Source organism: Scytonema hankhaensis NUACC26 (genome assembly GCF_045865695.1).
GTDB lineage: Bacteria > Cyanobacteriota > Cyanobacteriia > Cyanobacteriales > Nostocaceae > Scytonema.
Genome location: NZ_BAACAP010000238.1, coordinates 1 through 57,671, shown reverse-complemented (window position 1 = coordinate 57,671; position 57,671 = coordinate 1). Strand labels below are relative to the sequence as shown.

Here is a 57,671-nt window from a genome sequence, read left to right as displayed (position 1 = left end):
GTTGGTGTCGGGGTTGGTGTTGGTGTTGATGTCGGTGTCGGCGTTTCTGTCGGTGTCGGTGTCGGTGTCGGTGTCAGTGTTTCCCCAGGAATGACTGGTGAGGGAAAAGTTTGTGGGTCTGTGGTTTGTTCTGGTGAGGGTTGAGGTCGATCGCGAAGAGATCGTACAAATGCCCAAGAGCCAAATCCTGCCAGAACAACAACGAAAACGGTCATTCCTGCAATTGCTACAGGATTATCTAGAAGTGAATTGCGAGTAGGCGGAATCACTGGATCGGGTTTGTCTGGTGCAGGGGGAGATGGGGCGGGACGCTGAACAACTGCTACTGTTTGAACGTTGGATATATCGGGCGCAGGAGGATTTGGTTGTCCTACAACTTGTAGCGCTTGCATGACATCTGTAGCATTTTGATAGCGATCGCTCGGTTTTCGGCTCAACATCCGATTCAGCACTTGTGCCAACTGAGGATTCACCTTCACCCAACGCTCCCAATTCCAACTCAGTTGGTTGTCATCAAAAAGTTCAGATGGTTCTTTCCCTGTTAGTAGAACAATTGCTGTTACTGCAAGTGCATAGAGATCGCTGCTAGGATAAGCTCTACCCGTTTGCATTTGTTCTGGCGGAGCATAACCAAATTTACCTACGGTTGTCGATGAGATTGTGTTATCTGGAGAATTTATTCGAGTTGCTAGTTCTTTGACGACTCCAAAATCAATTAAAACTGGTGAGCGATCGCTATCCCTCAAAATAATATTATCTGGAGCAATATCCCTGTGAATAATGTTTTGACTGTGAATGTGCGCCAAAACAGGTAGCAAAGATTGTATCAATTGCAACACTTCCTGCTCTGTAAAAACTTTACCTGTCTGCTTGCGTTCGTCAAGCAAAGTGCTGTATGTTTTTCCAGCAACATAGTCTTGCACTAAAAATAGGCGCTGGTCTTGTTCAAATCTCTCCCGAAATTGTGGTATTTGCGGGTGCTGTATTTGATACAAGATAGCCGCTTCTCGTTGAAACAGTTCTTTTGCCTTCTCCCATGCATAGCCCCCCGTTACTACCAAAATCAATTCCTTAATCGCACAAAGTTCGTTAAAACGCCTTTGGTCTTCTGCTAGATAAGTTCTACCGAATCCCCCTTGACCCAGAGTTTTAATTATCCGGTAACGGTTTTGCAGGATAGTGCCAGATGTAATCGGTGGTTGCATCATCTAAGTGTGTATAATAGCAATCCAAGGAGGAGCAGCCAGTAAAACAGACTTGCCACACTCTATTTTCACACGTGCTCTCTATACATCAGCGTGAAAAGGATTAAATTATAGTTTCACTGTTAATTGCTAAATGTAGTATTATTATATATCTAATCAGCAAAAAATGACTATTTTTTAAGCATTTATGCTTATTAAGATAGAATTAAGTAGAAAGTTGAACTGTAAAGATTTGGTTAAAATCAAAGAGCTAGATGTTAGAGGTAAGAATTGTGTCTGTATTGGACTTCTGCGTTTTTGGTTTTGCCAACCAACATAAAAAACTAAACTCCAGATATGGTTTACACACTTAATGTCAGTTAAGCTATCAATTGTTTGTCTATAAAAAGTTGGAGAAATAGAGATATGTAGTTTTGCTGAGGTATGTTGAAAATTTTTATGAAAGCTTCCAAAAAGCACACATATGATTTTTTCCGGGTATTTGCAGTTAAATTTCTCAAATCTCTGATGATAGGATTGCCATGAATGCACATCGAGGATCTGCTGTGCTGAGTTCTACTGCCTTAAAAGTACAGCCGACTGCTACAGGCGTGACTGAAAATAATCGCTTGCGGCTGTTCTCCGGCTCTGCCAATGTACCATTGTCTCAAGAAGTTGCCCGTTACCTGGGAATGGATTTGGGACCAATGATTCGCAAACGATTTGCGGATGGAGAAATTTATATCCAAATTCAAGAATCCATCCGAGGCTGCGACGTTTACCTCATCCAGCCCAGTTGTCATCCCGTGAATGACAATCTGATGGAACTATTGATTATGATTGATGCTTGTCGTCGCGCATCTGCACGCCAAGTCACTGCAGTTCTTCCCTACTATGGCTATGCCCGTGCCGATCGGAAAACTGCAGGAAGAGAATCAATTACTGCCAAGTTAGTTGCCAATCTCATCACAGAAGCCGGTGCCAACCGAATTTTAGCGATGGATCTGCATTCGGCTCAAATTCAAGGCTACTTCGACATTCCATTGGATCATGTTTACGGTTCGCCAGTCCTACTTGATTATTTAGCAAGCAAACAACTGCCCGATCTCGTTGTTGTCTCCCCAGACGTAGGTGGTGTGGCACGAGCTAGAGCATTTGCTAAAAAGCTAAACGATGCCCCATTGGCAATTATAGATAAACGCCGTCAGGCTCACAACGTCGCCGAAGTTTTAAACGTGATCGGCGACGTTAAAGGTAAAACAGCAGTGTTAGTAGATGACATGATTGACACAGGCGGAACTATCTCTGAAGGAGCAAAACTCCTGCGTGAAGAAGGAGCTCGCCAAGTTTATGCATGTGCAACTCACGCCGTCTTTTCCCCACCTGCGGTTGAGCGCTTATCAAGTGGTTTGTTTGAGGAAGTCATTATCACAAACACCATTCCCGTGGCAGAGAGCAATCGATTTCCTCAATTAATCGCGCTGTCAGTGGCTAACCTCCTGGGAGAAACCATCTGGCGCATTCATGAAGACAGTTCTGTAAGTAGTATGTTTCGCTAGTTAAGAAAAATCTGTCTTCACCATTACAATTAGCGCATTTACCAGATCTAAGGATGAAGCTTGAAAAATTTCAAACTTCATCCTTTATTTGTTGTCACCTGGCAAACTGTAACCCGTTACTGGGACAGCCATCTGAAAATGATTGCGTGCTATTTGTAAACCTGTAGTAGCAAAGGCTTTGAGATCGGAGTCTTTTCCAAGTGCTATTTCTCGCTGGAATGTCGCTATAGCATCGAGGTGACGGTTCACTCCCATCTCATTCATGTAAGGTTCGTCGAAACGAGTCCCTGAAAGCTGCCTTAAATCCGCGACGATTGTTTCATACTTGAGACCGATTGTTGTTGGAAGTGCAATTTTCTTGTTATTTGATAATTGCAAAAGTTTCTCATGTGCTTTTGTATGCTCTTCAATCATCTGCTGTGCGAACTCTTTTATTTTGGGATTTGTAGACTTCTGTAAAGCCTGTTTCCCAAGCTGTATTTCTGCCATTCCTCCCTGAAAAGCGTCCATAACAAACAGCCAATCTAAACTTTCAGCCTGACTGTTCAATGGTTGAGGCGATTGACTCTGTGCAGCTGCTGGTTCACTTGACAACGGTATAGGTTTATTTACTTGAGTTATACTGCAAGCTTTTAGAAATATGATAACTAGAATTACTGTAAATCCTATGATGATTTTAAATTTCCAAAGTTTTTTGAGATTAAACATAAATATTAGTCTTAGTTATTCAATCGCGACTTTTAGAGGTTGTTTGAAAAGTGGTAGGCTGTGATTTTAGGCACTCATCGATCCCCCCTAGCCCCCCTTAAAAAGGGGGGAAAATATTCTTAAAGTCCCCCTTATTAAGGGGGATTTAGGGGGATCTTGAATGTTTTGCTACTGATAAAAGAACTTTTCAAACATCCTCTTACAGAAAGGATGGTATTCTTTAATACAGAACTCAGCCTTTTAACATTAAGATAATTCCCTTCCGTTTTGGAATATAGGCTTTAGCCACTGTAATATATATCTATATGGGAATTTTTAAATAAAAATATTCAATAATCTACTTCTTGTTCTTGTGGAATAGAGAGCAGCGCTGCGCGGTGAATTATTAATTTTAGTTATACAATCATGACTCTTGCGGAAGAGACCGTATCATTTAAGACAAGATTTAGCTTTTTCACATCAGAATACTTTTATCATCGTTAGGCATTCTACGTTGTTTTAGGAAAAGTGTTTTCCAATTTTGGAATACTCCGAAATGCAAAGTACACTTCAGATATAGCTTGTTAGAGAAAGACAATTTGTTATGCCATCGAGTAATCAAGCTACTACAGACGAGATGACAGCTTATCTTCAAGCTTGTCTGGCAAATCGCTACTTCATGGGATCGGTATTGGTTACCCGTGCAGGTGAAGTACTGTTGAGTGCAGGCTACGGCATGGCTAACCTCGAACATAATGTTCCAAATACACCCCAGACGAAGTTCCGCCTCGGTTCCATTACCAAGCAGTTCACAGCTGCGGCAATTCTACAACTTCAGGAGCAAGGTTTGCTTGAGATGCATCAAAAAATTTCAACCTATTTGCCCGACTACCCTAACGGCGAGCAAATTACTATTCATCAGTTGCTCAATCATACTTCAGGTATTCCTAACTTTAACGAATTAGACAACTTCGAGCTGATAACAAAAACCAAGATTACCTTGGACGATCTGATTGCCCGGTTTAGTAATGAACCACTAGAGTTTACACCAGGAGAACGCTTCCGCTATACTAACTCTGGCTATGTGGTACTAACCAAAATTATTGAAATTGTTTCCGGTTGCGACTATGCGAACTATCTGCAACATCAGATTCTTGAGCCTTTAGGAATGTTTGACTCAGGCTACGATCGCCAAGAGATGATTTTGCCCCATCGAGCTTCTGGCTATGTTTTCAATGGCGAAGCCTATCAAAATGTAGATTTTGTACATATGTCATGGCCATCAGGTGCAGGGGGAATGTACTCAACGATTGAAGATCTCTACAAATGGGAGCAAGGGCTTTATACTGATGCAGTTTTAAGTGAATCGTCCAGAGAGATGATGTTTACACCAAAAGTCGCGATCGTTGAAAAAGAAGATGGCAAAGGAGTGTACCACGGTTATGGAGGAATTATATGTACCCACTACGAACGCAAACTGCTATACACTGGTGGCGGAATTTACGGCTTTAGTACTCGCATTGCTAGATATCCAGATGAGCAAATTTCTATTATTGTGCTGACTAACATTGACGCAGCAGCAGTGACACCAGTTGTACCCATTGCCAACGATCTAGCTGCCATTTTGTTTGGCAAACCTTACGATCTACCCAAGCAACGACAAGAGATCGAACTCGATCCAACCATTTATGATACTTACGTAGGGCGGTATGAACTAGAATCTGGATTGGTCATTACCATTACAAAAGAATCCAATCGCATTTTGACTCAATGGGCTGAAGAAGAAAGAGTTGAAATGTTTCCAGAGTCCCCAACAAAGTTTTTTTTGAAGACGATTAATGCTCAGCGCACTTTCATAGTAGATGAAACAGGTAGAGCATCACGTGTAATCCTACATCAAGGTGGACTAGATCGAGGTGGAGGAGAGCATACAGCAATCAGAGTGAGTTAAATCAAACCCGATTGTGCATCAACAACCGGGCTGCTTAAATCTATACTAATTTCCATCCTGCGTTCGATCGCGCATACTATCCGCGTGCATCTGCTACAGGCTGCGGTTCCAAAACCTTTATCGAACGAGGCTCGAAACAGTAGCTATTTCAGGTTCACCAATACGTGGAGAAAAGAACTCCTTCGCGTATACGCGAGGATTCTCCTGAGCAATTTGCACATAAGATTGGCGTACCTGAGTATTCACCGCAACAGTTTTCATATCATACAATTGCGTAGCCAACTTAGGATAAACCCCAATGCCAATAATCAACACTAGAAAACACGCAGCAATAAACAATTCACGAGGCTTGGCATCGCTGTATACCGACTCAGTAGGCAAGAGACAATCCGTACCAAAGCAAACCGTGCCTTCATCCTCCTGATTCTCCAATCTAGCATTGTTAATATCACAGGTCACTTTACCAGTGCCATAAAATACCTGCTTCAACATAGAAAGCAAATAGATTGGCGTCAAAATAACTCCCACTGCAGCTAGGAACACCATCACAGTACAGAAGGTTGGACTGTAAATGTCGCTAGAGCTTACACCCACAAAGACTTGAAGTTCGCTGACAAAACCGCTCATCCCTGGTAAAGCGAGAGAAGCCATAGCACCTGCTGTAAACAGAGCAAATACTTTGGGCATAGCTTGAGCAATACCACCCATATTTTCCATCGCCATAGTGTGAGTGCGATCGTAGGTGATGCCAGCTAAGAAAAATAACACTGCAGCAATCAAACCGTGGGACAACATTTGCAGCATCGCACCACTGACTCCCACATCCGTGAAGGAAGCAATCCCCAACAGCACAAATCCCATGTGAGAAACTGACGAATAGGCGAGGCGACGCTTCATATTATTTTGGGCAAAAGAGTTCAAAGCACCATAAATAATATTGATAACGCCGAGAGTTGCCAGTACAGGAGCAAAGCAAATGTGAGCATCAGTCAGCAACTCTAAATTGAGACGAATCAACCCGTATCCACCCATTTTGAGCAGTACGCCAGCCAAAATCATCGATACAGGAGCAGAAGCTTCACCATGAGTATCCGGTAACCAGGTATGCAAGGGGAAAATCGCCAGTTTGACGCCAAAGGCAATTAGCAATCCCGCGTAAAGCAAAAGTTCTAAAGCAAGAGGATAATTCTTCGCACCAAGTTCGACTATATCGAAGGTCAAATTATCTCCGTAGAGAGCCATTGCCAGCCCTGCTACTAGAATAAAAATTGAAGCAGCAGCTGTGTAAAGTATGAATTTAGTAGCAGCATAGCGACGTTTTTGACCGCCCCAAATGGAGACTAGCAGGTAGACAGGAACCAGTTCTAGTTCCCACATAATAAAGAACAGTAGAATATCTTGGGCAACAAACACTCCTATTTGTGCGCCATACAGCACCAGCATCAAAAAATAAAATAGGCGAGGCTTCAGATTCACTTGCCATGCAGCAAACATTGAGAGTGTCGTTACCAATCCTGCAAGCAGCACCAGGGGAACGGATATTCCATCGACTGAAACAGCCCAGTTGAAACCTAACTGAGGTAACCAAGCATATTTCTCCACGAGTTGAAAAGTCGCACTGCTCGCATCGTAATGCTTCCAGAAGGTGTAGCACATCAAAACAAAATCCGCGATCCCCACACCCAAGGCATACCATCGCACTTGTTTGCCGTCTTTATCGGGCAGCAAGGGGATAAGCATGGAAGCAACGAGTGGCAACAGGACTATCGCGGTCAGCCAAGGAAATCCATCCAATATCATGGCACTGAGCAAAAATACTTACGGGTGAATATTACTATTGTATTAAACTATGTAAAAATTCCTCATAAAACTTTACCGTGGCTTAGTATAGATGAAATTTATTCCTCAAGACGGAAGAATTGCCCTCATCCCTAGCCCGTAACAGCGATCGGTAACCATTGCACGAGGGACTTGCCTTCGCATTTAATAATAAGGTCGAGGCGGAGCCTCTAGATCTGTATTCCCAGGCGGAGCCTGGGAACGAGAGGGGTCACTGGTTACTGGTCACTGGTTACTGGTCACTGGTTACTGGTCACTGGTCACTGGTTACTGGTCACTGGTCACTGGTCACTGTTCGTCGCTTGCGAAATATTCCAGTCATGTTAATTCCTGTGATTAGCATTGCGATTAACCCCAAACCAATTAAAACCACGTACAACACTCTCAGATGAGGTCCCAAATATGACCCTTGGTGAATCCTTAAAAGAAGTGCAGTTTGTTCGCTAGGCAGATTAAACCAGTTTCTACCCAATCTGAACAAAATTCCTGTTAATGCACTGACGGTCAAGGGCAGAAATATAATAGGTGCGAGAATGCGATGAACTTGGCGAAAATTAAGTTTTGATGCTTTTGGTGAAGGACGATTTGTTCCAAATAATTTGGTCATGCTTAAACCAGTCACAATCAGACCTATCAGCCCTAACCCGACTAACAGCACGTAAATTGGTACAAGTGGTTGACCGAGATATTCTCCTTGATGAATCACCATGAAAAAATTTGCTACTTGGTTCGGTATATTAAACCAATATCTTCCTACGCGATAGGCAATTCCAGTTAAAGCACTTGCTAATAGTGGTAGAAAAAGAATGGGAGCTATTTTTCTATGAATTTTCCGAAAATTTAAATTCATTTATTTTTCCTAAAAATCTCTAGTCAATATATAGTAATTCCTGCATTCATGAGATACAGTAAGAAAGAATTAACCGCACCCTATAGCTGATGGACGCAGATAAATTTGTAGTTCATCAGACTAGGAAATGCTATGGAAATCTTAAATTATTGGTTATATATACACTTACAAATCAGCCCATTTCCGAAGTAGATTAGCATGAGTTTTACTAATTAAATCAAACTCTGTTGTTTTACCGTATTTTTGAAACATAACTTGCCGAACTGTCTCCAAATCAAATAAAATCTCGCGTTCTGCTGGATCGCGAATCAGACTTTGTACCCAAGATATAGCCGCAAGTCTTGTACCTTCAGTGACTGTTTCGACTCGGTGTAGAGTTGAAGATGGATAAACAATCATCGAGCCCGCATCTAGTTTAAAAGCTTGCTCTCCCAAAGATGTATCAATGACTAATTCTCCACCTACATAACTTGACGCCGGACTAAGGAACAGAGTGAATGACACATCAGACCGCGTGAAAGTTTCGTCCCCCATGAGTGCATTATCAGTATGAGAACCGTAGTACATACCCGATTCATAACAACTAAATATGATGGGTTGAATAATTTTTGGTCTGACCGTTGCTTGGAATAAACGATCGCGTTTTATCGCCCGCGTCACAATGCTTCTCATCTCTTGAGTGAGAGCATTGTTTGGCAATTGCATATTATTCTTAACTAACTTAGCATGCCATCCTGCTGTATTTTTACCATCAACAAATTCAGCATCCTTCAGTTTTGAAACAATAAAATCTAATTCATCAGAATTGAGAACATTGTCAATGCAATGAATCATAGGTGGGGACTAGAGACTGGGGACTGGGAAAGAATTATTTTTATGTAACTATTTACCTTCACCGCCTTCACCACCTTCACCGCCTTCACCATCTTTACCATCTTTACCATCTTTACCTTCCTCACCACCTTCACCGCCTTCACCTGAAGTTGGTTGAGTAGCTGGGGCTGTAGTAGTTTGACCGTTTTCGCCACCTTCGCCACCTTCACCACCGCTTTCCGTACCACCACACGCACTTACGGTAGCTGCTAAACCTAAAGAGAGAAATAACGCGATCGCTTTTTTAGAACCCATGGTTAAATTCCCAATTTTGTAATTTGCATAGCTGACGATTTCCTTAAAATACAGCAATGCCAGAATTTTTTCTAGGGTCACTGGTCACTGGTCACTGTTCACTGATTACTGGTCACTGTTCACAGTTCACTGGTTGGTCATCAACTACAATAAAGATAGTATTTGTTGAGAATTGTATAGTTAGGACAAGCTGTCATGGCTCCTGCCGTTTTAATTGAAAATTTAAAAAAAAGCTACGGCACGGTGGTCGCCGTCAAGGACGTTTCCTTTAAGGTAGAACCGGGCGAGATTTTTGGTTTGCTTGGTCCCAATGGCGCAGGGAAAACAACGACTTTGCGTTCTTTGTGTACTCTCACCACTCCTGATGCTGGAAAAATTGAAGTTTCTGGTATTTCTGTATTAGACAATCCCAGATTGGCAAGGAAGCGCTTGGGTTATGTTGCTCAGGAAGTTGCATTAGATAAAGTTCTGACAGGAAGAGAACTCTTACAACTGCAAGCTGCACTTTATCACCTACCGGGTACAGTTGCCAAGCAACGGATAAACATGGTAATTGAATTGCTTGGTTTGCAAGAATACGCCGATAAAAAGACTGGCACTTACTCAGGCGGTTTACGCAAGCGCTTAGATTTAGCAGCAGGATTACTCCATGCACCAGATGTCTTGGTTTTAGATGAACCAACCGTGGGACTCGATATTGAAAGCCGTTTTGTGGTTTGGGATTTCCTGCGAAAGTTACGTCAAGCTGGAACAACGGTGGTAATTACTAGCCATTATCTTGAAGAAGTTGATGCTTTAGCCGATCGCGTGGCGATTATTGACCGAGGTGTGGTAATTGCGAGTGGCACGCCATCTGAATTAAAAGATAAAGTGGGAGGCGATCGCATTACTTTACGCATCCGCGAGTTTTCGCCCATCGAAGAAGCACATATTGCTCAAGAATTACTACAATCGCTGCCTTTTGTTCAAGAAGTCATTGTCAACAGCGCTCAAGGGAATTCCCTTAACTTAGTAATCACACCGCAACAAGATGCTTTAATAACCATTCAGCAATCGCTGAACTCCTCTGGGTTACCAATTTTTGGTATAGCCCAATCTCGTCCAAGCTTAGATGATGTCTACCTAGCAGCGACGGGAAGAACTCTAATGGATGCCGAACTTGCAGCCGTTGCAAATCGCGATCCAAAAGCTGAGAAAAAACAAAATATGAGATAGAAAATCATCATGAGTGGCACTGTCTTACCTCCAAAATCGGATATCAATTGGCAAGAAGTCGCATCACCTCAAAGTTATGCCGATGCGTCTCCCAATGTGTTCAATGAATTTGTTCAAGAAACACTGGCTTTAACTCGTCGCTTGTTCATTCAGCTAGCTAGGCGTCCCTCAACTTTAGTTGCAGGAATTATTCAGCCCGTAATGTGGTTAGTGTTGTTTGGCGCGTTATTTCAAAATGCACCAAAAGGAATTTTTGGCAATACTACAAATTACGGTCAATTTTTAAGTGCAGGTGTTATCGTTTTTACAGCCTTTGCTGGGGCGCTGAATGCTGGTTTACCCGTGATGTTTGACCGGGAATTTGGTTTCTTAAATCGGTTGTTAGTTGCACCCCTAGCCTCTCGATTTTCCATCGTTTTAGCTTCAGCAATATTTATTATCAGCCAAAGCTTGATACAAGCAGCTGTAATTGTTACTGCTGCTGCTTTTCTCGGTGCAGGTGTCCCCGATCTAGCAGGATTGGGAGTTATTACCTTAATCGTCTTCCTGCTTGCATTGGGTGTCACTGCTATCAGTTTAGGTTTGGCTTTTGCGTTACCCGGACATATCGAACTGATCGCAGTTATTTTTGTCAGCAATTTACCACTGCTATTTGCTAGTACCGCTTTGGCTCCTTTATCATTTATGCCGGGATGGTTACAAGTTGTCGCAGCTCTGAATCCCCTCAGTTACGCGATTGAACCAATCCGTTATTTATACGTTCACAAAGATTGGAGCTTAAACAGTGTGGTTATGCAAGCTTTCTGGGGTGATGTTACCTTTGGAAGCGCATTACTGGTATTGTTTGGTTTCGCTGTTGTCGCATTATTGAGTATTCAACCCCGATTGCGACAAAGTCTAGCATAAGATAAAAAGTATTAAGGATAAAGGATAAAGGGTAAAGGAAAAAACATTAGTCCTTCATGCTTCGTTCTTTATCTTTCATACTTCATCCTTGAGACTTGATACTTTTTATGAAAACACTGTCTTTACCAATTAAAGGGCTAATTGCCATTGCTGTCACTGGAATGAGCTTTACTGCCGTATTAGAACAACAGCCTACCCTAGCTGATACGGGAAGAAGTATTTTGCAAGATCTCGATCCACAACAGGGTAACGATCCCTTGGGACCTCGTTCCGATGAAGTTGATAATCTGGGTTTATTCAATCTCATTCATAAGTTGAACCAAGGCGGCAATAATTGGGATTCTCAACAGCAAGACCAACAACTCAATGATGCAACTGCGGCATTTAAAAAGAAGCAGGAACAATTGCTACAGCAGCAAGGTACACAACCACAAAACAAACCTGTCTTACCAGTGACCAGTGACCAGTGACCAGTGACCAGTGACCAGTGACCAGTGACCACAGGTTTACGAAGAAAATACTGGCAACCGACTTTGTAGAGACGCGCTATGGCGCGTCTTTACTTTATTGAACCTGCGTAAAACCCCACCCCTTGTGGGTGGTGCAGTTGACTATCTATAATCCTAATGCAGTTAAAACATCGCTAGCATGGGAGGATGTATTTACACTAGAATCGACGTGAATGATTTTGCCGTTACCATCAATAACGTAGGTAACTCGTTTGGCATAACCGCCACCATCAACATCGTAATCTTTAACGAGAGTTTTTTGGGTGTCAGCAAGTAGTGGGAAATTTAGATTGTATTTTTGAGTAAATGCCTGGTGGGAGGCTTCATCATCAACACTGACTCCCAAAACTACTACGTCCTTGCCCTGATAGTCCGCGCTGGCATCCCTAAAACTGCAGGCTTGCTTTGTGCAACCTGGAGTATCATCTTTGGGATAGAAATATAAAACCACTGTTTTGCCCTTGAAATCAGACAATGAAACGGTGTTTCCGTTTGTGTCTTTAACGGTAAATTTCGGTGCATCGCTACCAACTGCTAAAGGCATAGTTTTAGTATTGCTCCTAAATACAGAGGTTATTTTTCCTAGCAGGGGTCATTGTAACAAATTTTCTGGGCATCGGGCATAGTCAGAAATTTTCTGGGCATCGGGCATGGGGTATCGGGCATAGTTAGAAATAATTTATTGCCTATTGCCCTAAGAAATAATCTATTGTCCTTTGTAGTAGAATGAAGTATGAGTATCTCTTAAACTAGTTGTCTAGTGCTGCTTATGTTGCAGCCATTAGATATCTCTCAGTAAAGAAAATAGATCGAGAGAGCAAAAATGTCTGTTGCTAATTCCCCAAGCCCAAAAATCTTTACCTATCCTCGCGAAACTTTAAAGCGAGCAGAGAGAGCGCTAGTTTGTTCTCCATTTCATCTTAATTTGTTTGAAACAATGCTCTCTCGCAGTGTAGCACTTAGTGAGATGGCTGGGAGTACAGGTGTCGAAAAAGGTTTTACAAAACGCCATGCGTCAGAATTGTCTGTGGATAACGATCTGGTATGGTTGATTCAAGTGGGTGTATTGCGCCGAGAAGTCGATGGTCAGGGAATTACAGATAGTTTCCGCCTGACCCCCCTAGGTCGTCAGTTAGTAGAACAATGCCACCAGAAACCTTGGAGAACTCCCTCATGGAGCGATCGCTTTTACAATGCAGCAATTCGTTGGTTAAGGCTACCCTTGTAATACAGTGACCAGTGACCAGTGACCAATACGATACAAGCTCCCAAATTTACTTATGGAAAAAAAGAAATTGATTCATTATTCAAGTCCCTTATCCTAAGTATGGGTATTAACTGGTCACTGGTCACTGTTACACTGGTCACTGTTAATTATTTGGGGTAAAAGGGAACAATAAATACGGAAGCTGTAACTTCTTTCATGAAGTCTTTACTATTGCTACCGGGCTGTATTGGTATTTAGTCAACAGTCAGAGTCAGTTGACTATTGACCATTGACTATCGACCATTGACTATTAACCATTTACTATTGACCATTGACTTATGAAAGCAATTATGGTATTAGGGACGACATCCCATGCAGGAAAATCATTGTTAACTGCAGCTATTTGTCGTATGTTGTCACGCCGTGGCTGGCGAGTGGCTCCCTTTAAAGGTCAAAATATGGCTTTAAATGCATATGTGACCCCTAATGGTGGCGAAATTGGTTATGCTCAGGCAGTGCAAGCATGGGCTGCAGGAGTTGTGCCTTGGGTAGAAATGAATCCAATATTATTAAAGCCCCAAGGAGATATGACTTCTCAAGTCATCATCAAAGGTAAGTACGTAGGTAGAGTTAGTGCTTCGGATTATTACGAACAGTATTTTGATGTCGGTTGGCGGGCAATTGAAGAATCTTTACAGCACTTAAGTACAGAATTCGATTTACTCGTTTGCGAAGGTGCGGGAAGTCCAGCAGAAATTAATCTCAAACATCGCGATTTAACTAATATGCGGGTGGCAAAACACTTAAACGCATCCGCCATATTAGTTGTGGATATCGATCGCGGTGGTGCTTTCGCCCATGTTGTGGGAACTCTGGAATTATTGGAACCAGATGAACGTGCGTTAATCAAGGGTGTTGTTATTAACAAGTTCCGAGGGCAGCGATCGCTTCTCGAACCTGGGATAAAGTGGTTAGAGGAACGGACTGGTATCCCTGTGATTGGTGTAATTCCGTACCTAGAGCATATATATCCGGCTGAAGATTCCCTCGATTTGCTAGATCGCAGAGTGGTAAAATCAAACCCGGAACTCAATGTCAGTGTTATTCGCTTACCTAGAATTTCAAACTTTACAGATTTCGATCCTTTGGAATCAGAACCTACAGTTACAGTTAAATATTTAAGCCCTAAGCAAGATTTAGGACATCCTGATGCAGTAATTATCCCAGGTACAAAAACTACAATTCCCGATCTGTTAATCATGCAAAAAAGCGGAATGGCAGAAGCAATACAGCATTACGCGGCAGCTGGGGGCACGGTTTTGGGGATTTGTGGAGGGTATCAAATACTGGGTCAAATGATTGCAGATCCAGAAGGGATAGAAGGACAAGCAGGTAGATACCAAGGATTGAATTTACTACCTATCAAAACTGTTATCACAGGGCAAAAAATCGCTCGCCAACGACAAGTAACTTCAAACTATCCGCAAATGGGCTTACCCGTTGTTGGGTTTGAAATCCATCAAGGGCGATCGCGTACAGAAATTCAAGGAGTCGATCCTCAAGCATACCATCTCCTGTTTGATGATGCTAATTTAGGGTTGGTGGATAGTTGTCTATCAGTTTGGGGAACTTATCTTCACGGTATATTTGATAACGGTCCTTGGCGACGCGCTTGGTTAAATCGTTTGCGCCAACAAAGGGGATTAAAATCTTTACCTACTGGCGTTGCCAATTATCGGGAACAAAGAGAAGGTATTTTAGACTCCCTTGCTGTAGAAGTTGAACGCCATTTAGACCTAACAGCATTTTTATCTTAAGGTAGTTGCCATGACTGTTCGCGTCCATTTTTTACCTGATAATGTCACCGTCGATGCTGAAGTGGGAGAACCTCTGCTTGATGTTGCAGATCGAGCAGGCGTATTTATTCCCACAGGTTGTCTGATGGGGTCATGTTTTGCTTGCGCGATCGATATAGAAGATGGAGATACTATCCGCGCTTGTATTAGTTCAGTTCCACCGGAGCGCGAACAGTTGACAATTAATTTGTTTAGCGATCCGACTTGGTAATTATTAATGATTAATTACAATTAACTGTTGGCGCTTACATAGCATTTGTTAGGAGGACGTGCTTGCGGACATCTGTTAAAGCGAGGCTATTTTATTGTTTTCAAGATCGAACTCTCCTCCTATACACGCTGGTAATTCAACAACTTGATGGTTATAAATTTTGTTAACCAGCTTACATATAGCACTAGCTCCTATCTGGTTAAATCGAAAAACTTCTAAGAAATTATCATCTCCATTAGTGACTTGAACCTCTTGATTGGCAACTGTTACTGATTCAACGTTCATTGTAAATTTGTGCTGTTTTTCTCCTACTAACACTATCACTATGAATGTTCCTTTTTCTGGAGTTGCCTCAATTTCTAGGATTTGAATTTTCATGACTCTATAATAGAAAAAATTGCGTCGGTAGTCCAATGGAAGAAAAAGTCTTATCTTCTCATTTTATATCTTGTCCCTTCCCAAGGATCGCGAATTAGAATATAGCCACTATTGTCAACACCATCGACAATTACCATATGAGACAGTTTAACCAACGGTTTGAATTGTTTCAGTAAGGCTGCCCAAGAACCTGTAGTATTTAAAGTGTTTAAAAGTTGCGATTCAGTTGCTCGAGGAATGGTGAGACAACCACCTATCCATTGCCGAGAACTTTCTGGGTCAAAAGCATTAAGCACAAGAGCAAGAGTTCGACTATCCACGGGAACCCCTGTCTGTGAAGCAATTACCATCTGATTTACATTGATTCCACGATCTTTTAGTAACATCTCAGCACAAGCTGGTCCACAATATAAGCCGTCCTGCTGCTTTACAACTTTTGGGTCAACAACTTCATCGATAACTTGCCAATTACCGCCTGCACCAGAAAGCGATGGCTGATACTCTTCAGGTTGATTTTGGTTCACTCGAACTTAGTTTTAGTAATAATGAACTATACTATCACCTAAGTGTGAGGAGATCGCTTTTGATACAGGTTAGTAATTAGCGATTAGTCATGAAACTTTCTCCTTTAATGCATACTCTCTAAAGCGTTCCATGTTCGCTTTTAAAGTCGATTCCACTGCTCGCCCCAAAAATAAATTATCCATGATTTTCCCAAGAATACCGGGGATCGCATAGGCAACAGTAAGTTTAACAATACTGCTCCCGTGGCGATCGTAAAAACGCACGGCTCCTCGATTCGGCAATCCATCTACAGATTCCCATTGAATAATTTGGTTTGGAACAACTTTGAGAATCCGAGATTTCCACGTAAACTCCAAACCACCAGTGTTCAATGTCCACAAAGATATATCTGGATTATCCGGCGGAACCTTAACAGATTCAATCCACTTCATCCAGCGTGGCATCTGTTCTAGATCGGCCCAGAGACTCCATACTAAATCGATAGGAGCCTCTACTTCTACCTGTACGCTGTGTTCTAACCAATCTGCCATTCTCTCTCTTTGCCCTCTTATCACTGGTCACTGGTGAGTCCAGCCCTGTAGGCGGGTCTCCCGCCGTAGGGGACTGGCGAACCCGAAGGGTCACTGGTGAGTCCAGCCCTGTAGGCGGGTCTCCCGCCGTAGGGGACTGGCGAACCCGAAGGGTCACTGTTTTTCCAAAATCGCTTTTGCTGCACGTTTGCCTGAAAGTGTAGCACCTTCCATACTATCGATATAATCTTGCTGCGTATAACTCCCTGCAAGAAAGAAGTTAGGAATTGGTGTCTTTTGGCTTGGACGATAAATATCCATTCCCGGTGCTTCTCGGTAGAGAGACTGTGCGAGTTTGACCACGTTATACCAAGTCATGTTTAACTCTCGCGATGAAGGAAACAACTCGCGTACTTGTTTGAGAACGTGGGCAGCGATCGCTTCATTACTCTGCTTAATAAAAGGATCTCCTGGTGTCAGCACCAACTGTAGCAAAGATCCTTGTCCTTCCCGATAATAATCAGCTGGGCTAGCCAAAGCCAAATCGGCAAAACAAGAAAAATCAGCGTCAGATGTGTATAGCAAATTGTCAATTCCCGCCGCAAAATTCAACTGCTTGCGTTTATCCGCATCATTTAATTCCGTGATCCAGCCATCAAACCGCAGTTGGACGGTTGCAACTGGTACTGCATCCAGTTTGTATATATTATCAAACTCAGACCACTTGCGCCACGATTCAGGCAACACTCGTTGAATTCCAGGAACATCGCAAGCAGCAACGTAGGCATCAGCAGTTATTAATTCTTCTGTATCGCCATTTGCTACTACCAGACCAGTGACGCGAGCGTGTTCTCCTTCCTCAACAAACTTGATTTCTCTGACTTGACGGCGCGTATAAATCTTCGTCCCCCTGGCTTCTATATATTCTACGATTGGTTTATGTAAGTATTCATAGGGAGAACCTTCCAACATATTTAGTCTTGATGCTTCCGTCCTGACGGCAAACAACTGGAAAACCGTCAGCATACAACGGGCAGAAATATTTTCGCAATCAATAAAACCGAGGGCGTAAGCAATGGGGTTCCACATCCGCTTGATACTACCCTCGCTACCGCCGTGACTGCGGAACCAATCCGCAAAGCTGACTTTATCTAAGTCGCGAATGTTCTGCATTGCGCCATTAAAGTCAACCAAACCCCTTACTATCGGGCTGGTTCCCAAAGCCACTGCATTTTGCAACTTATCCAAGATTGACAGTTGGGAAGTCGTAAAAAATGCTTTTAATCCGTTAAAAGGCGCACCCATGAAAAAGCGAAAATCTAACTCTCCTGTCTTTCCTCCCTTGTTGATGAAAGTGTGGGTGTGAGCTTTTGGACGCAGGTTATTCTGTGCTCCTACTTTTTTCATCAATTCCAACAATTGATAGTAGTTGCCAAAAAAGACGTGCAACCCCATTTCAATATGGTTACCATTGCCATCAACCCAACTGCTAACTTTTCCACCAACAAACGGACGGGACTCAAAAATCTGGATTTCACAGCCAGCATCAGCAAGATCTACAGCGGTTGCTAGTCCAGCAAGTCCCGCACCTATGATTGCAACACGCATTCCGTTTTTCCTTCTCAGTTTCATTACAAATTGTAACTGGGTTAGTGTCGGAATTTGCGACTCGTATCAACTGGTGTCATTTTAGATGCGTGGATGCGTGGATTGAGAAAGCCTTGCCGAGACTTACTCTCACCTTACTATCTGTCACCTTCTTTTTTCAAATTGGCATGGTTAACTGCTAACAGTTAACGAACTCTGTTTTAGTTGCTAGCATCTTTGGAGTCATCGTTAATTGGTAAGGCTCGGATTAGTTCTCGAATCACGTCCGTGGCAGGTCTACCAGTTTGACGGCAATACTTTTCCAGTTTCTCTGCCTCCTGGGTTGCTAAATTGACAGTGATACGCTTTACAGCCCATTTTTTATTTGTCATTTGATTGTTGTATTTGCTGGATATTAACATCATCAAAAGAGAACAATTAGAGATGAAAAGGATAACTTATCAGAGTTTTTGTCCACAGACAAGTAATTTGGTAAAGACTATAAACTTTGTTTTGTTTTGTGAATGTATCCTTCATTTTTCGATAGATTATATAGAGTAGAACAATTGATAGCTCTAACCAAGTGAAAAAACGAAGTTTACCTGTTGCCAATTGAATAAAGTTAGCAACAGGCTGTCTTAGCTTGATGAAGAATTTGTTTAAATTTGATGACAAAACCTTCTGCCAAGCAAGTTGTGGATGTCAGTCTTGTGAGTCTTGATACATTGTGGGAATAAGCTAACAATCTTCAGTGTCGAACACTTGTAAAAAAAAGATATGCCATTAACCCGGAAGTATGGCATTTAATTGCTGGTTTATGTTGGAATCAACAAAAATATTTATGGTTTGTGAGAGTATTACTGCATTTCTTCCTCACTTAACAGCGTTCGCGAAGCGCAAGCCGTACCCGGCTTATCGCATTATAGAAGACAAGTCCTTTCTCTGTTATGCTGTTTCATATTCATAACTATTTTTAGTCAATCGTTCATAGGCATATTGTATTGGAGAACACAAATACTTATGAAGATACTTCAGCACAACTTTTTCTTTTAGAAGATTTCTGACTTACCCATAACAAATATCATTAACTGCCATAATAAGGTACAAATTAGAGTATCTAATTATCACATTGTATATCCTTTGTTTAAAGTTTTTAAAACTTTACTTATTCTTTACATTCTTTGTAAAAAAAATTAAATCTTCTTGATTTACGATGGTTTGTAAAATTTTTACTTACTCAAAACAAGTATTTTAAATTTCTTGTACTTATCTTTATGAATTAAGTTGCATATAGCAATCCTATATGATTTGTGAAAAATCTTAGTACTGTAGGTAGGGAAGACAGCCCACCATCAAGTCTATTGTGCGGCATAGCCCTACCTACGTGTAGTTCAAAAATCTGCGGAGGAGTCCTATAGTCATTCAACTGTTATAGGAATCATCAATGCTTTGAAAAAAGTTTTAAATATTGTAGGGTAGGCTCTACAAAGGGCGAATGTGCGGCAGTGCCCACCCTACAAATAGCAGTAATTTTAGAGCCTAAAGGGAGTAGTAGAAAACAACCCGACTTTAAAGAAACCGAGTTGGCGTTCATCTCATTCTTTATCCTTTCTTCACTCACTCAAACTACAGCTGAGGCATAAGTTGTAAAGTTCCTAACCCTATATCTCTAGGTGAAAGAAATCGCGCTTCAAACAAAGCCATCATATCGCGTGGTTGGGGATTACCACGAGAAGATCCTGTTAATCCTTTAGCAATAATCAAACCGCAATATCCCTGAGTATTCTGACAGCGTTGATTCCACTTTTGTCGCTCTTCTATGTGTATGGGGTCGTCATCTTCATACTCGCCAAACAAAATCAACTCGTCATTCTTAGTTTTTAACAAACCTAAATCGTAATCTCGATCGTCGAAAGGATCTGCACCCGGATTAAAACCAATGCCTCTCAGCCCACCTGCTTGTTCGATACTCTCAATTAAAGTTTTTGCTTTGGGGCGGGATGTTTGAATTAATATGACAGGTAATCCATCACCTGCTTGTGTCATTTCCCCAACTGCATGGTAGTTCGCTCCCTTCCGCAAATCATCCAATATTTTCCAAGACACAACACTTAAACTAACGAAAGAATCTTCTGGTATTACATCATTTCGTAATAATTGGAACGGAGATGTTTCTTCATCGTCATCTTCGTCTTCATAGTCATAATCATCATCATCAAGACTGAAACCTGCTATTTCCTCTAATTCTTCTGCTAACTGTGGCATGGTAGAGACAACAACAGGAATTGACTTTGCTAGATCGTTGTTTGATGATTCAGGAAGAGCAATGCGGTAGCGACGACTGAGATTGGGAAAAGTATCGTCATTCAATTGACGACGATGGTCGCGAAGAAAGCGGTATAAACTTTCTAAAGCGACTAAGACGACAAGTGCTTCTTCATCATATAAAACCGATCGCAGTCCTTCGAGTGGATGAATATTGCCAAAAGTAGGTTCTATGTCTGAAAGTGGCAAATCTGCCAAGTCGAAAAACTCATCTTCATCGTCGTCCATTTCATCAGTACTCTCAAAAGTGAGAAACAGACAATCTTGCTTGAGAAAAGCTTCTTCTAAATGCCCCTGTAATTCATCGTCTCTTAAAACTGTCGCTCGAAACTGCTTTAATGATTCTTCAGAGCGATATAGTAAAATTCCGTATTCCATACCTAGCATACCCATAACGCTGGCATAGAGAGTTCCAACATCCCATTGGTTAATCTCAATAGATAAAATTTGCTGTTCTTCTAAAAATTCCCAAGGAGCTGCTTGCCAAATTGCAAATGCTTTTTCTCGCAGTACTTGTACGTATTGCGGAGGTAAGTCGGGAACTTGACTATCCAAAATCTCCGCAAACCCACGGAATAATTCGTCAATTAATGGCAATTCGGGCGAGTGTTCTATTGCTATGTCTAAATCTTGGAGAACACCGCGCAGGTAGAATTGAATTTCTCTGTCTCTAACAACAATTCTTTGGGGTCGAGCAGGTTTTGCCGGACTGTGAGGATGCTCCATTGCTCGCATTAAGGTACGAACAACGGCTTCCGGACCTGTTTCTGGCGCTACAACGTCCATCCCCCGGACAATACCTTGCGTGCCGTCCACCCATAAAATGCACTCTCCTTTGACCTCTGATTCTGGGCTTTGACCGGGCGGTGATAACAACGGACGGCGATCGCCCTCCCATACAGAAGGAATTTGATTTAATTTCTTCAGCCGACGACTGGTAGAGCGATTAAAACTTGTCATAGAGTCATTTCATCAAAAAAATAATAAAGAAGTCAATTTTTGGGTCTCACAACTACCAAGAGTCAAAAGCTCTGGCTATTTGTGAAGAGCGATAAGCGCTCTTTCAGCTTGCACTTCGCGAGCGCGTAGGAAAACTGTTACAAAGCATAAATTTCAAAAATATTGCTTTTTTACATACCGAATCTCTCAATTCTAGAATAAAAATCTTTGCCTGCTTTTAACGGAGTATTTACAATTTTCCAACTAGGGACACGATCTGTCGCTACAATAGAAGCAAAAAACACGCGAAACATCCTTTCTTAGCGGCAGTCTGTAGGTTTATTCTCTCACTCTGCTGCTGTATGGTTAAGCTAAAAGGCGCTAAGAAGTTTAAACAAACATATGACACAAGCAATTGAGCCTCAACAAAAGGGAATTCAGATAAGCAATGCCGCACTGCAACAGGTGAAATTCTTGCGAGATAAGCAAGGCACAGACCTTTGCCTGCGGGTAGGAGTTCGTCAAGGCGGTTGTTCTGGAATGTCTTACCTAATGGATTTTGAAGACCCCAGCAAAATTACCCCCCACGATGAAGTTTATGATTATGACGGTTTCAAAATTGTATGCGATCGCAAGAGCTTATTATATCTCTATGGTTTAATACTAGATTATAGCGATGCCATGATTGGTGGCGGCTTTCAATTTTCCAACCCCAATGCTAACCAAACCTGTGGTTGTGGTAAATCATTTGGCGTTTAATCAGTGACCACCTGACCAGTGACCAATAACAAATGACTCAAACAGTTGAAACCCTCTTTGATACGGGATTGGAACGTTATAAAGCTGGAGAATCAGCAGAGACTTTAATCCCCGTGTTTAAAGAAATTTGCGATCGCGCCCCTAAAAATAGCTCTGCTTGGACTTGCTTGGCGTGGCTGTATCTGTTGGATGATAAAGCAACACCAGCATTCAAAGCCGCTCAAAAAGCTGTGAAGTTAAATCCCCAAGATCCTCAAGCAAGGGTAAATCTTGCAGTGGCAATGTTAGAAACAGGTCAAAAAGGTTTGCGCGAGCACGTTGAATTTGCACATCAGCTGATCTTTGTAAATCCTGATTGGCAAGAGGAAATCAAAACCAGTATAGAGGATGGCTTGAGCAGAAAACCAGATTGGCAAAGTTTGATAAAAGTTAAAGGTTGGTTGTTTCCTGAATAGGCGATGGGCGATTGGGAATTAGCGATTAGGGATTGAGTATTAATATTTACCATTCCCTTGCTGAATCTTATCTTTCCCAATCCCCAGTCCCAAGTCCCCAATCCCTAATTTTTTATGAAAGACAAATTTTTAAACTGGCTCAATATTATTCTAGTTGCGGACGTATTTTTAGTCTTGTTTGGCTTTGCGTGGTTAGCAGTAGCAGCAATCGGTCAGGCAACCGGAGTGCCACTAGGTTTAGATTTATGGCACAAGTTGTGGCAACCCGTATTTAACCCAGCTATTGGCATCCTAATAGCTGGTGCTCTGCTCAGTGGACTGATTAGTTGGGTGTCGCGAAAATTTCAAACTGGGGACTAGGGACTGGGGAACTCGGGGTCCCCTCTGGGGATAAGGGGCAATGGGGTTCCGAGTTCCCCAATCGCCAACTCATTTTAAAATTTGTGCAAGTGCGGGTTCAACTGAGGGGTATTTGTACTGAAAGCCAACGCTTTGAGTTCGTTTGGGAAGTACCTGTTGACCTTCTAGAACAACTATTGCCCCTTCTCCTAAAAGGGCTTCTATGGCAAAGGATGGTACGGGTAACCAAGAGGGACGATTCATAACTCGCCCCATAGTGTTGCTGAGTTCTGTCATGCGGATTGGAGAAGGAGCCGTTGCATTATAAACTCCTTGCATATCCGATCTTATTAATGCTTGTAAAATCAAGTTAACAACATCATCAACATGAATCCATGAAAACCACTGCTGACCGTTGCCAATAGGACCGCCTGCAAAAAGTTTAAATGGAGTAATCATTTTACCTAATGCCCCGCCAGTACCTAAAACAATGCCCAAGCGTAAAATAACTAATCGGACGCCAACTTCTGTAACTTTTTGCGCCTCTGCTTCCCACGCTTGACAAACTTGAGCTAGAAAATCATTACCGGGTGGACTAGTTTCATCGAAAGTAGCAGTTTCACTCGTACCATAATAACCAATTGCTGATGTATTAACTAGCACCTTAAATTTAGGATTATTACTAGCTATAGCTTCTACAATTTTTTGCGTTCCAAGTTTACGGCTGTTTAAAATTTCCTGTTTGCGTTCTGAAGTCCAACGCCCTTCACCAATAGGTTCTCCTGCAAGATTAACGACTCCATCACAACTCGCAAAGGCGCTTTGCCAAGAACCAGAAGTTGTGGGCGTGTAGGTAACAATATTTACATTGGGAAAAGCTGTAGATGGAAAAACCTTTTGGGCATGAGAAGCGCTACGGGTTAAAATAACCACTTCCATTCCCTCTTTTTGAAGTCGTTGTACCAAACGACTCCCTACAAATCCTGTTGCTCCAGCGATCGCTACTTTCATTTAAAAACTTTGTTCACTGCAAGTCTTCACCAGACTCCTATTTTACTAGGAATTAGCAATGACTCCCGAACTGCTAGCAAGATTACCTAAAGATAACGTCCATCCTTGAATGATGGTGGGCTGTCTTCCCTACCTACAGTCCTCCAGTCCCTAGTTCCCATGCCCCATGCCCTATTCCCCATTCCCTTTTTTTGTAATAACTTGGCTATTGGGTAGTTGGATATTATAGGATGGACGGAGTGTTGCAAGGCGTGGGGCTATTATGGCTCGCTATACCTGTTCATTTGTTCTTTCGGTTGCTCTCAACCATCTTCAGCCATTAATGGTAGAACTTCTACAAGATTGTGGTCTAGATGTACAATATTATACATCTGATTACATCATGGCACGTGAGATTCCTGGTACTGTACCTTTTTCCAAATTAGTAACGGTGGAAGTATTGATTGATAAAACTTCCGCCACTGAAACGGAAACGCGGATGAGCATTGTGATTAAAAACGAGGAACTCCCTCTCCAACGGGATAATCACTGCCGACAAATGTTTGAGTTTATCAAACAAGAGATAGAGCATTGCCGCCATTGGCATCTTATAGAGAGTCTTGCTGGTTAGCTCGCTCGCTGAACAATCCATGCGAGTGAGTGAGCAATAAGGATAAGCTCTCTAGAATGCAATGGTTAAATCGGCATAAAGTGATAGGTTCAGCTAATTGGAACTCAGCCCAGATACAGATAGCTAGATTGCACTCCAAAGTTGCCAACATCCGTAAAGATACATTACATAAACTCACTACCCGACTAGCCAAAAACCACGGCATAGTTGTCATAGAGGATTTAAATGTATCTGGAATGTTGGCTAATCATAAACTAGCACTGAGCATTCAAGATATGGAATTTTATGAGTTTAGACGCCAGCTAACCTATAAATGCGAGTTTTATGGTACTAAACTTGTGATTGCTGACAGATGGTATCCCAGTTCTAAAACTTGTTCCCAGTACGGAACAGTTAAGCCACAGCTACCATTGAAAGAAAGAACTTTTGAGTGTGGTTGTGGTCTCAGCATTAACCGAGACCTGAATGCTGCCATCAATCTGAGCCACTGCGTTGCCCTGGTTACCACCAGTTGAAGCATGTGGTGAGTCCAGTCCTGAAGAAAGGTAACATTCGTAGGGAACTGGCGAACCCGTAAGGGAGGATGCCGACATCACGCCTTGTGAAGCAGGAATTAAGCTCCAAAGTTCAGCTAGACGAATGACGAAGAATGTAAGCGCTTTGGGTAACTTTGGGTAGGTCTTTTATATACGGTACAAGCTAGCAGCAAAAATTTTCTGACAATAGTTAAGTTCAGTTAAAAATTCTTTAACTGACATAGCTGTGCAATCAAAAAACTTGGATTGGAGATAGATATTTCATGGAACAAAGCACGGTTTCGCTCCATTCTACTCCAAGATTCGGTTATCTAGTGTTACATCAAAGAAACAGCTTATTAATCTTCCAGATCCTCAGTCATGCCAGGATTGATTAGTGTAATATCATATTCACTAGCATCTGTCTGTCCTGTAGAGCGCATACTATCCCGTAGTAGGTAATAAATGGCGCGAACTTGGGGACCAAAAACGACCTCATCCTCATTTTTGAGATCGTGAGCGGGAATTTTGCGCCCGTTAATCATCAAACCGTTAGAACTCGTTTTACCCTTGGCATCGCCATCGACAATTCGGTAGTAGAAGCCGCGTTTTTTATCATCTCGTGGTAGCTTAACGAGAGTAGCATGACGGCGCGAGACAAATTGTGACACAAGACGGATATCGCACTCCCGATCTCTACCAATAGAATAAGTAGGACGGTCTAATGTGAACTCCTTGCGTCCTTGGTCGTCCTCTATAATCAGTAAATGACTTTCATGAGTTTCTGCTGCCATTGATACGTTTTTAAAATCAGATGGACTGTTACCAAGAAAAATTTGTTGAGTATTTTTTTCTGTCATTCCCCTAAACTATAATCTATTGTGATAATTTAGATAATCCCTATACTGTTATATTGTATTGACACCTGAAAGAGTAGAACATTTCGTTCTACTCTTGATTGTTTTTGTGAGTCTGATAATAAAAGACCACTACGATCCAACACTTGTATTCTTAAATCATACCTTCACAGTGAGAGTTCGGTCAGGGCGAGTAAAACGTCTTAACAATAAAGAATTTGTGACCACGCTGACTGAACTAAAAGCCATTAATGCAGCTGCACCAGAAGGGCTTAACACAAAACCCAAGCTAGGCAACAGAACACCCGCAGCTAGAGGAATGCCAAGTGTATTGTACGCAAAAGCCCAAAACAAATTCTGACGAATTTTACTGAAAGTGGCACGGCTGAGTTGTATGGATGCAACCACATCTATTAAGCGATCGCGCATCAATACAATTTCAGCTGTTTCCATAGCAACATCTGTTCCGGAGTGTAACGCAATTCCTACATCTGCTTGAGACAGAGCAGGGGCGTCGTTAATGCCATCACCTACCATGGCGATTAGGGATTGGCGATTAGGGATTGGCGATTGGCGATTGGCGATTGGCGATTGGCGATTGGTTATTACGTCTACGCCTCTGCTTTCCACGTCCTTATTCCCCAGTCCCCAGTCCCTAGTCGCCATTCCCTCTTGTAGCTCTTGAATGAAAGATGCCTTCTTTGCGGGGGGAACATTAGCGACTACATCACAGCTTGAGAGTCCTAGTTGATTGGCTACAGCAGTTGCAACTTCTAATGAATCCCCGCTTAACATCATGACTCGCAGACCCATTTGACGCAACTGGTCTACTGTTGCCTTAGCATCTGGTCTTATAGTGTCGCGAACGGCAATAAGTCCGGCTACAGTACCTTCAACTGCTATAAAAACAACTGTTTTACCTTCAGTCGCAAGGGTTTGAGCTTGTTGTGTCGTAGTTTCGCCAATCTCTACACCATGCCAGTGCAGCCAACCACTATTACCTAAAAGTACTAAATTGCCTTCCACAACAGCAGATACGCCCAATCCTGGTTCTGTCTGAAAATCTGTCGCATTGGGAATTGACAACTTTTGATTTTGTGCTTCTTGTACAATAGCTTGTGCGAGCGGGTGAATGGTTCCACTTTCTACGGCGGCGGCTATTTGGATAAGGTATTGGCGATTGGCGATTGGCGATTGGGTATTTTCCTCTCCCAGTCGCCCATCACCAGTACCCAGTCCCTCGATTGGGATACAGTCCGTTATCACAGGTGTACCTGTCGTGAGAGTTCCAGTTTTATCAAAAACGACTGTGCCTAGACGGTGTACTTTCTCTAAAACATCGCCACCTTTGATGAAAAGACCCCTTTTAGCACCAATGGTTGTGCCAACAAGTATGGCTGTGGGTGTGGCAAGCCCTAACGCGCAAGGACAAGCAACCACCATAACTGCGATCGCTAATTTAAGACTAATGAGGAGGGGTGAGGGGGCAAATGGGTGAGAGGACGAATGAATGAGATGAGAAGTAGGTAAGTGGTGTACTGGTATTTGCAAGGCATGGGACGTAAGTAGATCGTGCCAAATGTGAGTGCCGAAAAAGTACCAGAAAAGGAATGTTAACAGCGCAGCTGTCAATACACCATAGGTAAAGTATCCTGCTACTGTGTCTGCTAATTTTTGTACGGGTGCTTTGCGAGTTTGAGCTGTTTCTACTAAGGCAACAATAAACGCTAAAGTTGTATCGTTTCCAGTACGAGTTGCTTGAATTGCGATCGCACCTGAAAGATTTATTGTCCCTGCTGCAACTACATCTCCTGGTTGCTTGATAACTGGTACTGCTTCTCCAGTTAGCATCGACTCATCTACAGTTGTTTGTCCGTCTATAATCTCGCCATCAACGGGAATTTTCTCTCCAGGAAGAACTTGCAACCATTCGCCAACGCGCACGACTTCAGCAGGAATTTCGACAACTCCCGTATTGGCAGAAACTGTAGGAGTCGGATCTTCATCTGCTTTTGGTTTAGCAATCAACCGGGCTACTTGGGGTTTGAGGGCAAGTAATCCTTTAAATGCTACAGCAGCACGGTTTCTGGCTTGTTTTTCCAACGTCCGCCCTAACAAAATAAAGCCGAGCATCATCACTGGCTCATCAAAGAAACATTCCCAACCAAGTTGGGGAAATAGCAAAGCAACTAAGCTGGCAAAGTAAGCTGTAAGCGTTCCCAATCCCACAAGGGTATTCATATTAGGCGCATTATGCCGCACGCCCAACCACCCATCCACCAGAATGGGACGACCGGGAATGAATATGGCAATGGTTGCTAAGCTACAGTGAAACCAAATGTTTTGTAAAACTGGTGGTATCGGACCACCCAGACTGCCAATATGTCCGGTAATTGACAGTACCAGAAGTATTGCCGCAACCGCCAACTGCTGCTGTGCCAACTGCATTTCTCGACGCTGGCGTTCTTCTGGATTGGGCATTCCTTGTGTCTCGCTTGCTCCTTGCCCGTGTAATTTCCGAGGTTGCGTCGGGAATCCAGCCGATGTCAATCTCTGTGCTAGTGCTTCTGGTTGTGCTGCACCAGTTTCTAATTCTACGACTGCTACTTCTGTCGCTAGGTTCACACAAGCGCTTTTAACTCCCGGATGTTGAGTTAGCTGGCGTTCTACTGCCTTTACACAGCCAGCACACTTCATACCCCCAACATCCAAAGTGATTTTCTCTGTCGTTGGGGCTGGTTCTGAGGGAAGGTTGGTCTTCGAGACAAATTGCATGGAAATGTTTAGATTTGCTACGAAAAAAATATAAACGCGCTTATTTAAGCGCCTCTTATTTGAGCGTAGGCGAAATCTGAGGCATTGACAGATTGTCAAATATGTTAAGTTTTATTAAGAGGTGATGGGGCATTTAGTCTCAGTTCTGCTCCTTTTCATTTCAGCGATGAGACCAACGCCAGTACATCACGTAAATTAACGCAAGTACCTGTAGTGGTATAACAACAAATTCACCTTTTAAAAAAGGGTGTATTTCTAAATGAGACATAGTACTGAAATACGCCATTGCCATGAGAGCAAGAGCTATTAAAGTAAGATTTTTACCTTTGAGAGCTAACATAATATCAGTAAATACTGTTTATCTAATCAACATTAACACAGTCATAGAAATCATATGTGAAATTTTCTACGTAGGGTGGGCAATGCCCACCACTAATTCTTTTGTACGGCATAGCCCTATCTACTACTAAAACATTTTCAGATCTCTGACTTCTCTAAGAAGTCGGAGAGCTAACTGTTTACAGAAAAAAGAAATTGACCGAGAGGAGAGTGCTTGAAAGAAATATAGAGTTCTCCTGTCTGAAATAAGCTATACAAACGCAAAAAGTAGTATAAGAAAGCTATTGAAACTCCTATAAAATAGAATTTTTTGCTTTTAAAAATTTGACAATAGAACGAAATTATTCTGCGTTTTAATAGTAACTCTATAGCAACATGAATAACTGCAATTAAAAAGCTAGTAAACAAAATAGGACCAAACACATTTTCTGATATTGCTCGTTCTAAATCTCCGCGTGCGATCGCCATAAAAGAACGAGTCATACCGCATGTTGGACACGGAATACCAGTGAAGTGCCGAATTGGACAAACTAAGAACGCTATTCTATAACCACGATTGTAGAATAGCGTTCCTAATAAAGGGGTACTACAAAATCCAAGTAGACCCCAACGAACAATTTGACATTGGTATGATAGAGGAAATGGAGATAATTTCAACACCTACTTTGTTTATACTGAGACGATGAATGGGAAATTTTTTTCCCATATTTATTAAATTTACATACGAACATTATATTTTGACTTTCAAAATAGTTAAAGCCATTTCTTTTTATTCACTATGTAAGTATTGATAAATTCTTCATCAGTTTTGGTTAAATACATAATGCCCTCAACCAAACCGAGAATGCCCATGAATGGTGCTCCGATACCACACGTTAGTAACGAAACAAGCAGCATAATAATCCCTTCGGTGTTATAACCAAGAATAAATTTATGAACACCTAAAGCTCCAATAAGGATGCCACAAATACCAGCAGCTGTTTTTTTGCTAGCATCGCTTGAGATTCCATTCGACATTTGAGTTCAACTCCTGTATTTCTCATCTGACGACACAATGCTAACGTTGAGTTTTTTACCTACAAACCGTATAATCACTTAAATTTTGCATAAACATCCTGATTGGGATGAAAGAGTCGAGAAAGAGTATAGTGTATTAGGCAGGAAAACTAGTGACCGAATAACTGGGCATTGGGCATCGGGAAAATTAGGAGTTATTTTTCCTTATCCCCCTGGTCACTGGTCACTGGTCACTGGTCACTGGTCACTGATTAAAACCAGCCCTGTCTATTTAGGAAATAAGTACTCACAAACTCATCATGCGATTTGTTCAAATAAATCATGCCTTCGATTAAACCAACAAGCTGCATAATGAGTAATGTCAAGCCATAGGTAAAATAACTACCAACTAATGAAATAATGAGCATGATAAATCCTTCTGGAGCATACCCAAGAATAAATTTATGGATACCAAAACCTCCAAAGATAATACCGCAGTATCCAGCTAAAAGTTGTTTGGTAGCATGACTGGGGCTGAGTTTAGCCATGGGTTTAGTTCCTTTGCTTTATGAGTAATGTATAAGTAAGACCTAATAAGTTTTAGCGAGTTAAGAATTTTGATTGACTTAACAAGCTGTGATGGTAGAAGCACTTAAAAGAAAGATAGGTACGAGAAAATAGCGTCTTAGCAATGCATAGCGAACGCTAAAGACACGATAAACTGACAGTCTTAGACTTAGCTGAAGCTGTACTCCTTCGTAACTCTCTTATCTTTACTTTAGCTAGAAAATCCGGCGAAGCGTTTTTGCAGCAACTCATGCTGCATAGTTTTTTGATAGAGAATTAGCCATATATAGTCGTAAAAATACAAATACCTTAGTACTTTTTACTAGTCAGGTTGTGTTCTCTCCGGATTCTTTTTATATTTCTACAGTGATAAAAATACTGGTGTAGATATTTTACTTTAAAGCGATCTCCTATAAGCTAGGATACCAAGTCGATAAAATAGCACTAACTCTATGATTCTTTGCTTACTCATCGTTTTCATATAGAACGGTGAATATACAAGGGGATCGGTTTTAGCTATTCATGCCATCTAACAACACTACACCCATGAATAGATAGAACTATTCTAGCGTGACTACTTCACTGTTGATTTCACGTAGCTGCTAAGCCAATGTCAACTTTAGCACATTTGCTCTAAGGTAGCATTTACTGACATTAAACACCAAGGTGGATGAGTAAATTTTTGTAAAAGCTTTAGCAAAGAATTGATAAAGTTGGCAAATAGAAAGACTTATTGTCCAGGACTGCCTAGAATAAACAGGCTTAGAAGAGTACCGCTATTCCAAAGACTATGGAGGAGCATGGGAGCAAGAAGGTTACGCGATCGCGTATAAACAATACCCAGTATAATGCCCAAAGAGAACAGGGGAAGAATTTCCGCTAAGCTCAAGTGAGCAGCAGCAAACAAAAAACTACTGATGAGAATCGATCCCCATACAGGTAGGTAACGAGTAAGGGAAGGTAACAAAAAACCGCGAAAGAGAATTTCTTCAAAAATAGGAGCAGCGATCGCCGCCGTCGAGAAAAATATAGTAAGTGCTACAGAATCCTGACTTTCAAGCACCAGTTGTAACAGGGGATTACTACCGCCTTGACCTTTCCACAACTGTTGATTAATCAAAGACACAACAACCACCACAGGCAATGCTATGCAGTAGCCACCAAATCCCCATAAAAACCATTTATCTTTGAACCGAAAACGAAACCAGCCAATTGGTAGTGGAAAAAAACGCTTAATAGCTAAGTACAGTACTGACAAAGCGCCTAATGCTACGAAGAAATAACTAATAAAAACAGATAGCGCTTGAAGTCGCACGCTAGAGACGAGAGTTTTGATAGGAAGAACTGATTTTACCAAAGGTAGAAGGACAACTTTGATTGCTATAGGTACGAGGAATTGTCCTGTGAAGAAAAAACCCACGACAAAAACCACCAAAATCGTTTCCGCATTCCAAGGAGTTGACCAAGTAACATCTGCATTTTGAGCAAGTATTGCAGCTTTTCCCTTGACAAGACGTTCTCCGAGCAAAAAGAGCAATAAGCCTACCCCAATAAGAGCAGCAATTACTGGAACAGTACCTATCAGTGATAATCTCAACATTGCTGTTTCAGCAACTTCCTGTTGAGATGTTTTTAAATTTGTCAAGGCGTCTTGTCGTTGCTGAAGTTGATAGAGTTTCTCTAGAGCAGAGTAGCGAAACCAGCCATCCAAATTAGCTTGAATGAGTGGTTCAGAATTAGGCAACAGACGAGGGGGATCGCTCCATAATCCGGAAAGAACGGCTGCGACCTTACTAAAATCAGAATCGCTTCCCAAACTTTGCTGCACTTCACTCCAAGTTTTAAAAGCAGCATCAGTTTTCCCTTGCTGCACTTGTAAAATACCCAATCGCAAATCTAATTCAGGTATTAATTTTTGCACTTGATTCAGTGACTGTTGTAACAGTTGTTGCTGTTCGGAATTGGGGTTAGTTGCAGGAGGATATTGCGATTGAGGTTGAGAGGTTGCAGGAGCCGTTTCTGGTTGAGACTGGAGTTGTGCAAGTTGAGTTTTAATTTTATCTAAATTACGTTGAGCCGATTTCCTTGCTTCTTGATACTGCTGTGTAGCTACATCTAGAGGTTTAGTACCGAGGATTGCATCTTGTAAAGGCTGTACGCTGGCACCGCTATCCGACGTTTCCAAAGAAACTGCTTGCAGCGTAAGATTTGTTTGGTAAAGTTCCAAACGACTTTGAAACTGAGGTTGCTGCCAACTCGATAATAAAGACTGACCGGCAGTCAAGATTGTCACCAGAGTCAGAACTATTAATATAAACCGCCCTGCGGTTCTTACAAACGTTGATTTTGGCTGCTCGTGACTCATTTTTCCTCCCTTGACTAACCAGTGCAGAGTCATTATCGCAAGAAAATGCGTTGAATGGTTTAACCAGTGACCACCTGACCAGTGACCAGTGACCACCTGACCAGTGACCACCTGACCAGCGATCGCTAGCCACTCACTACTAACTACTATCCTTAGATATCATCAATTCATAAGTTTCTCGCTGTTCCATTATGTTAGAGTACAAACCATTATTCAATTGCCTGCCTTCAGCAGAGGATTTACCTGATTCTGACGATACTCCTGTAGATAATGAACTGCAAGATTTAATTCCAGGTTTTCTCAAAACAATTTTGGCTTGGATATGGGCTAGCCGAATGGATTGGTTTTTCGGAGTGGACATGGGGGTTTACTACGATCCCGACTTACCCCCTGTCGTACCAGATGGATTTTTGAGTTTAGGTGTCCGTCGCATTATTAATGAAAACTTACGCTTGAGCTACTTGCTATGGGAGGAAAAAGTACTCCCAATTATGGTGCTAGAGGTTGTTTCTAAAAAACGACGTGGGGAGTATACGAAGAAAAAAGACTTCTATGCCAAGTTAGGAATTTTATACTATGTTATCTACAATCCTATCCGTCCTAACAAACCTCCTTTGGACGTTTATCGTTTGGTAAATGGTGAATATGTTAAACAGAAAGGAAACCCAGTGTGGTTGGAAGAGATAGGATTGGGAATTGGTTATGAAAGAGGAACGCACCTGGGTATTACTCGTGACTGGTTATATTGGTATGACCAACAAGGAGTCAGATATTTAACACCAGAAGAACAAGCTACTACTGCTGAACAACGCGCTACTACTGCCGAACAACGTGCTAAAAGGTTAGCCGAGGAGTTACGCTCTTTAGGAATAGATCCAGATACGCTAAATTAATCGTGTTCTGAGGTTATGTAAATGATATTAGAGGAGCCTTCATGGGACAGTTTACCCTCTCCCATGGATTTAGTCAGTTCAGATGTTACTCCTACAGACGATGAATTGCAAAATTTAGTACCTAGTTTACTGAATTCTGTGCTTGCGGCAGTGTGGACAAACCGTACAGATTGGTGTTTTGGCATCAGTATGGGAATTTTTTACGACCCCAATGAACTTCCTGCTGTACCAGATGCATTTTTGAGTGTTGGAACTCAAAGAGTCATAGATGATTATGAATACGAAGACTTACGTTTGTGTTACGTGTCCTGGATAGAACAAGTTGCACCAATTATGGTACTTGAGATAGTTCCTTACGGTACATCTGGAGAGGAATATATTGGTAAACGAAAACTTTATGAAAAACTGGATATTTTATACTATGTCATTTACAACCCTCGCCGTCGTAGAAAGACAACGTTTGAAGTTTTTCGTTTGATAAATGGCACATATATTTTACAGCCAGGAAGTCCAGTGTGGTTAGAAGAGGTAGGATTGGGAATTGGTTGCGAACGGGGAACATATTTAGGAATTACGCGGGATTGGTTATACTGGTACGATCGCCAAGGTATCAGATACCCAACGCCAGAAGAAAGAGTTGCACTAGCCGAACAACGCGCTCAAAGATTAGCCGATGAGTTGCGAAGATTGGGAATAGATCCAGAAACTATAACTTAAAAATCGTTTTCATGTTCAATCAATTATGTCGCTCGCAGTACTAATTTTTATTTAGGTTTGATAGCAATACTCCAAACGGTCTTATTTTCTCTGGATATTGAGTAGATATAATAGACGCGATGTTGCGTGTTAAAGTTATGGCATCATTAAACTCTTTAGATTCTTGTAGAGCTTTATATAGCGAGTCAATCTCTTGTGGCAAAGGGTTCGTAAATACACGCAATTCAGTAATATCTAATCTACGGTTGAACTCATTTACAGTATGCCGCCATTGGTGTAGGAGCGAAAATAACTCTCTATCTTTACGTTCTGCAAAAACACCAGATGCAAGTGCAGTTTCGGTAACTGACACGATCAATCGCGGAAAAACTATCGGTCGTCCTGACTGATGAGAGTTGGAGTTAAATCGGCGATCGGATAGAATTGCCTCATTCGATCTGCACTCGTTGAGTAAGGCACGCAGAAACTCTATCCTCTTTTCATAAGCTGATGCCCATCGTTCGGCAAAAATTCCTGTAATTGTTGCTAACAATCCAAGAGCGGTCAGTAATGGCTCAAAATTTCTTTCCTTAGTCCACCAGACCGTAGCTAGAATAAATCCAAGAAGTAAAGGAAAAAATGTAATTAATGTTACTAATACTTTCATACTTAATATTATCTACTATAGCAATCCTAAATCATCTATAAACAATTTTAAGTACTGTAGGGTGGGCATTGCCCACCACTATAGCTTTTGGTGGGCAATGCTCACCCTACTTAACCGAGTAGTATTGCCACCCTACTTATATTTCACAAATTAAGTAGGATTGCTATATTTATGTATTTACGCTTATCTAAAATTTTATCTCTTAGACCATATATTATCAGCTATTTGAGAATTTTTATTAATACTTGAAGTATCAGGAGATACCAATATTAACGCCATGCCAAATCCATTTTTGAAACGGGGTTCTAATAATGTATGTATGCTATCAACAACTATAAGGTTACTGTCTGATATACATTTATGAATGCCAGATGAAGTGTATTTACGAGTTAAATATAAACGAATTGTATCTCGATCTTCAAAATTTATAACTGAGCGATCTGGTAACATCACATCAATTTTTTTTCCAGTTAAGTTGCGATAGAGTATTTTTATGAGAATTGCTCTATCTGTCTCTACGTAGCCTTCAAATGACACGCTATTTAAATCAATATGTAAGTCAGTGTTTTGGAGTAATGCACTTGTGACAAATTCTCTAAAAGACTTAGCATTCTCGTACTCTTTAGTTGCTTTTTGAGCAGCTTCTTCATTTAAGTCTTCAGTCATCGCTACTTCTATAAGAAATTTATCGTCAGAGCGCATGAGTTTAGAAAGAGATTGTAGAAGCTCTGTGTCTCTTTGAAAATTTGCTAACGTGTTTCCAAGCAGAGAAAAAATAACAGGATTATTGTTGAGGATTTCGTCAAATAATTTACGTAACTCAATAATATTTCTCTCAAGTGAAAAGTCTATTTGAATAGGAAATACATGATTTCCTTTTAATTTTGTTTCTTGAATTGCTTGTTGAACACCTATCCTTAACATTTCCGAACTCATATCAACGGGAAAATAAATTAGATCGGGATTTGAATTGAGTAATAAATTTAAAATACTTTTGTCTTTTTCTCCTGTGCCAATACCTAAACTAACATAATGATATTTTCGATCTCCTATTCTATTGGAATGAAGTTGAGACCATCGATATCTAAAGGACTCAATACTCTCCTTCATAACGAGATAAAATCGGTCGTGACAAGCGTTGTTCCAAGCTATTGTTGGACCTATTCCCCAATATGAAAAACCAGATAAAATCTCTTTACCATCACCTGTTTGAGAAAATTCTCCTCTCAATTCTTGCGTAAGTTCTGCAAGCTTTTTTGATTGATCTTCTCCTATAAAACAGAGAGTCCACCCTAAGCCTGGTTCATTGATTGAATTCTCTAGTAGCTTCATGAAATTTAAAGGTTCCATCTCCAGCCTCAAAGAGTCAAAAATATACACCTTGATAATACAGCTATCCTAAATCATTTGTAAGAAATTTACGACTGCTCTATCAGATAGAATTCGCGACTATAGGTCTCGTATTTAATTTTTGAAACTTTGTTGCATGATGGAATTGATTTAAATGAAACGAAAGAGGCTTTTAACGAAGACTCTAGATAAAGCGCGTGACTAGGAGAAGGAAAACAATCATGTTATGGTTGAGTACGGTTAACTACGCTTTTTGATTACACAGGAGTAAATCTCTAAAGAGCCTTACATACTCATGTTGACAGCGAAGGGAAGAAGAACGCGATCGCGTTATCGGTTTATCGACAGGATCTGATGACTATGTAGTCAAGCCTTTCAGTCCCAAAGAACTAGTAGCTCGCGTGCGAGCACTCTTGAGACGCAACATTTATGAGTTATCCCGGTCGGGTTTGGAATCGAACTCAATTAATTGATAAACTTTGGGGTAGTAACTTCTATGGAGATGAGCGGGTTGTTGATACCCAGATCGCACGACTCAGAAAAAAAATAGAACCCGATCCAGCCAATCCAACCTTTATCAAAACTGCGATCGGATCGGTTATAAATTTGAAAACACCGTTGTTCAAGACAAATTGTGAGTAAACTGAGCCTACAATACCGATTATTATTTTCCCATATTGTTGTGATGCTAGCTGGGCTAAGTACTTTAGTCATAGTTAGTAAGTTATTCTCATTCCATGTTTTCGATCTGCACTTACAACGTTTGGAAGGCCGAGGGTTTGACATCGGTAAAATTCGCTCCGAGCTAGTAGAAGAGTTTGAAGTTACCTCAATGTGGGGGGCTTGGTGGTCATTACTCACGAGTGCTACTGTAGCAAGTGGTTTAAGTTATATAGTCGCTAAGCGCATCCTCCAACCTCTTGTTGAGATGGAAAAAATCACTCAAAAGTTCGGTCAGGGAGATTTAACTGCACGAGTACCGGAAACAGAAATCGCGGAGTTAAATCGCCTTGCTATTAGCTTTAACCGGATGGCGTCAAACCTTGAAGGTGTGGAACAGCGTCGTCGGGAAGTTGTAGGAGATTTAACTCACGAACTGCGAACACCATTGACAATTCTAGAAGGTTATTTGGAAGGTTTAGCAGATGAGACAATTGAACCTTCAGCAGAAGTGTTTCAACGATTAGCACGAGAAACAACTCGATTGCATCGGTTAGTTAATGATACTCAAGAACTTTCTAAGGCAGAAGCTGGATATTTACCGATTAATCTACAATCTTTCAATATACACCCACTACTCCTCTCTCTCATCAAACGATTCTCCGATCAACTTTTAGAAGAAGGTCCAGAGCTGCGTTTGGAGTGTCCCCCCAATCCTCCTTTAGTCTCCGCCGACCCCGAACGAGTAGAACAGATTTTGGTTAACTTACTTGGCAATGCAATAAGATACACCGTACAAGGTTCTATTACATTGCGGGTTTGGAGCGAACCTTCCAAGTTATGGATTGCAGTTATCGATACGGGTCATGGTTTGAAATCGGAAGATTTACCCTTTGTTTTTAATCGATTTTGGCGGTCGGAGCGATCGCGCATTCGCCATCCCACAGGGACTGGGATGGGTTTGGCTATTTCCAAGCGTCTCGTTGAATTACAGCGAGGTGAGATTCAGGTAGAAAGCGAGCTTAACAAGGGAAGTACTTTTCGGTTTTCTTTGCCATTAGTATAACAATACCTTTGCCAATTATGAATTTGTTGTAAAGATAGCCGTTTTTGAGCTTCTTGCAAACTCGCCTAGAGCGCCGGTCGAGTAGAAGGTGTTGACAAATTACGCATAGTATGGGTAAGGGGGTGATGTAGATGACTCAAAGCTTTATACAACCCTAGTCGGTTTGACAGCTTAAAAAAAGCAAGCATTTAAGAAAGGCTCCTGAAGGGTTTTCCCCGAAAGCGCTTTGAAGAAACCAAAAAGGGCAACTCCCAACACCGCCATCAATATCAATACATATTTGCATTGATTATTTACTGAAATTGCTCAATTGTCATAAATTGTCAACTTAATACTTGCTCTAAAAGTTCAAAAATTCCCGACATAAATACTATGAAAAATACATCTAGAAAGCGTCGGGCGTGTCATTAAGTTGGTATCGACTCTGAAAGGACACCAACAATCGCGAAGGAAAAAGTAAGAGGTATTGACAAGACGTACATTTTTTGGGGAGGGTAAAGATAAGTAGAAAACGATATTAGGAGTACAGATACAATGCATCCAGAAATTTGGAATCCACCAATAGAACTATCAGCCCAAGAAGAAAAAGTGGCAAAACGTATACGGAAAGCGAAATTATTTATATTTTTGAGGCAAATTCGCCATCAAATAATTGATGGCGAATTTCAAATGGAACTGGCAACAGTTTTCAAAGATAGTAGTGTTGGTTTATCGCCAATACTACCAGCACAACTAGTACTGGCAATAATTTTACAAGCATATACAGGAGTTTCAGATGATGAAGCAATTGAAGCAATTGAAATGGATAGACGATGGCAGCTAGCTGTCTTATTGTCTAGATTGTGAGCAACCACCTTTTAGCAAAGGAACACTAGTAAAATTTCGTGCGCTTTTAATATCAAAGTCATTTGACCTAAGGTTAATCGAAAAAACAATTGAAATGGCACATTTATCTGAAGGTTATAACCCCCATTCCGCACCCCAATTGTCACAAACGGTAATTACTGAGTGAAATCTCTAAAAAAAGAGTAAAACTATACTGTTTTTATCTGATAAACAGGTGAGAAAGCGTGAAAACTGGGATGTGAGACATCCAAGTCATTCTCAATAATTAGCAATAAGATGAAAACAAATTTTCTGTTGTAATCAATAGATAACTTTCGATATTTCACTGAATTTATTTATGATTCTACTAATGTATAAGACTCACGAAAAAATTATTAGACATAATTATTTAAAGCTATTTTCTAGGCAGAAATAGCTTGTTGGTAGAGAGACTATACATTTTGAAAGTCTAATTATGTGACTAATCGATAATAATGCTGACAGTCTTCTGGCAATAGGTTTAGAATGAAGTTTCTCTCTTGATTTCAGTTTGAAACTTGTTTTTCATCATGAAGAGTGACGAGATGAATTGATTGAAAACATTGAAATATCCATTTTAAAGTAGGATTATCTACAGGCTTTCCTAGCTGATTCTTGACAGTGAGTTGTGATTCATATAAAGCTAACCGTATTTGTCGCTGCGCTAATTTATAGACTAACAAACATAAACCCATTATCATTGCCAGTGCTTCGATTCTTTCCGGTCTTTTGAGATAAACGCTATTTGCAAAAAACGATGGGTCTTTGAGAAAAGCAAATCCTCTCTCGCATGACTGTTGTGCTTTCTAGTGATAAATCATGCTATTCTTACCAAGCTGACTTGGCTCTAAAACATTTGTAGCGATGATAAATCTGCCAGCACTGAGAAAATCTTGATTAATTTTATTTTCATCCTTCATGATTGTTGCTGATATTTGATAGCTATCTGATGGGATTTCTGCTCCTTGTGCTTTTGGCGTTGTTACAGTCACTTTATGTTGCTCAATTTGATGATATTTAAAGTTTTGGGAAATTTTTAATAATGCTTTAATCGCATCAGCTTCACAGGCAAATTTTTCGGAAGCTAATTTCTTTAAGTTGCTGCGAGCTTTTTCTTCAGCTTTCGGAATTTTTTGTGAGAGCTTCCGCAAATCTACTTCTCTTCTTTCTTGGCTTTGTACGACTAACCATCTCTGTTTTATTCCGCCGTAATTACTTTCTGTAGCGACAAAGGAATATCCTTTTAATTCACTTTCAATGAATTTTGCTTCTGGTAGTGTTGAGACTAAAGATTGTGCCGATTTTAGGCTTAACGGCACTCTACATAGCCATTTCATCTGCGACATAAGTTGTAAATTTGCTTCTGTATATAAAGCACAATCTGCTACTATTAAACTATCTAATTGCATTTGCTTTTTATACTCAACAGCTATTTCTCCAAAATCCGAAGAATCTACTCTATTTCCAGATGCGGTTTTGAAAAATAATGGGATATCACTATCTCCCGTACATATTAATTCTATTAGAAACTGCTTTAAATCTGGTCTATGATCTCGCGAATACCCATAGGTAATATTTATCGCTTGCTTGGATTTTAACTGAGAGTCTTTTTGAAACGGTTCATTTTCAATTTTTGAATTCTCAAATATTACCTCTGGTAAGGGGGTGTTATATTCTCCATGTACGTGGATTGACGATGAATCTAAGTGTGATGTCGTTGTCTGGATTTTAAATTTCTGGACGACATTCAGGCTGACTGCTAAAAATATTGTTTCTAGTCCTGTCAGGAACATTTCATCCATGACTCTGCCTAGTTTATCATCATTTAAATATTCGGCTTTAACTCCCTCACCTATTAAATGCTCGCAAGGGATTGATTCAAAAAATTTGGGAAACATCCTCTAAAGGCTGAGCAACAAATCCTAACCCATTTAAAATCATGGCTTTCACAACATGACCTGCACTCACTTTTTCGTCTGATTCTTGACCTAATAAATCATTAATAATTTCTACTACTCCAATGGCATCTACGATTCCTGCTACTATCCCCAAATGATCTATATTTTGTATAGACATCTCTTCGACATTAAACATAACAACAGTCTTCTCCAAAGCAATTCTGTCTCAATTTTTCTATATTTCTTTTGAGAAAACTTAAAATTTTCTATTTCTTTTATTTTCATGGCTCAAGCTTGAGACGCATTGAGCGATCGCTCAATGCATGGGAATAGGTCTTTCATTCTCCTCACAGCTTATTGCTACAAATTATCAATTACTTGATGGCTTCCTAATCTTTTTTTAGTTTCTCTGTACTACTTTCCCTGCGTCTTATTCATATGTGACAGTTGGGGTGCGGAATGGGGGGTATAAAGCTTTGAGTCATCTACATCACCCCCTAATCATACTATGCGTAATTTGTCAACACCTTCTACTCGACCGGCGCTCTAGGCAGCATTATCTTCACTCACCTGTACTAAGTGCATAACTTGATTTCACTGATACCTAATAAAGATATAGATGAAAGATTCTGGTTTTAGCCGTTGCTTGGCGAAGCCTGCTGTCATCTTCTAACTTCATCAAAATCACGTGGCTTGAGTCTACCCCTGTTAAGGTGAAGTTTTTTCTAACGTATTAATAGGAGTTTCAGTCTACACCTATTAAAATCTGAAAGCCAAAAAATAATGTTTGCCCTCAATTGAAGGTTTAATGGGTAGGAACACAACGTCAGAATAAGCTTCGCGATAGTACTTTCTTAGTACACCTTAACAGGGGTAGGCTTAAGTCTAAACTTCAGTTTCTAAAGCGCCACTACCATTAAAAAAACGGAGTTAGTATTACATGAATCATACTGATTTACAATTTGAACTGTCAAACCAATTGTCAACTCAGCAAACTCTAAACTTTGAATATGATATTTTAGACGGTGACACCCAAAGAGTTGTTCAACAACACACCAACGAAATTAAGACGCTAATGCGCCGTAATTCTCAAGATATTATCGATATTGGACAAAAGCTAATTGAGGTGAAGCAGCATCTGGGACATGGAAGCTTCAGAAATTGGCTTAAGTTTGAGTTTAATTGGAGTGTATCAGCCGCCACCAAATTTATGCAGGTTGCAGAGCAGTTCAAATGCGTAAATTTTACGCATTTGAATATCACTGCTTCAACTCTCTACCTAATTGCTGCCCCTTCTACACCCAAAGAGGCAAGAGTTGAAGTCCTCGAACGCGCTTCTAATGGCGAGAACATCTGCTATACTGAAGCTAAGGCAATTGTCTTTCAACATAAGAAAACCAAAAAGGGAGCGGTAGAACCAAAAACTGCTTCGCTTAAGTATGATAAACCAGTCAACGTTATAGAACCTACACGTTATGAAACTACGTTCGCAATCTCTGCACAAGAAGATTTGACTGAAAAAGAAGCACAGATAGAAAGGCGATCGCTATCATCTTTTGAATCACTACCTTTTGTAGCGTTTGAAAACAAGCAGATTGCAACTACTATCAAAGATATACCTGATGATACCACACAAATACCAATCAGTATGGAAAATCAAGTTGCAATTTCGCACGAGACATCGGATGCAACGATCTCGGAAATGGCAATTAGCATCAAAAACTTAACGCCAGAGCAACTAGTTAGGATGATTATAAAGGCTGCCAATAACGGACTGAGCGAGTCTCAGCTGTCAGCCATAGCCATGGTATCTCAACAGGTACTCAACACTCAACGAACGCATTGCTAGTTTTTCTAGCCCCATTGAAAAAGAGTAACACGGGATAGTCTCTATCATCCCCATCTTTACCCGTAAATTGCTGGATATTTTATGCTTTTACTGGAAAATGGCACAATCGCTACATTCCTATTAGACATTCTTAACTATAGAGCGCAATATCAGTCTAACAAGCAAGCCTATATCTTTCTCCAAAATGGAGAAACTGAGTCAGGGAGTCTGACGTATGGAGAATTAGACAGACAAGCAAGAGCGATCGCAGCCCATCTCCAATCAATGCCAGGAGAACGGGCGTTACTATTATATCCTTCTGGTTTAGAGTTTATTACAGCTTTCTTTGGCTGTTTGTATGCAGGGGTCATAGCGGTTCCAGTTTATCCTCCTAGACAAAATCAGAAGTTGTCGCGCCTACTTTCTATCGTTAATGATGCTCAACCAAAAGTAGCACTGATAACTGCGTCAATATTGACCGATCTTGAGAAAAGCTGGAAAGAAGAAGCAGAGTTAGGGCCAGTAAAGTTAATAGCAACGGATACTATTGAAACTTCAAATCCAGAAATTGCGCCTCAATTAGTGACACCAGAAACCTTGGCGTTTTTGCAATATACTTCTGGTTCTACGGGAACACCCAAAGGGGTAATGGTGACTCATGGAAATATTATCCACAACCAGCAGTTGATTCATCAAGCTTTTAGTCATAGTGAGAAGAGTATCGGTGTTGGTTGGTTGCCTTTATTCCATGATATGGGATTGATTGGTCATGTTTTGCAACCTATTTATGTGGGATTCCCCAGTATTCTGATGCCACCATTAGCGTTTCTGCAGAAGCCCATTCGTTGGTTAAAAGCGATTTCTAAATATAGAGCGACTACCAGTGGTGGACCGAATTTTGCTTACGATTTATGTGTAAAAAAAGTTCAACTAGAACAATTAGCTCATCTTGACTTAAGCAGTTGGGATTTGGCTTTCAATGGGGCGGAACCAATACGGGCAGAAACTTTGAAGCAGTTTGCGGAAAAATTTGCTCCTTGTGGCTTTAAATACAGAGCCTTTTATCCTTGCTATGGAATGGCGGAAACAACTCTGTTTACTACGGGTGGGGACAAGAATCAAAAGCCAGTGATTCAGGGAGTTAAAACTCAAGATCTAGAACAAAATGCCGTAGTAGAGAGTGAGATTTCATCGCCTCTAAGTCGAGTGTTTGTGGGATGTGGTCATCCTGACACGAACACAACAGTAATTATCGTTAATCCAGAGTCGTTAACTCGTTGTGAAAAAGGACAAGTAGGAGAGATTTGGGTGTCAGGTAGGAGTGTAACTTTTGGGTATTGGAATTGCCCCTCAGCAACACAAAAAACCTTTCAAGCTGAGCTTAAAGATACTGGAGAGAAACCATTTCTTCGCACAGGGGACTTGGGATTTTTCAGTAATGGAGAGTTGTTTGTTACAGGAAGGCTAAAGGATGTAATGATCGTTAGAGGTTGCAATCATTATCCCCAAGACATTGAATTGACAGTTCAGAAAAGTCATCCAGCACTACGATCTGATTGTGGAGCAGCTTTTTTAGTGGAAGTCAAGGATAAAGAACAACTAGTGATTGTTCAGGAAGTAGAGCGGAGTTACTTACGGAACCTGGATGTGCAGGAGGTAGTAAGGAATATCTTTGAGGCTGTGACTGCACAGCATGGCTTACAGGTTTATGCCACTGTCCTACTCAAGACTGGCAGTATTCCTAAGACTTCCAGTGGAAAGATTCAGCGTTATGCCTGTCGGACTGCATTTCTCAATGGCAGTTTGAATGTGGTGGAAGACTGGAGTGAAGAACCTTCGCAAAAGGCAAAGTTTTGGTATTGACAGACTGATATCCAATCTTTGTCGGAGAAAGTACAAACTGGCAAATAACTAACCGAAACTCAAAATATCTAATGGAGTGAAAGTTGATGCAAGTGGATAACGTAATACAAGAAAAGTCTCTTAAGGATTCAAGTAAGAAGCAGAAAATAACTATAGCGAATGATTACCTACAAAAACTACAACAGCGTTTTGCCTTTGCCACTATTTTAATTCCTTTTATAGGTTCAATTCTTGCAATTGGATTCTTTAGGCTATCAGACGTTGGAGGAGTGGAGATAGGGCTATTGGTCAGTATGTACGCCTTAACTATGGTCGGAATCACTGTGGGTTTTCACAGACAATTCGCACACACTGCTTTCAGAACTAATACTCCTATCCGAATTATCCTTGCTATTCTTGGTTCTATGGCGGCTCAAGGTCCTGTTATCCACTGGGTTAGCAACCATAGACGCCATCATCAGTATAGTGACCAACCTGGGGATACTCATTCTCCCCACGTTTATGAAGGGAAGCAATTTTCTCAGCTTCGCGGGTTATGGTACGCCCATATCGGTTGGATGCTGAACGGTGAAGTTACGAATTCTGCCCTTTTTGCAAGAGAGTTGTTGCAAGAGCCTGCTATTGCCAAGGTCAATCAACTATACCTAACTTGGGTAATTCTAGGTCTTGCCATTCCTGCTTATTTGGGAGGAGTTATGACAGCAACCTGGATAGGAGCCTTGCAAGGATTCTTGTGGGGGGGGCTTGTCCGAATTTTTTTCGCACATCATGCTACTTGGAGCATCAACTCCATTACCCACCTGTATGGTAGCCGTGCTTTTGATACCCGCGAGCACAGTACAAATAATATTTGGTTAGTTATCCCCACAGCTGGTGAAGCATGGCATAACAACCATCATGCTTTTCCAAATTCAGCCAAATTTGGGTTACAATGGTGGCAAATTGATTTAGGTTATTGGATCGTCCGCGTTTTGGAAGTGTTTGGCTTAGCTTGGGATGTCAAGGCTCCAACAGCAGGAATGATAGAGGCTAAAAAACCTAAAGCGGTAAAACTAGCTAGAGAAGAGACAGATTTCAGGTAAGCTAACGCTAAGGATTTGGCACAAGGGGCGTGTTGAAACTTGGCTGCAACTATGTTCTAACTTACGCCAACATCAACTTGGTCGGATTAAACAACTCAGATTCTGTTGAGATCCTAAACTTTACTTGGCTTCCCTAGAAATTCAGCTTCTCCAGTTAACTTTGCCGCTCTAGAAAAAACTACTTAGTACAGCATTTCATAAATCCATGACGAAAAGTGTACAAAAGAATCTACCAACCACAGCAGAAATACAAGCTTGGTTAGTTTCTTATTTAGCAGAATTGTTGAAAATTGAGCCTGATAAGGTATATGTGAATATTCCCTTTAACCGTTATGGTTTAGACTCCTCTGCCGCAGTGGGTATGACTGGTGATTTGGAAGAGTGGTTGGGGTACGAGCTCGATCCAACTTTGATATATGATTACCCTACCATAGAAGCTCTGGCTGGACATTTATCGGAGGAAAACAAGGTAAAAGCTTACAATACCAATACTTCGCCAAAATTAGAGGATTAGGGCTAGAGAAAAAAATCTAAATTCCTTTGACTGTAAAGGCTTCAGCTTTTGAATTGGGCTGGAAACCCATCAATTAGTTTTTTTGAAGGTGATGTATTACTATGACTAGTAATTTGAATATTTTTAATCCAGGTGCATCAGCTCGGTCAATTCAACATCATTATGATGTTAGTAATGAATTTTTCTCTCTTTGGCTTGACCCCTCTCTTACCTATTCATCTGCAATGTGGGAAGAGGGTGAAACGATTGAAAATTTTGAAAAAGCTCAGATGCGGAAGCTTGATTACCATATTGAGCAGGCTAAGGTAAAAGGCGCTAAGCAAGTTTTAGATGTAGGCTGTGGCTGGGGTTCTCTTTTGAAGCGTCTGGTTGATGTTTATGATGTTCAGAAAGTGGTGGGGCTTTCTATAAGTCAAGCTCATGTCAATTTTGTTTCAGCCTGGAGACATCCGAACATTGAAGCTCGTCTAGAGAGTTGGTCGGAACACTCTCCCCAAAACCCTTATGATGGGATTATTTCCCTAGAAGTATTTGAACACTTTGCAAGATTAGAACTTTCCTCTGAAGAAAAACTAGACGGTTATCGTGCGTTCTTCTCGCGCTGTCACGATTGGCTCAAGCCAGGAGGAATAGTATCAATTCAAACTATTGTGTACGAGAATTCCACGAAAGAAGACTTTAGCCAATTCTTCGCAGAGCAAGTATTTCCAGAATCAGATTTAGCTCGCCAGTCTGAGATTTTTCAAGCAACTGATAGACTTTTTGAAATTTTGTTGTTCCGGAATTATCGGCATGACTATATACGCACACTCAAGGCATGGTTGAAAAATTTAAAGGCTAATCGCAAACAAGTAGTAAATATAGTAGGTGAGGAAGTATTTGCTAGATATGAAAAATACCTCAGTATGTCTCTCATTGCTTTCCACACTGTAACTACTAATGTCTCTTGTATTACTATGCGTCGGATTGACCAGCCCCGTAAGTGATTGGCTAGCAGGCCTGTTTCAGTTAAATTCCATTATTCCATTTATCCACTGTTCCATCAACGATGAGATTTAGAATCGAACCCATAGCAATTATTGGCATTGGCTGTCGTTTTCCTAATGCCAAGACTCCAGAAGCCTTCTGGCACATCTTGCGGAATGGCGTAGATGTTATTACTGAGATACCATCAGAACGATGGGATATTGACACCTTTTATCATCCAGAAGCAGCTACACCTGGAAAAATGAATACTCGCTGGAGTGGTTTTTTGGAACAAGTGGATCGGTTTGATCCCAGTTTCTTTGGGATTTCTCCCCGTGAGGCACAGCAAATAGATCCCCAGCAAAGACTGTTATTAGAAGTAACCTGGGAAGCTTTAGAAAATGCTGGAATCGTCCCAGAATCCTTAGCAGGTAGTCAAACTGGTGTATTTATCGGCATCAGCAACGCCGATTATCACAGGCTTCTCTACAAAGATTTATCACGTATAGAAGCATATAGTGGTACTGGTACTGCCTCTTCAATTGCTTCCAATCGCTTATCCTATGTACTAAACTTATCGGGAGTCAGTGTAGCCATAGATACAGCTTGCTCGTCATCTCTGGTGGCAGTACACTTAGCCTGTCAGAGTTTACAGACTGGAGAGTCGAATCTGTGCTTAGTTGGGGGAGTAAACTTGATTCTGTCTCCAGAACCAACTATCACTTTCTCTCAAGCTCAAATGATGTCTCCTGAGGGTCGCTGCAAGACATTTGATACCAGTGCCGATGGTTATGTTCGCGGTGAGGGATGTGGTGTAATTGTTCTGAAGCGCCTTTGTAATGCTTTGAGGGATGGAGATAACATTCAGGCAATTATCAGAGGTTCAGCAGTTAACCAAGATGGTCTAACTAACGGACTGACAGCACCTAATGGTCCTTCTCAGCAGGCGGTTATCCGTCAAGCTTTAGAAAAAGCTGGTGTAATACCAGCGCAGATTAGTTATGTTGAAACACACGGTACTGGCACACCTTTGGGAGATCCCATTGAGGTAAACTCCCTTAAAACTGTGCTAATGGAAGGTAGAGATGTAAATCAAACCTGTTGGATTGGCACAGTCAAAACCAATGTCGGTCATTTGGAAGCAGCCGCAGGAATTGCTGGTTTAATCAAGGTGGTGCTATCGCTGCAACATGGAGAGATACCACCTCACTTGCATTTTAAGCAGTTAAATCCCTACATCAAAATTAAGAACACTCCTATAAAGATTCCTACTGAACTCCAGAAATGGTTTGCTGATGAGAAATCAAGATTTGCTGGTGTCAGTTCCTTTGGTTTTGGTGGCACCAATGCCCATGTAATTCTGGAGGAAGCACCTCTACAAGTTAAAAGTATGCCCTTGTTAGCGCAGTATGCCGTAGGCAGCGAAGCGAAGGGTCAAAAGTCAAAAGAGCGATCGCACCATATATTAACTTTATCTGCTAAATGTGAAAAAGCACTGCAAGAGCTAGCACAACGTTATCAGGAATTTTTAGGGAATAATTCCACAGCAGCGATCGCAGATATTTGTTTCAGTGCCAACACGGGGCGAGCACACTTTAACCATCGTCTAGCTATTATCACCTCTGACAAACAAGAATTAGTTGATAAATTAGCAAAAATTAATGCAGGAGAAGAACCTTTAGATGTATTTTTTGGAAAACTTTCTAGTAACAATAAATCCCCTAAAATTGCCTTCCTGTTTACCGGACAAGGTTCTCAGTATGTGGGGATGGGACGACAACTTTATGAAACGCAACCCGTCTTCCGTGGAGCTTTAGACCAGTGCGAAAAAATTCTACAATCTTATTTAGAAAAATCTTTATTAGATATTATTTATCCGGAAAATATTCAAGAATTAAATAATTGTGTCATAGACCAAACGGCTTATACTCAACCTGCCTTATTTGCCATTGAATATGCCCTAGCTCAGTTATGGCAATCCTGGGGAATTAAACCAGATGTAGTCATGGGTCATAGTGTTGGGGAATATGTAGCAGCAACAGTAGCAGGAGTATTTAGTTTAGAAGATGGATTAAAACTGATTGCCCATCGAGGACGTTTAATGCAAAACTTGCCTTCTGGGGGTGAGATGGTAGCTGTAATGGCATCTGAGGAGAAAGTGCGAGAGGTGATTGAACCACTCAGTGAAAAAGTATCAATTGCAGCTATTAACGGACCAGTTAGCGTAGTGATTTCAGGGGCTGCTGATGCCATCCGCACTATCTGTGACAGATTGACAAGTGATGAAATAAAGACGAAACCATTGCTAGTATCCCACGCCTTCCACTCTCCCTTGATGGAACCAATGCTGGGATCGTTTGAAGCGATCGCATTAGAAATAACCTACAATAAACCTCGTATTCCCATCATTTCTAATCTCACGGGAGAACAAGCAAACGTTGATATTGCCACTCCCCAACACTGGATAAATCATGTGCTAAAGCCAGTCAAATTTGCTAATAGTATCCAGACCTTGCATTTGTATGGATGTGAAGTCTTATTAGAAATTGGCCCTAAACCAATTCTGCTGGGAATGGCACAGCAGTGTCTCTCACAAAATACAGCATTATTCTTGCCTAGTCTCCAAGCAGGACAAGAAAATTGGCTACAGTTGCTACACAGTCTAGGGCAAATGTACCTTCAAGGTGTAGCGGTTAATTGGATTGAGTTCGATCGGCATTATCCAAGAAGCAAATTAGCACTACCTACCTATCCCTTTCAAAGACAACGATATTGGATAGAAAGCGATCGTACAATCGCCAATCAAAAACAAAGTTGGCAAATACAAAATCAAATTAAACAACATCCATTTTTAGGTTATAGATTAAAAGACTTAGCGTCTTTACCAAATACTTATATCTGGGAAACAGAAATTGATGAACAATATCTTTTAAATTTCAAAGATTATCAGGTTTGGGACGATGTGGTTATGCCTCACACGGCTTATATAGAAATTGCTTTAGCTGCTACAAAAGAAGCCTTGGCAGTTAAGTGCAACCATTTAACTAATTTGCAACTCCATCAGCCTCTATTCTTATCTGTAAAAGGAAACCAAAAAATCCAATTTGTTCTAGCCTATGATACCAATCATAGAATTCATTTTCATGTTTATAGTTGTCACATAAATCAACAGTTATCATCGCAAAAATGGACTTTGTATGCTACTGTCAAAATTCACATTTAGACATATAATTGTCATATATATCAATCAGAAATTAGATCGAACCCTATTAAAATTTCTATTTTAGAGGTAGACTAATATCAAGCAAACATCAACTAAATAAAATTTATGTATAAATTATGAAATTTGGTTTAATGTTTTTTGCCACAAGTGAAGATGCTTTAGGTGGAGATAAATATAACCTGGTTATTGAAAGTGCTCGGTTTGCCGATCGCCATGGCTTTTCTAGTATTTGGACTCCAGAGCGACACTTTACAAAATATGGCAGTCTTTATCCGAATCCTGCCATATTAAATGCAGCATTAGCAAGAGAAACTCAGCACATCAGATTACAAGCAGGAAGTGTTGTTTTGCCAATTAATAATCCTATCCGGATTGCTGAAGACTGGGCTATTGTCGATAATTTATCCGCAGGTCGAGTTGGAATATCTCTTGCTTCCGGTTGGAATCCTAATGACTTTGTCTTTTTTCCTGAGAAGTTTAAAGACCGTCATCAGGAACTGTTTATTGACATAGACGTTCTCCAAAAACTCTGGCGAGGTGAATCGATCCACAAGACTAATGGAAATGGAAATAAGGTTGAAATTAGGATTTATCCGACACCAATTCAACCAGAACTTCCAATTTGGATTACTGCTGCTAGTAACCCTCAAACCTTTATTAAAGCAGGAGAAATTGGTGCTAATCTTTTAACTCACCTGCTCGACCAAGGTATAGAAGAATTAGCCGATAAAATTTCCCTTTATCGTCAAGCACGAGCCAAGCATGGACACAATCGCAAACTTGGGATAGTGTCGATTATGGTACATACTTTTGTAGGTCATGATTTTAATGAAGTTCGCGACCAAGTGCGTGTTCCTTATTGCGAATATCTCAAGTCTAATATTGGTCTACTTAATGGTTTAGCTCAAAGTAGGGGTTATAGTATAGATATATCTAGGTTATCCGAAAAAGATCTTGATGATTTTGTTAACTTCTTGTTTGAAAGATTTGCCTCTTCTAGAGGATTAATTGGAACACCGGAAACATGTATTGATTTACTCGAACAACTGGACAATATTGGAGTAGATGAAGTTTCTTGCCTACTTGACTTTGGTCCAAGCAAAAATCTTATTTTGTCACATTTACCTCATCTCAATCAACTTCGAGAACGCTATAACACTCAGGTAACTGATAAAAAATACTTAGGTGAAAAAATAAATATATTATTAAGTTCTACACAAAAAGTTTTGCTAAAGGAGCAACTTCTTCCTTCAATTGGAGAAACACAAACACTCGAAGAAATCCGTAGGCGATGTACAGATAGTAGGAGTGCTAAAGAATATTATAGAATATTAGAGCGGCATGGACTTCGACTAGGAAAAACTTTTCGGAGTATAGAACATTTGTGGCTTGGTAAAAGAGAAGCGCTAGCACAAATAAAGCTTGATATTACAGAAAATAACTCCAATCATTTAATTAAAATTCATCCAGTTCTCCTTGAGGCTTGTCATCAAGTTCTAATCGCAACTTTATTAGATGAAATGCTTTCGGCTAATGAGCAATCACTCTATTTAGCCGTGGGTATCAGGAATTTTCAAGTCTACGAGCCGATGAGTAATCAGGTTTGGAGCTATGCACTTTTGTCAAATTCAGTAGACACAGTTAATAAATCAATTGAGGGAGATGTCCGCATATTCGATCGAAACGGAAAATTATTAGCAGAAGTTTCCGGTTTACAAATGCAGTGTACTGAACACTTGAGCCATCAGACCAAGCTTCAAGATCGGTATGCAGATTTGTTTTATGAATTGCAATGGCAACCCAAGACGCTGGTAAAATCAGAGTCTTCTTTGGTTCGAGAACCAGGTAATTGGATTATCTTTGCCGATCGACTAGGTATTGGTCAGAGTCTTGCAGAACTTTTAGAGGCGCGGGGAGAAACCTGCTTTGTAGTGCATTGTAACAATGAAGCTCGAATTTCTCAAGAAGGTGAAATATTCCTCGATCCAGCCGATCCTAAAGCAATGGAGGAACTAATCGAACAGATAGGAATACAACACCCCTGTCGAGGTGTAGTGCATCTTTGGAGTTTGAATACTACACCAAGTGAGGAAACAACAATCTCTTCATTAGAGAGGGATTGGACGCTGACATTGACAAGTACCCTACACTTAGTTCAAGCGCTGATTCGGACAAACGCATCTCAGTTGCCTCAGCTTTGGTTGGTAACCCAAGGAACACAAAAGACTGCTTCGGAGGCTGTTCCATCGGCAATAGCCCAAGCTCCTATATGGGGGCTGGGACGTTCGCTTTCTATAGAAACGCCTCATATTTGGGGAGGACTTGTAGATATTGCTCGCGAATTTTCCACACCTGATGCAGCAAAGGCATTGTTCGATCAAATCTGGTATTCTGATGGAGAGAGCCAAATTGCGCTCCGGTGCGAACAGAGGTATGTTGTTCGCCTTATGCCTAGTCAAAAAGTGCAAACAAATCCACAATCGATAAATTTGCACTCCCATGCAACATATCTGATTACTGGTGGTTTAGGACATTTAGGGCTTAACACTGCCCGTTGGATGGTTGACAAAGGAGCGCAACATATAGTAATGGTCGGACGGAGCGATGCTTCGGATACTGCTCGCCAAGCGATCGCGCAACTAGAAGATAATGGTGCTCAAGTCTTAGTTGTCAAAGCTGATGTTAGCTCTCGAGCAGATGTTGTCAGAATATTTGAGAAAATTAAGGCATGCTATCCGCCAGTTCGCGGAATTTTTCATGCTGCTGGTGTTGCTGAATTTCACCCCTTACAGGATATGACGGCTCAGTCGCTCGAATCTGTACTTGCTCCCAAAGTAGCAGGAACGTGGAATCTACATCAAATCACATTAGGGATGAAGTTAGACTTTTTTGTTTGTATTTCCTCTATTGCATCAGTCTGGGGTTCTGAAGGACTAGGTCATTACGCAGCAGCAAGCCACTTTCTCGATATATTTGCACATTATCGTCATAGTCTTAAATTACCTGCATTGACAGTTAATGTCGGGGCATTAGCTGATGGCGGTATGCATTATCATCATCAGCGACATACAGTAATGCGGGAACGAGTTACTCAAATCGGTTTAAAACACTACTCTCCTCAAACTCTACTTAAAATGTTGGAGTATTCGCTCGATATGGGTGTTGCTCAGCAAGTCATCATCGATATTGATTGGGCGATCTTTAAAGAACTTTATGAAGCACGGGAGCGCAGAACGCTCCTTAAACAAATTAAGGTTCAATTACCAAAGCCGTTTAAAGAACAATTAGGGCAACTTAGGGAGGTGTTACACCAATTAAAGGATGCATCTAAAGGCGATCGCTACAAAATTTTGCTAGCTTATGTACAGAATAAAGTTGCCCGTGTTTTAAAACTTGAAGATTCCCAATTACCCACCCCAGAACAAAATCTTATGTTAATGGGGATGGATTCTTTAACAGCAATGGAATTAAAAAATAATTTTCAAAATGAATTAGGCATAGATATTCCTACAGTAAAATTTCTCGAAGGAACGACTATTGCTGCTTTAGCCAATGAGTTATCTCAAGAAGATAAAAAGCGAGAAATTGAGTTTTCTGGTGACGAGAAAGTAAGCGAAACAGGCGAGAAGAATAGTAGTTGGATTGAGGGGGAAATATGATTTTATCTGAGTTTTTACAAGAGATTTCAATTAAAGGTTGGAAATTATGGAGCGAGAATGGGCGACTGCGCTATCGTGCCCCCAATAATGAAGCAACCTCCTCAGTATTAGAGCAACTTAAAGAGCATAAAAGAGAAATCCTGAATTTGCTGCAACAGCAACCTAACCTATTAGAGGTTTATCCCCTTTCCCACGGTCAGCAAGCGCTATGGTTCTTGTGGCAATTGGCACCAGAGAGTTCAGCATACAACGTAGCTTTTAGCTGTCGCATTTGCTCCGATCTAGATGTTGCAGCTTTGCAGAAAGTTTTTCAGGTACTGAGCGATCGTCACCCTATTTTGCGTAGCACTTTCCCAAGATTAGGAACAGAACCGATCCAACAGATCGATCTCGAACAGCCAATAGACTTCCAACAAATCGATGCTACCAGTAGTAGTGAGTCAGAACTGAAAGAGGAGGTTTTTGCAGCGTATAAATCCCCCTTCGATCTCGAACACGGACCAATCATGCGGGTGAGAGTGTTTACCCGCTCCCAGCAAGAGCATATCCTGCTGCTAGTCATTCACCATATTGTAAGTGAAGGTTGGTCAATTGGAATATTGTTAGATGAGTTGAAGGTGCTTTACCCAGCATTCAGAACTGGTCAAGAGGCAACTCTTCCCCCTCCTGTACACTCCCATGAATATGTGCGTTGGCAGAGGACAATAATCGAGAGTGCAGAGGGAGAGCGTCTGTGGCAATACTGGCAGCAACAATTAGCAGGAGAACTACCCGTGCTAAATCTGCCCACAGATAGACTCCGACCCTTGGTACAGACCTACAATGGTGCTTCCTATCCCCTATATCTCAGCGAAACTCTTACCCAGCAACTCAAGGAACTGGTTCAGTCTGAGAGTACTACATTATACACCGTTCTCTTAGCTGCTTTCAATGTGCTGCTGCATCGCTATAGCGATCGAGATGATATTTTAGTCGGCTCTCCAACTGCAAGCAGACATCGTCCAGAATTTACGCGAATAGTCGGCTATTTGGTAAATCCAGTTGTTATACGGACAAATTTATCAGCAAATCTTACCTTTAGGGAGTTTCTTACCCAAGTTCGTAACACGGTCATTGCCGCAATAGCACATCAAGATTATCCCTTCCCACTCATTGCAAAACGCCTGCAACCTCATCGCGATTCTAGTCGATCAACTATCTTTCAAGCTTCTTTCGTTCTCCAACAACTACAGCAAACTCCCGATGTCCTCAAATTGTATTCTACTCAAGTAGGCACTACCATAAAATGGGGGGGACTGGTACTGGAACCTTATGAAATACCACAACAGGAAGGTCAGTTTGATTTGTATTTAGAAATTGTGGAGGGAAATTCATCTGTTTTTGGGACTTTTAAGTACAACACCGACTTATTTGATAGATCGACCATTGAGCGGATGGCAAGTCATTTTGAGAACTTGTTGTCAGCGATAGTGGACAATCCCCAGCAAGCGGTGAGTGAAATTCCCCTACTGAGTGCTACTGAACGCCATCAGTTATTAGTCGAGTGGAACGACACCGCACGGGAATATGCGACTGACAAATGTATCCATCAGTTATTTGAGGAGCAGGTAGAGAAGACGCCTGATGCTGTAGCGGTGGTTTATGAACACCAGCAATTGAGCTATAAAGAGCTCAATAAGCGGTCAAACCAACTAGCGCACTACCTACAATCGCTTGGGGTTGGGCCGGAAGTGATTGTAGGGTTATGTGTTGAGCGCTCTATAGAGATGGTAGTGGGTCTGTTAGGGATACTCAAAGCAGGAGGTGCTTATTTACCCCTTGACCCAAGTTATCCACAAGAGCGCCTTGCCTTGATGATGGAAGATGCTCGGATTCCATTACTACTTACGCAGGAAGCCTTGGTTGAGGATTTACCTAAAACTGGCACTGAGATTCTAGTCTTTGAAGATTTATCTGAGGTTCTCGCGGCACTTTCGAATCAGACACCAAGCTGTAGTGCTAACTCCAGAAACCTATCGTATGTGATTTATACATCTGGTTCCACAGGCACGCCGAAAGGCGTAATGGTTGAACATAGGAGTCTATGTAACCATATGCTTTGGATGAAAGCAAGTTTTGGATTATCTTCAGATGATAAGGTTTTGCAAAAAACCCCCTTCAGTTTCGATGCATCGATCTGGGAGTTCTACGCACCCTTGATTGCAGGGGGACAGTTGATTGTAGCGCAGCCCGGTGGACATAGCGATAGTAACTATCTTATTCAATCAGTGTTGCAAGAAGGAGTGACGATTGTACAGCTTGTGCCTTCTTTACTGAAGGTGTTATTGGAACAAAAAGGATTAGAGAATTGTAGGTCTTTGAAGCATGTATTTTGTGGAGGCGAGCAGTTGCAACATGACCTACAACAGAAATTCTTTGCACGGGTTTCATCGGCATTACATAATGTTTATGGGCCAACGGAAGCGTGCATTGATGCGACCTGGTGGAGGTGCCAAGAAATTGAAGGAGATTCTGTAGTTCCAATAGGTCGTCCGATAGAGAATGCACAAGTGTACGTGTTAGATAGTCATTTACAACCTGTGCCAATTGGAGTGACAGGTGAACTTTATATCGGTGGAGTTGGAGTCGCCCGAGGGTATTTGAATCGACCGGAGTTGACTACCGAGAAATTTATTGCAAATCCCTTCAGTGATGACCCTGAGGCTAGACTCTATCGAACAGGAGACTTGGGGCGTTGGCGTACAGATGGAAATATCGAGTTTTTGGGACGTATTGATTCGCAGATGAAACTGCGGGGGTTCCGCATCGAACTCGGGGAAATCGAAGCAATTTTGAGTCGTCATCCCCAGATTCAACAAGCTGTGGTCATAGCCACAGAGGATATTCTCAGTCAGAAACGACTAGTAGCGTATGTAGTGAGTCAGGAGGAAACTCTCACCACCAACCAGATACGAGAATTCCTCAAGCAACAGCTGCCCGCCTACATGGTGCCCTCGGCTTTGGTGATTCTCGACACCCTACCGTTAACACCTAACGGGAAAATAGATCGCAAAGCATTGCCAACACCTGATGGAGAAATTATTCGGGAACATGAATACGTAGCACCACGTACAGCAATAGAACAAATCTTCAGCACAATTTGGGTTGAACTACTGTTATGCGAACAAGTCAGTATCCACGACAACTTCTTTGAAATCGGAGGGGATTCCATCCTCAGCATTCAAGTAGTATCTCGTGCCAAAGCAAGAGGAGTGCAAATCACGCCCAAACAAATATTCCAACATCAAACTATCGCCGAATTAGCAACAGTTGCCAAGACAACAACCGTGCTAGTGAATGCTCGTCAAGGGTTAGTGACTGGAGTCGCACCCCTAACACCAATTCAACATCGGTTCTTTGCACAAAATCACACAGCTTCCCACCATTACAACCAATCGGTTTTATTACAAATTCCCAAAGACTTATCTAGAGAATTCATCGCCACCGCCT

At 41.2% G+C, this 57,671-nt stretch carries 47 protein-coding genes and 3 pseudogenes (1 of these 50 running past the window's edge); 26 read left to right on the top strand and 24 right to left on the bottom strand.

Going from position 1 to position 57,671, the window contains the following annotated elements; genetic code table 11:
- A protein-coding gene (locus tag ACKTT2_RS39140) for a protein kinase domain-containing protein (protein ID WP_407896730.1) crosses the window boundary here: on the bottom strand, positions 1-1,205 show its 5' portion. It extends 514 nt beyond the left edge of the window; only the first 1,205 of its 1,719 coding nucleotides appear in the window; the start codon lies at positions 1,203-1,205; its stop codon lies beyond the left edge, outside the window.
- A 521-nt stretch (positions 1,206-1,726) separates the two neighbouring features.
- Here ACKTT2_RS39140 and ACKTT2_RS39135 point away from each other — a divergent pair.
- A complete protein-coding gene (locus ACKTT2_RS39135; protein ID WP_407896609.1) occupies positions 1,727-2,743 on the top strand; it encodes a ribose-phosphate pyrophosphokinase in 1,017 nt (338 codons plus the stop codon).
- Between the two features lie 84 nt (positions 2,744-2,827).
- On the opposite strand, the gene ACKTT2_RS39130 is transcribed toward ACKTT2_RS39135, so the two are convergent.
- The gene (locus tag ACKTT2_RS39130) at positions 2,828-3,451 is read right to left on the bottom strand and encodes a DUF4142 domain-containing protein (protein WP_407896607.1); all 624 of its coding nucleotides are present in this window, start codon (positions 3,449-3,451) and stop codon (positions 2,828-2,830) included.
- A 583-nt stretch (positions 3,452-4,034) separates the two neighbouring features.
- Between ACKTT2_RS39130 and ACKTT2_RS39125 the strand changes: the two genes are divergently transcribed.
- The gene (locus ACKTT2_RS39125) at positions 4,035-5,381 is read left to right on the top strand and encodes a serine hydrolase (protein ID WP_407896605.1); all 1,347 of its coding nucleotides are present in this window, start codon (positions 4,035-4,037) and stop codon (positions 5,379-5,381) included.
- 117 nt (positions 5,382-5,498) lie between these two features.
- Here the strand turns inward: ACKTT2_RS39125 and ACKTT2_RS39120 are convergent, their stop codons facing one another.
- From ACKTT2_RS39120 to ACKTT2_RS39105, 4 genes are all read right to left on the bottom strand, one after another.
- Positions 5,499-7,181 carry an NAD(P)H-quinone oxidoreductase subunit 4 gene (locus tag ACKTT2_RS39120; RefSeq protein ID WP_407896603.1) on the bottom strand — a complete coding sequence of 561 codons (1,683 nt, stop codon included), beginning with the start codon at positions 7,179-7,181 and terminating at the stop codon, positions 5,499-5,501.
- A gap of 313 nt (positions 7,182-7,494) precedes the next feature.
- Positions 7,495-8,070 carry a PepSY domain-containing protein gene (locus ACKTT2_RS39115; RefSeq protein ID WP_407896599.1) on the bottom strand — a complete coding sequence of 192 codons (576 nt, stop codon included), beginning with the start codon at positions 8,068-8,070 and terminating at the stop codon, positions 7,495-7,497.
- A 165-nt stretch (positions 8,071-8,235) separates the two neighbouring features.
- Positions 8,236-8,904 (bottom strand): Fe2+-dependent dioxygenase, encoded by a 669-nt coding sequence (locus ACKTT2_RS39110; RefSeq protein ID WP_407896597.1) that lies wholly within the window; start codon positions 8,902-8,904, stop codon positions 8,236-8,238.
- 48 nt (positions 8,905-8,952) lie between these two features.
- Complete coding sequence (locus ACKTT2_RS39105) at positions 8,953-9,279, bottom strand: hypothetical protein (protein WP_407896595.1); 327 nt, start codon at positions 9,277-9,279, stop codon at positions 8,953-8,955.
- Positions 9,280-9,393: 114 nt separating this feature from the next.
- On the opposite strand from ACKTT2_RS39105, the gene ACKTT2_RS39100 reads away from it, so the two are divergent.
- From ACKTT2_RS39100 to ACKTT2_RS39090, 3 genes are all read left to right on the top strand, one after another.
- Positions 9,394-10,413, top strand: a complete 1,020-nt coding sequence (locus tag ACKTT2_RS39100; protein WP_407896593.1) for an ABC transporter ATP-binding protein — start codon at positions 9,394-9,396, stop codon at positions 10,411-10,413.
- A gap of 9 nt (positions 10,414-10,422) precedes the next feature.
- Positions 10,423-11,319 (top strand): ABC transporter permease, encoded by an 897-nt coding sequence (locus tag ACKTT2_RS39095; RefSeq protein ID WP_407896590.1) that lies wholly within the window; start codon positions 10,423-10,425, stop codon positions 11,317-11,319.
- Positions 11,320-11,426: 107 nt separating this feature from the next.
- Entirely contained in the window at positions 11,427-11,789 is a 363-nt protein-coding gene (locus tag ACKTT2_RS39090) for a hypothetical protein (RefSeq protein WP_407896588.1), read from the top strand.
- A 145-nt stretch (positions 11,790-11,934) separates the two neighbouring features.
- On the opposite strand, the gene ACKTT2_RS39085 is transcribed toward ACKTT2_RS39090, so the two are convergent.
- Positions 11,935-12,372, bottom strand: a complete 438-nt coding sequence (locus ACKTT2_RS39085) for a peroxiredoxin (protein WP_407896586.1) — start codon at positions 12,370-12,372, stop codon at positions 11,935-11,937.
- A gap of 279 nt (positions 12,373-12,651) precedes the next feature.
- Here ACKTT2_RS39085 and ACKTT2_RS39080 point away from each other — a divergent pair, with 279 nt between their 5' ends.
- The 3 genes from ACKTT2_RS39080 (at position 12,652) to ACKTT2_RS39070 (ending at position 15,102) form a co-directional block, all read left to right on the top strand.
- Positions 12,652-13,056: an Npun_F0494 family protein gene (locus ACKTT2_RS39080; protein WP_407896584.1), complete on the top strand. Its 405-nt coding sequence runs from the start codon at positions 12,652-12,654 to the stop codon at positions 13,054-13,056.
- A 317-nt stretch (positions 13,057-13,373) separates the two neighbouring features.
- Positions 13,374-14,852, top strand: coding sequence for a cobyric acid synthase CobQ (cobQ, locus tag ACKTT2_RS39075; RefSeq protein WP_407896582.1), 1,479 nt, complete (start codon positions 13,374-13,376; stop codon positions 14,850-14,852).
- 10 nt (positions 14,853-14,862) lie between these two features.
- Positions 14,863-15,102, top strand: coding sequence for a 2Fe-2S iron-sulfur cluster-binding protein (locus ACKTT2_RS39070; RefSeq protein ID WP_407896580.1), 240 nt, complete (start codon positions 14,863-14,865; stop codon positions 15,100-15,102).
- Positions 15,103-15,177: 75 nt separating this feature from the next.
- Here ACKTT2_RS39070 and ACKTT2_RS39065 read toward each other — a convergent pair whose 3' ends face one another.
- From ACKTT2_RS39065 to ACKTT2_RS39040, 6 genes are all read right to left on the bottom strand, one after another.
- Complete coding sequence (locus ACKTT2_RS39065; RefSeq protein WP_407896578.1) at positions 15,178-15,480, bottom strand: hypothetical protein; 303 nt, start codon at positions 15,478-15,480, stop codon at positions 15,178-15,180.
- A gap of 50 nt (positions 15,481-15,530) precedes the next feature.
- Positions 15,531-16,004 carry a C39 family peptidase gene (locus ACKTT2_RS39060; protein ID WP_407896576.1) on the bottom strand — a complete coding sequence of 158 codons (474 nt, stop codon included), beginning with the start codon at positions 16,002-16,004 and terminating at the stop codon, positions 15,531-15,533.
- Positions 16,005-16,091: 87 nt separating this feature from the next.
- Positions 16,092-16,535 (bottom strand): SRPBCC family protein, encoded by a 444-nt coding sequence (locus tag ACKTT2_RS39055; protein ID WP_407896728.1) that lies wholly within the window; start codon positions 16,533-16,535, stop codon positions 16,092-16,094.
- A 153-nt stretch (positions 16,536-16,688) separates the two neighbouring features.
- The gene (gene zds, locus ACKTT2_RS39050; protein WP_407896574.1) at positions 16,689-18,122 is read right to left on the bottom strand and encodes a 9,9'-di-cis-zeta-carotene desaturase; all 1,434 of its coding nucleotides are present in this window, start codon (positions 18,120-18,122) and stop codon (positions 16,689-16,691) included.
- 200 nt (positions 18,123-18,322) lie between these two features.
- A complete protein-coding gene (locus ACKTT2_RS39045) occupies positions 18,323-18,493 on the bottom strand; it encodes a ribbon-helix-helix protein, CopG family (protein ID WP_407896572.1) in 171 nt (56 codons plus the stop codon).
- 1,234 nt (positions 18,494-19,727) lie between these two features.
- Positions 19,728-21,386 (bottom strand): DUF6930 domain-containing protein, encoded by a 1,659-nt coding sequence (locus ACKTT2_RS39040; RefSeq protein ID WP_407896570.1) that lies wholly within the window; start codon positions 21,384-21,386, stop codon positions 19,728-19,730.
- Positions 21,387-21,767: 381 nt separating this feature from the next.
- Here ACKTT2_RS39040 and ACKTT2_RS39035 point away from each other — a divergent pair, with 381 nt between their 5' ends.
- From ACKTT2_RS39035 to ACKTT2_RS39025, 3 genes are all read left to right on the top strand, one after another.
- A complete protein-coding gene (locus tag ACKTT2_RS39035) occupies positions 21,768-22,124 on the top strand; it encodes an iron-sulfur cluster assembly accessory protein (protein WP_407896568.1) in 357 nt (118 codons plus the stop codon).
- A 32-nt stretch (positions 22,125-22,156) separates the two neighbouring features.
- Positions 22,157-22,579 (top strand): tetratricopeptide repeat protein, encoded by a 423-nt coding sequence (locus ACKTT2_RS39030; RefSeq protein ID WP_407896566.1) that lies wholly within the window; start codon positions 22,157-22,159, stop codon positions 22,577-22,579.
- A 114-nt stretch (positions 22,580-22,693) separates the two neighbouring features.
- Positions 22,694-22,939, top strand: coding sequence for a DUF8620 family protein (locus ACKTT2_RS39025; RefSeq protein WP_407896564.1), 246 nt, complete (start codon positions 22,694-22,696; stop codon positions 22,937-22,939).
- A gap of 69 nt (positions 22,940-23,008) precedes the next feature.
- On the opposite strand, the gene thyD is transcribed toward ACKTT2_RS39025, so the two are convergent.
- Entirely contained in the window at positions 23,009-23,929 is a 921-nt protein-coding gene (thyD, locus tag ACKTT2_RS39020) for a thylakoid membrane protein ThyD (RefSeq protein WP_407896562.1), read from the bottom strand.
- 262 nt (positions 23,930-24,191) lie between these two features.
- On the opposite strand from thyD, the gene ACKTT2_RS39015 reads away from it, so the two are divergent.
- Both ACKTT2_RS39015 and ACKTT2_RS39010 read left to right on the top strand, forming a co-directional pair.
- Complete coding sequence (locus tag ACKTT2_RS39015) at positions 24,192-24,539, top strand: hypothetical protein (RefSeq protein ID WP_407896560.1); 348 nt, start codon at positions 24,192-24,194, stop codon at positions 24,537-24,539.
- A gap of 29 nt (positions 24,540-24,568) precedes the next feature.
- A complete protein-coding gene (locus ACKTT2_RS39010) occupies positions 24,569-25,054 on the top strand; it encodes an RNA-guided endonuclease InsQ/TnpB family protein (RefSeq protein WP_407896558.1) in 486 nt (161 codons plus the stop codon).
- Positions 25,055-25,413: 359 nt separating this feature from the next.
- Here the strand turns inward: ACKTT2_RS39010 and ACKTT2_RS39005 are convergent, their stop codons facing one another.
- The 7 genes from ACKTT2_RS39005 to ACKTT2_RS38975 all read right to left on the bottom strand — a co-directional run bounded on the left by ACKTT2_RS39005 (position 25,414) and on the right by ACKTT2_RS38975 (position 32,953).
- A complete protein-coding gene (locus ACKTT2_RS39005; RefSeq protein ID WP_407896556.1) occupies positions 25,414-25,914 on the bottom strand; it encodes an FHA domain-containing protein in 501 nt (166 codons plus the stop codon).
- Positions 25,915-26,070: 156 nt separating this feature from the next.
- Entirely contained in the window at positions 26,071-28,686 is a 2,616-nt protein-coding gene (locus ACKTT2_RS39000) for a heavy metal translocating P-type ATPase (protein ID WP_407896554.1), read from the bottom strand.
- Positions 28,687-28,846: 160 nt separating this feature from the next.
- The gene (locus ACKTT2_RS38995) at positions 28,847-29,026 is read right to left on the bottom strand and encodes a hypothetical protein (RefSeq protein WP_407896552.1); all 180 of its coding nucleotides are present in this window, start codon (positions 29,024-29,026) and stop codon (positions 28,847-28,849) included.
- Positions 29,027-29,196: 170 nt separating this feature from the next.
- The gene (locus ACKTT2_RS38990; RefSeq protein WP_407896550.1) at positions 29,197-29,508 is read right to left on the bottom strand and encodes a DUF2752 domain-containing protein; all 312 of its coding nucleotides are present in this window, start codon (positions 29,506-29,508) and stop codon (positions 29,197-29,199) included.
- A 270-nt stretch (positions 29,509-29,778) separates the two neighbouring features.
- Entirely contained in the window at positions 29,779-30,042 is a 264-nt protein-coding gene (locus ACKTT2_RS38985) for a TM2 domain-containing protein (RefSeq protein ID WP_407896548.1), read from the bottom strand.
- A gap of 251 nt (positions 30,043-30,293) precedes the next feature.
- Complete coding sequence (locus ACKTT2_RS38980) at positions 30,294-30,569, bottom strand: TM2 domain-containing protein (RefSeq protein WP_407896546.1); 276 nt, start codon at positions 30,567-30,569, stop codon at positions 30,294-30,296.
- A gap of 749 nt (positions 30,570-31,318) precedes the next feature.
- A complete protein-coding gene (locus ACKTT2_RS38975; RefSeq protein ID WP_407896544.1) occupies positions 31,319-32,953 on the bottom strand; it encodes a CPBP family glutamic-type intramembrane protease in 1,635 nt (544 codons plus the stop codon).
- Positions 32,954-33,144: 191 nt separating this feature from the next.
- Between ACKTT2_RS38975 and ACKTT2_RS38970 the strand changes: the two genes are divergently transcribed.
- Positions 33,145-33,846 (top strand): Uma2 family endonuclease, encoded by a 702-nt coding sequence (locus ACKTT2_RS38970; RefSeq protein WP_407896542.1) that lies wholly within the window; start codon positions 33,145-33,147, stop codon positions 33,844-33,846.
- A gap of 21 nt (positions 33,847-33,867) precedes the next feature.
- Positions 33,868-34,563: a Uma2 family endonuclease gene (locus tag ACKTT2_RS38965; RefSeq protein ID WP_407896540.1), complete on the top strand. Its 696-nt coding sequence runs from the start codon at positions 33,868-33,870 to the stop codon at positions 34,561-34,563.
- Positions 34,564-34,603: 40 nt separating this feature from the next.
- Here ACKTT2_RS38965 and ACKTT2_RS38960 read toward each other — a convergent pair whose 3' ends face one another.
- Both ACKTT2_RS38960 and ACKTT2_RS38955 read right to left on the bottom strand, forming a co-directional pair.
- Complete coding sequence (locus tag ACKTT2_RS38960; RefSeq protein WP_407896538.1) at positions 34,604-35,209, bottom strand: hypothetical protein; 606 nt, start codon at positions 35,207-35,209, stop codon at positions 34,604-34,606.
- 195 nt (positions 35,210-35,404) lie between these two features.
- Complete coding sequence (locus ACKTT2_RS38955) at positions 35,405-36,559, bottom strand: L-histidine N(alpha)-methyltransferase (protein ID WP_407896536.1); 1,155 nt, start codon at positions 36,557-36,559, stop codon at positions 35,405-35,407.
- A gap of 274 nt (positions 36,560-36,833) precedes the next feature.
- Between ACKTT2_RS38955 and ACKTT2_RS38950 the strand changes: the two are divergent.
- From ACKTT2_RS38950 to ACKTT2_RS38940, 3 genes and pseudogenes are all read left to right on the top strand, one after another.
- Positions 36,834-37,197, top strand: a pseudogene (locus tag ACKTT2_RS38950) (winged helix-turn-helix domain-containing protein); the annotation flags it as partial.
- Between the two features lie 47 nt (positions 37,198-37,244).
- Positions 37,245-38,285 carry a sensor histidine kinase gene (locus ACKTT2_RS38945; protein WP_407896726.1) on the top strand — a complete coding sequence of 347 codons (1,041 nt, stop codon included), beginning with the start codon at positions 37,245-37,247 and terminating at the stop codon, positions 38,283-38,285.
- 534 nt (positions 38,286-38,819) lie between these two features.
- Positions 38,820-39,261 (top strand): annotated as a pseudogene (locus ACKTT2_RS38940) (transposase family protein); the annotation flags it as partial.
- A 322-nt stretch (positions 39,262-39,583) separates the two neighbouring features.
- On the opposite strand, the pseudogene ACKTT2_RS38935 reads toward ACKTT2_RS38940, so the two are convergent.
- Positions 39,584-41,243, bottom strand: a pseudogene (locus ACKTT2_RS38935) (IS1634 family transposase).
- A gap of 744 nt (positions 41,244-41,987) precedes the next feature.
- On the opposite strand from ACKTT2_RS38935, the gene ACKTT2_RS38930 reads away from it, so the two are divergent.
- The 8 genes from ACKTT2_RS38930 to ACKTT2_RS38895 form a co-directional block, all read left to right on the top strand.
- Positions 41,988-42,896 (top strand): DUF3102 domain-containing protein, encoded by a 909-nt coding sequence (locus tag ACKTT2_RS38930; RefSeq protein WP_407896532.1) that lies wholly within the window; start codon positions 41,988-41,990, stop codon positions 42,894-42,896.
- Between the two features lie 81 nt (positions 42,897-42,977).
- Positions 42,978-44,738, top strand: a complete 1,761-nt coding sequence (locus ACKTT2_RS38925) for a fatty acyl-AMP ligase (RefSeq protein ID WP_407896530.1) — start codon at positions 42,978-42,980, stop codon at positions 44,736-44,738.
- A gap of 86 nt (positions 44,739-44,824) precedes the next feature.
- Complete coding sequence (locus ACKTT2_RS38920; protein ID WP_407896724.1) at positions 44,825-45,820, top strand: acyl-CoA desaturase; 996 nt, start codon at positions 44,825-44,827, stop codon at positions 45,818-45,820.
- A 205-nt stretch (positions 45,821-46,025) separates the two neighbouring features.
- Entirely contained in the window at positions 46,026-46,334 is a 309-nt protein-coding gene (locus ACKTT2_RS38915; RefSeq protein WP_407896528.1) for an acyl carrier protein, read from the top strand.
- Positions 46,335-46,435: 101 nt separating this feature from the next.
- Positions 46,436-47,320: a class I SAM-dependent methyltransferase gene (locus ACKTT2_RS38910; RefSeq protein ID WP_407896526.1), complete on the top strand. Its 885-nt coding sequence runs from the start codon at positions 46,436-46,438 to the stop codon at positions 47,318-47,320.
- A gap of 62 nt (positions 47,321-47,382) precedes the next feature.
- A complete protein-coding gene (locus ACKTT2_RS38905; RefSeq protein WP_407896524.1) occupies positions 47,383-50,523 on the top strand; it encodes a type I polyketide synthase in 3,141 nt (1,046 codons plus the stop codon).
- A 116-nt stretch (positions 50,524-50,639) separates the two neighbouring features.
- Positions 50,640-54,182 carry a type I polyketide synthase gene (locus ACKTT2_RS38900; protein WP_407896522.1) on the top strand — a complete coding sequence of 1,181 codons (3,543 nt, stop codon included), beginning with the start codon at positions 50,640-50,642 and terminating at the stop codon, positions 54,180-54,182.
- Positions 54,179-57,671, top strand: a 3,493-nt coding sequence (locus ACKTT2_RS38895) for a non-ribosomal peptide synthetase (protein ID WP_407896520.1), incomplete at its 3' end; no start/stop codon positions are given. The genes ACKTT2_RS38900 and ACKTT2_RS38895, both read left to right, overlap by 4 nt.

Excerpts from the sequence above, each read along its gene's own strand:
- ACKTT2_RS38955 (WP_407896536.1), bottom strand. The coding sequence starts at position 36,559 with ATGGAACCTTTAAATTTCATGAAGCTACTAGAGAATTCAATCAATGAA.
- ACKTT2_RS39035 (WP_407896568.1), top strand. The coding sequence starts at position 21,768 with ATGACACAAGCAATTGAGCCTCAACAAAAGGGAATTCAGATAAGCAAT.
- zds (WP_407896574.1), bottom strand. The coding sequence starts at position 18,122 with ATGCGTGTTGCAATCATAGGTGCGGGACTTGCTGGACTAGCAACCGCT.
- ACKTT2_RS38910 (WP_407896526.1), top strand. The coding sequence starts at position 46,436 with ATGACTAGTAATTTGAATATTTTTAATCCAGGTGCATCAGCTCGGTCA.
- ACKTT2_RS39120 (WP_407896603.1), bottom strand. The coding sequence starts at position 7,181 with ATGATATTGGATGGATTTCCTTGGCTGACCGCGATAGTCCTGTTGCCA.
- ACKTT2_RS38930 (WP_407896532.1), top strand. The coding sequence starts at position 41,988 with ATGAATCATACTGATTTACAATTTGAACTGTCAAACCAATTGTCAACT.
- thyD (WP_407896562.1), bottom strand. The coding sequence starts at position 23,929 with ATGAAAGTAGCGATCGCTGGAGCAACAGGATTTGTAGGGAGTCGTTTG.
- ACKTT2_RS38980 (WP_407896546.1), bottom strand. The coding sequence starts at position 30,569 with ATGGCTAAACTCAGCCCCAGTCATGCTACCAAACAACTTTTAGCTGGA.
- ACKTT2_RS39055 (WP_407896728.1), bottom strand. The coding sequence starts at position 16,535 with ATGGCAGATTGGTTAGAACACAGCGTACAGGTAGAAGTAGAGGCTCCT.
- ACKTT2_RS39015 (WP_407896560.1), top strand. The coding sequence starts at position 24,192 with ATGGCTCGCTATACCTGTTCATTTGTTCTTTCGGTTGCTCTCAACCAT.
- ACKTT2_RS38925 (WP_407896530.1), top strand. The coding sequence starts at position 42,978 with ATGCTTTTACTGGAAAATGGCACAATCGCTACATTCCTATTAGACATT.
- ACKTT2_RS39000 (WP_407896554.1), bottom strand. The coding sequence starts at position 28,686 with ATGCAATTTGTCTCGAAGACCAACCTTCCCTCAGAACCAGCCCCAACG.
- ACKTT2_RS39085 (WP_407896586.1), bottom strand. The coding sequence starts at position 12,372 with ATGCCTTTAGCAGTTGGTAGCGATGCACCGAAATTTACCGTTAAAGAC.
- ACKTT2_RS39125 (WP_407896605.1), top strand. The coding sequence starts at position 4,035 with ATGCCATCGAGTAATCAAGCTACTACAGACGAGATGACAGCTTATCTT.
- ACKTT2_RS38905 (WP_407896524.1), top strand. The coding sequence starts at position 47,383 with ATGAGATTTAGAATCGAACCCATAGCAATTATTGGCATTGGCTGTCGT.
- ACKTT2_RS39045 (WP_407896572.1), bottom strand. The coding sequence starts at position 18,493 with ATGACAAATAAAAAATGGGCTGTAAAGCGTATCACTGTCAATTTAGCA.
- ACKTT2_RS39090 (WP_407896588.1), top strand. The coding sequence starts at position 11,427 with ATGAAAACACTGTCTTTACCAATTAAAGGGCTAATTGCCATTGCTGTC.
- ACKTT2_RS39005 (WP_407896556.1), bottom strand. The coding sequence starts at position 25,914 with ATGACAGAAAAAAATACTCAACAAATTTTTCTTGGTAACAGTCCATCT.
- ACKTT2_RS38970 (WP_407896542.1), top strand. The coding sequence starts at position 33,145 with ATGTTAGAGTACAAACCATTATTCAATTGCCTGCCTTCAGCAGAGGAT.
- cobQ (WP_407896582.1), top strand. The coding sequence starts at position 13,374 with ATGAAAGCAATTATGGTATTAGGGACGACATCCCATGCAGGAAAATCA.
- ACKTT2_RS38900 (WP_407896522.1), top strand. The coding sequence starts at position 50,640 with ATGAAATTTGGTTTAATGTTTTTTGCCACAAGTGAAGATGCTTTAGGT.
- ACKTT2_RS38960 (WP_407896538.1), bottom strand. The coding sequence starts at position 35,209 with ATGAAAGTATTAGTAACATTAATTACATTTTTTCCTTTACTTCTTGGA.
- ACKTT2_RS39100 (WP_407896593.1), top strand. The coding sequence starts at position 9,394 with ATGGCTCCTGCCGTTTTAATTGAAAATTTAAAAAAAAGCTACGGCACG.
- ACKTT2_RS39040 (WP_407896570.1), bottom strand. The coding sequence starts at position 21,386 with ATGACAAGTTTTAATCGCTCTACCAGTCGTCGGCTGAAGAAATTAAAT.
- ACKTT2_RS38965 (WP_407896540.1), top strand. The coding sequence starts at position 33,868 with ATGATATTAGAGGAGCCTTCATGGGACAGTTTACCCTCTCCCATGGAT.
- ACKTT2_RS38995 (WP_407896552.1), bottom strand. The coding sequence starts at position 29,026 with ATGTTAGCTCTCAAAGGTAAAAATCTTACTTTAATAGCTCTTGCTCTC.
- ACKTT2_RS39095 (WP_407896590.1), top strand. The coding sequence starts at position 10,423 with ATGAGTGGCACTGTCTTACCTCCAAAATCGGATATCAATTGGCAAGAA.
- ACKTT2_RS38945 (WP_407896726.1), top strand. The coding sequence starts at position 37,245 with ATGCTAGCTGGGCTAAGTACTTTAGTCATAGTTAGTAAGTTATTCTCA.
- ACKTT2_RS39110 (WP_407896597.1), bottom strand. The coding sequence starts at position 8,904 with ATGATTCATTGCATTGACAATGTTCTCAATTCTGATGAATTAGATTTT.
- ACKTT2_RS38990 (WP_407896550.1), bottom strand. The coding sequence starts at position 29,508 with ATGACTCGTTCTTTTATGGCGATCGCACGCGGAGATTTAGAACGAGCA.
- ACKTT2_RS38915 (WP_407896528.1), top strand. The coding sequence starts at position 46,026 with ATGACGAAAAGTGTACAAAAGAATCTACCAACCACAGCAGAAATACAA.
- ACKTT2_RS39030 (WP_407896566.1), top strand. The coding sequence starts at position 22,157 with ATGACTCAAACAGTTGAAACCCTCTTTGATACGGGATTGGAACGTTAT.
- ACKTT2_RS39025 (WP_407896564.1), top strand. The coding sequence starts at position 22,694 with ATGAAAGACAAATTTTTAAACTGGCTCAATATTATTCTAGTTGCGGAC.
- ACKTT2_RS38975 (WP_407896544.1), bottom strand. The coding sequence starts at position 32,953 with ATGAGTCACGAGCAGCCAAAATCAACGTTTGTAAGAACCGCAGGGCGG.
- ACKTT2_RS39115 (WP_407896599.1), bottom strand. The coding sequence starts at position 8,070 with ATGAATTTAAATTTTCGGAAAATTCATAGAAAAATAGCTCCCATTCTT.
- ACKTT2_RS39080 (WP_407896584.1), top strand. The coding sequence starts at position 12,652 with ATGTCTGTTGCTAATTCCCCAAGCCCAAAAATCTTTACCTATCCTCGC.
- ACKTT2_RS39070 (WP_407896580.1), top strand. The coding sequence starts at position 14,863 with ATGACTGTTCGCGTCCATTTTTTACCTGATAATGTCACCGTCGATGCT.
- ACKTT2_RS39130 (WP_407896607.1), bottom strand. The coding sequence starts at position 3,451 with ATGTTTAATCTCAAAAAACTTTGGAAATTTAAAATCATCATAGGATTT.
- ACKTT2_RS39135 (WP_407896609.1), top strand. The coding sequence starts at position 1,727 with ATGAATGCACATCGAGGATCTGCTGTGCTGAGTTCTACTGCCTTAAAA.
- ACKTT2_RS38985 (WP_407896548.1), bottom strand. The coding sequence starts at position 30,042 with ATGTCGAATGGAATCTCAAGCGATGCTAGCAAAAAAACAGCTGCTGGT.
- ACKTT2_RS39065 (WP_407896578.1), bottom strand. The coding sequence starts at position 15,480 with ATGAAAATTCAAATCCTAGAAATTGAGGCAACTCCAGAAAAAGGAACA.
- ACKTT2_RS38920 (WP_407896724.1), top strand. The coding sequence starts at position 44,825 with ATGCAAGTGGATAACGTAATACAAGAAAAGTCTCTTAAGGATTCAAGT.